The following is a 57671-nucleotide window of genomic DNA, read 5'->3' on the forward strand; positions in this document are numbered from 1 at the left end:
TGTAGCTCTTGTTTTGTTACTTAATTTATTTGCTAGCGAAATTGACTTCGCAAATATGTTTTGTGCCCCGAAGGGCGACCCTACACATTTGGTTTGTCGAAACTTTGTTCAGTTTTCAAAGGTCTACATCAGATATTCGTTAATCGCTTATTAAGAAGAAATCTTATAAGCAACACAATTTATCTTACCATGTATAAAACCGAATGTCAACAACTTTTTCAAGCAATATTCATTCGTTGTTTCGTTACATGCTCATCTCTCGACGACATAGAATATCTTACCATCCTAGTGGGACAACGTCAATCAATAATTTAAAAAAAATTCAAAAAAATTGAATTCCTGTATAAATATCGAAAAAATAATTCATATTATCCGGTTTTTCATCCCTAATCTAGGCTATTGATTCTCCCTCATAATACTTTTAAACTGCTATTTGTTTCCTTTTTAATTAGATTGGTATAGGTAAATAAAAAGACCCTGCAAAATTCGCAGAATCTTCACGCCTTAATAGCAGTCCGCTAGATTTCCATCGTCTAATATCGTAATCTTCCGACCGTGCCGCTTAATTAGCATCCGACTTTCTAACTGCTTCAACTGACGCGATAACGTTTCTGGGGTTGTGCCAATATACGTTGCCAGTTCTTTTAATTTCATCGGAATCATCACTTCGGTTTCTCCACTAACTTTAGCCAGATCCAGCAGATAAGTCACGATTCTGGACTCAACTGACTCGATATTGATTAAGTTCACCTGTTTTTCCAAACGCGTCGTCTTATCAGTGATTGCTTCTAGTAACTTTAAACTAATTTCAGGGTAAGTTAATAGTAACTGTTGAAAAGCACTTCGCGATAGCGTACAGATTGTGCTGTCTTGCAACACTTCACCATACAACGGCGCACCTTCCGTTTTAAAAAGTAACTTTTCACCTTCAAAATCGCCGGGGGCCATCATGCGCAGTAATTGCTCTTTGCCAGCTGTGGAGAGTTGGTAAACCTTAATACTCCCCTTGGCTAAGATTACTAATCGTCTTTGATCCATAGGACTCATCACCAACGTCCCTTTTTTAACGCGTTCATGATGGGTAACTGCCGAAATTTTAAGCAAGCTATCACGGTCCAAATGTCCAAAAATGGGTACTATCTCAGTACAAATATGTTGTTCGTCAGCCACTTTCCCCACTTCCTTCTATCTTAATCGTCGACTTCTTCATCTAAGCCTTCGCGAGCCTCTTTTTTCAGTTGACTTTGCAACACCCGAATTTGGTGTTGGTTATAACCCATTAAAGATACCATGTCGGCCGCTAAGGCAAATCGGCCCTCTTTTTCCGCAAGCTTAATCGCACGTGAAACAAATAGGTTGGCGGTATTATAGTCGGCAACTATTTCGCCAATCATCGCCGGTATCTCCCAGTACTTAATCCGCGGCTCTTCTGTCAGCATCCCATACTCGGTATACTCAGCTTGCGTCGTCGGAAGCACTTCACCTTCGTCTAGTAGCCGTTCGGCCGTCTTGTCTAATAGCATATCATTTTCTGCAAGCAATGTGGTTAATTGCGCTTTAAAAGCTTGGTTATTGATTCCTTTAGCGTACCACTTCATTTGACGGAGTTTACGCCGTTGAATCGTTAAGTTAGCCATCACATGGCCGATCATGGCACCCGCGGTTGGTGTATGGTGATCAACATCAGCTTGTTTAATTTCTGCTTGGTAACGTGTTTCGATTTCTTCATTAGATAACATATTAATTGCCCCCCTATTTCACTTTGATACTTTGAACGCTGTAGCCCAAGTCAGTTACAGCTTGTGTTAATTCATCTGGGTTTGTCACGGCTTCATCGTATTCTGCTTTCACTTTACTAGCATTAAAGAGAACTTTCACTGATTCAACCCCATCTTGTTGACTGACACCCGCTTGAATCTTTTGCATACATGACGGACATGATAGCTCGTCTAATTGCATCACCAATTTTGCCATTTCAATGACCACCTTTTCGTTTGATTACTGTTACTATACCGCGTGCTGCATGATTAAAAATTGACCGCCATCAAGTTTAGCGAACTTTAAACCGAATCAGGCGCATCGCATTGAAAATCACAACTAGGATACTAATCTCATGAACAAACATCCCACTAGCCATCTGTACCAAGCCAATCATCAGGCCCAGTAATAACAAGCCGACCGTGCCAACAGCAATCACAATATTTTGAACTGTATTACGCGTTGTCGCCTTCGTGAGGTAATCGGCATACACTAATTCAGACAAAGTCGATTGCATCAACACAATATCGGATGTCTCAATCGCCACATCCGTTCCCGAACCCATCGCAATCCCAATATCAGCCAGTGCGAGTGAAGGACTATCGTTGATGCCATCCCCGATAAAGGCCACTTTTTGACCGTTTGCTTGGTAGGTCTTAATGAATTCAACCTTCTCTGCCGGCAAAAGATTCGCGTGGTATTCAGTAATCCCGACGGCTTTGGCAATTGCTGCGGCCGTCTGGTCATTATCGCCCGTCAACATGACTAAATGTTTAACGCCTGCTTTTTTCAAACGCGCTAATGCTGCCTTGGCTTCTGGTTTAACAGTATCAGCAATCCCAATTAATAAAACAACTTGTTGGTCAACTGCGACTAACACGGTTGATTGCCCTGCTGTTTGACTGGCCGTGATCGCCGCAATCTGCGCACCGGTTAACCGGATCCCTGCTTCAGTCATCATCTTGGCCCGCCCAATCCGAATTGTTTGACCAGCGACTTCAGCTTGTACCCCCAACCCTTTGAGCGTTTCAATTCGTTCAATAGTTGGTAAGTCTGTCACCCCTCGTTCCCGCGCATACCGCACAATCGCAGTCGCCAGTGGATGATCTGACTGTGCTTCAACCGCGGTAGTCACTGCCAACGTTGCTTGTTCTGCCGCTGTATAAAATTGCACATGTGCAACTGCCGTGTCCCCTTTAGTCAACGTCCCAGTTTTATCAAAGACCATCGTATCGATGCCAGCCATCGCATTAACGACTTCACCACCTTTAATCAAAACCCCATGCTTAGCGCCATTGCCAATCCCCGCCACGATTGAAACTGGCGCGCCAATTACTAGCGCACCTGGACAACCAAGCACCAGAATCGTAATCGCGAGTTTAAAGTCGCGCGTGATTAAGCCAATCGCTAATACCAACACTAAAACGGCCGGTGTGTAATAGGTCGCAAAACGATCAATGAATTTTTCCGCCGGTGACTTACTATCTTGGGCCTCCTCAACCAATTCAATAATTTGGGCAAAAGTTGTATCATCCCCAACCTGCGTTGCGGTGACAGTCAATGTCCCGTTATCAACAATTGCCCCAGAATAAACAGTATCGCCCACTGTTTTTTTAACGAGTTGTGCTTCGCCAGTGATGCTAGCTTCATTGACATAGGCACTACCTTGGACGACTTGCCCATCAACCGGCACCTGAGCGCCAGCTTTAACCAACACTTGATCGTCGATTTCGACATCATCAACACCCACCGTCGTAGTGGTACCATCGGCCGCTAACACTTGTGCCGTTTGTGGCGCCATTTCAGACAATGCGCGAATTGATTCCCGGGTCTTTTTCAAGGTTCGTTGTTCAAGATAGCTCCCGAATAAAAAGAGGAACGTGACAATCGCCGATTCATTGAACTCACCAATGATTAGCGCGCCCAATACCGCAATCGTGACCAGCAAATCAATGCTGACGACTTTCACTTTTAGCGCTTGATACGCCTGCATCAAAATCGGTGCAACCCCCATCATTGACGCAACCAATAACAGCCCTTGCATCACAATTACCGCCCCACCAAGCCAATACCAGCCATAGGCCACTGCAATCAATCCGCCAACAGTCAGCGCAATCTGATTCTTCACGGATTGTAACCATCTTTGAAATGTCATTTAAAATCCCTTCTTCCTAACGATTGTCTTTAGTATAGAAGAAAGCCGATTTTAAGAACTTGATGGTTATCAAGTTTACCCGAATATAATAGACAAAAAAGCACAATCAACGATTGTTTCGTCGATTGTGCTTTTTCAATTCGATTAGGATTCAAACCCATTTTGATCAGCGACTCGCTTGAACCAATGACCTGATTTTTTAATCGTCCGTTGGCAATCATGGTCTAAGTCCACTGCAATAAAACCGTAGCGGTTCTTATAGGCGTTGGTCCATGACCAGTTATCCATACACGTCCACATATGATAACCAAGACAGTTACTCCCTTCTTGGAGGGCTTGATGGACATACTTCAAATGATCCTGTACAAATTCAATCCGGTAGTCATCATCAATCTGTCCATCCGCATTGCGATAACGTTCTTCGCCTTCAACGCCCATCCCGTTTTCCGAAATGAAGCAAGCAATGTTGCCGTAATTTTCGCGGACGTTCTTCAAAATATCGTAAATCCCACGTTCGTAGATTTCCCACCCGCGATACGGATTGACTTTCTTACCCGGCATATCGTAATTGTCGAAAAAATCATCCGGCATCGGGCCGTTTGTATGGTCGATTGGGGTTTCCTTGGCCTTCACGCGCCGTGGTTGATAATAATTAATCCCCAATAAATCCACAGTATTCGCCTTAATCACTGCCAAGTCAGCTGGTTGATAGTCGGGTAAGATGGCTAGATCTTTTAAAATCGCGACCAAATCAGCGGGGAATTTCCCCTTCACGGCAGGATCTAAGAATGAACGGTTGAAAAAAGCATCTGCAATTTGTGCGGCTTTCACATCTGCCGGATTAGTCGCATCCCGGGGATAACTTGGGGTTAAGTTAAGGATAATGCCAATTTGTCCCCCTTGATTACGTGCGTGATATTTTTGAATCGCCATCGCACTCGCTAATGTTTCGTGATAACCAACTTGTACCGCATGCGCTAAATTAATTTCAGCTGGATAATGGAACTGATATAAATAGCCGCCTTCAACCGGTACAATCGGTTCATTGTGTGTGAACCATTTCTTCACCCGATCCCCGAATAATTCAAAACAGGTTTCAGCATAATGAACGTAAGCATCAACTGTCTCACGATTGAGCCAACCACCTTTTTTCTGGAGTGCTAGCGGCATATCAAAATGGTATAAATTCATAAACGGTTCGATGCCGTTTGCGATTAATTCGTCGATATACGCATTATAAAAGTCGACGGCTTGTTGATTAATCTCCCCCGTACCTTGTGGAAACAACCGACTCCATTGAATCGATGTCCGAAAACTATTGTGCCCTGTTTGTTTCATCAATTGGATATCACTTTTGAATTGTTGATACACATCAGAGGTCCGCGCTGGGCCCACTTGGTTAAAAAACTTTTCTGGCGCTTGTTGATACCAATAATCCCAAATATTATCGCCCTTACCATCACCGTCAATCCGGCCTTCTGTTTGGGGACCACTTGCTGCTGAACCCCACCAAAAATCCTTTGGAAAGTCATAAAAAGTCATCGCTAGCACTCCTTCTTGTTTGAATAGCCTCAGTATATCAGCTTCTTTTTAAAAAACCAACTCTTTTATTTAAATGTCTAGACTTTTTAAAAAGAGCGTGCTATATTGAGAATGTAATCGATTGCAAAAACATGTAAAGGACGGTGCTCTACGTGAATACTTTTATGGACACGCTTAGCAAGAAAATCATGCCTTTCGCAAATAAGTTAGGCCAAAATCGTTACCTAACTGTTCTACGAGACGCATTTATGCTTTCATTCCCATTGACGATGTTTGGATCAATCATCGTCGTTATTACTAACCTGCCATTTTTCAACGATGCCACCAAAGCGACCCTAACGGAACTCCTTGGTAATGGACAAAATGCCACAATGTCAATCATGACGGTCTTCGTCACATTCGGGATTGGTTATTATCTTTCTAATTCATATGATGTGGACGGGATTTTCGGCGGTGCTGTTTCATTCGCCAGTTTCCTAATCCTCACCCCATTCATGATGACCACCGATAAAGGCGTTGACGTTAGCGGTGTTTTAAGTCTCGATCGACTTGGCGCTAAAGGGATGTTCATTGGGATGATTGCGGCATTTATCGCTGCAGAAATTTATTGCCGGATTACTAAAAAAGGCTGGCAAATTAAGATGCCAGACGGTGTCCCACCTGCAGTTGCGAAATCATTCGCCGCTTTAATTCCAGCTATTTTAACCTTAACCATTTTCTTAGTCATTCAAGCGGCAGTCACTGGTTTATTCCACGTTAACTTGCACGACGTGATCTATGAAATTATTCAAAAACCACTCGTTGGTTTAGGTGGCAGTCTTCCTGCAACCCTAATCGCATTGTTCTTTGTACAATTGCTCTGGTTCTTCGGTCTTCACGGACAAATTATCGTCAACTCCGTAATGGATCCGATCTGGAACACATTAATGCTCGAAAACTTGGAAGCTTACAAAGCTGGCCATGCATTACCACATATTGTGACGAAACCATTCATGGAAACTTTCACCGTAGGTCTCGGTGGCTCTGGGATGACATTAGCCGTCGTCTTACTGATGGCCTTTATCATGAAGAAAAAACAATACCGCGATGTCGGACGTTTGGCCTTGGCACCCGCTGTCTTCAACGTTAACGAACCTGTCATTTTCGGGTTCCCAATCGTTTTAAACGCCACAATTTTCATTCCATGGCTGATTGCACCACTGATTGTCACAGCGCTCAACTACACTGTAATGGCAATCGGATTGGTTCCTGCGCCAACTGGGGTTTCAGTCCCATGGACCGTCCCAATCTTCTTCAGTGGGATGCTCGCAACCAACTCAGTACTCGGCGGGATCTTACAACTCATTGACGTTGCGCTAGTCGGTCTCATCTGGTTCCCATTCATTAAAATGCTAGATCGCCAAAAAGATCCTCTGGCAAACTAAAGATTGTTTTACCCCGTTGTTTCCACTAAACTATAAGTAGAAAGCGGGGTATTTTTTTTGCCAAAATACGAAGAAATTGCCAACATTATTCGACAACGGATTAAACAAGGGCGCTATCCTGCTAATACGTTGTTACCCAATCAAACCGACTTAGTTCAAGAATTCGATGCCAGTCGAATGACGATCAAAAAAGCAATCACGATTTTAACGATGGAAGGACTCGTTCTATCACGACGCGGCGCTGGTACAAAGGTGTTAGACCACTCTTTTTGGAATAAATCAACGGCACCGGCGGATCAATACCGTGGGATGTCACGTGACTTAGCCGACATTGGTAAAACACTCTCAAGTAAGATCATCACGTTTGAGGTGACTTTCCCAACGCCTGAGATTAAAGAGCGCTTAATGCTTGCTGATCAACAGCCCGTCTACAAAATCATTCGACTACGGATTATCGACGGCGTTAATAGCGTCCTCGAACATACCTACATGCCAGTGAGTCTAGTTCCCGGATTAACTGATGATGTTCTCGCACAGTCAATCTATACCTACCTTAAGGAGACCCTACACCTCACGTTCGCGGGTGCCTTTCGCAATATTCAAGCCGATAAGGCCGATGAATATGACCAGCAATATCTGGACTGCGCCCCAACTGATCCCGTCTTAGAAGTTGAACAAGTTGTTTATCTCGATAATGGCCAACCGATTGAATACTCAAGAAGTCGCAACCGTTATGATCGCCGCGGTTATACATTCTTAGACGTTAAGAATACTTAATTGCACTAAAAAAAGCCTGCCAGCATTTAGCTGACAGGCTTTTTCTATTGATTATTTTTCGACGGCTTGTAATTTTTGGTTGTCGTCTAATTGTGAGCGGCCACCGTTGCCGATTTTTTGTAAATGATTCATTCCTAACCATAATAGCAAGAGTGCTACGACGATGAAGGCTAAGAGAACAAAGAATGATTGAACAATTTGACCGGTCCCCAAACCAGATGTAATTGCTTCTCTGAGCCCTAGAATTGAATACGTCATTGGTAAGAATGGGTGAATGACGTTGTAGAAGTGGTTCGTGATTTCCATTGGGAATGTACCACCTGAACCCCCTAATTGAAGCATCAAGAGGACCATTGCTAAGAAACGACCAGGATTATCAAATGTCATTGATAAGAACATAATGATCGACATCGAAGCAAGTGAGAAGGTAATTGCCATTAGGAAGAATTGTGCTGGATGATCGACGTTTAATCCAGCAACCATCATTAAGGCAGGTTCGATAATTGCCATCCCGACAGCGACTAAAGCGCCAACCGTGATTTTACTTAAGAACCATGCTGTTGATGATTGACCAGTCATTGAGATCTTCCGAATTGGATAAGCAAAGTTGAAGACAATTGCGCCAACGAACAATGCTAATGAAAGAACGTAAGGTGCTAAGGCATGTCCGTAGTTAGGTACATAGCTGTAATTTGAATGTTTCAATTCAGCAGGTGCAGCAAACATATCGGCTGTCTTGTTCGTTAATGGAATCGAGTTAACTTCATTGGCACCAGATTTCAATGCAGATGCTAATGTCTTATTACCATCTGTTAATTGACCAGCACCATCTGTTAACTTAGCTGAGTTATCCGTTAATTGATTTGTACCAGCAGCTAATTGATCAACACCGCTTGTTAACGTTGGAATTTGACCATTTAATTGACCAAGACCATTGTTCAAGGCTGTTGAACCAGTAGCCAATTGACTGATACCACTTGTCAATTGAGGTACTTGGGCATTTAAAGCACCAGTACCGGCAGCAAGTGCAGCTGAACCAGTTGCTAATTGGCTAACACCGCCTGTTAAGGCTGGAATTTGACCGTTTAATTGGTTTGTACCCATATATAATGCGGTTGAACCATTGTATAGTTGCCCAATACCACCTGTTAAGGTAGGAATTTGACCATTCAACGCAATTGTCCCAGCTGATAATTGTGCACTACCTGTGACTAACTTACTATTCATGCTTGTTAATGTATTAGCACCATTAGCAGCACTTGCAACACCATCTGTATATTTATTTAAGCCTGCGATGAGTGCTTGTGAACCTGTTGCGAGTTGACCGATACCAGCATTAACTTTTGTAGCACCAGTTACTAAACCTGGCTGGCCGTTTACATCATTCAAGCCCGTTTGAATTTGTTTTAAACTTGAAAGCATTGATAATGAACCATTAACAGCCGTTGTTAACTTAGCATATTCATCAGCTGTTGGCTTTTGAGCATCAATTTTGGCGTTAATGCCACTAACAATTTGTTGTGCTTCGTCTTTAGCAGACGCTTTAAGTTGTTCTGACAATTTAGCTTTGATGCCAGCTTCTTGTTGTGCCGTAAAGACAATTCCTGCTTGCTTTTCAGCATCAATGATGCCTTGTGCTTTTGCATCAAAATCTGTCGTTGTAGCAACTTGATCTGGAATAGCATTCAAATCACTTTGTAAAGCTGGAATTGTTGCTTGTACCTGTAAAATGAGTCCATTGATTGATGAATATTGGGCAACAGCCGTATTATATGCTGTTTCATTTTCGAAAGTTGGGTTTTCATTTAACTTCTTTTGCATGACTTGTAAGCCATCAGAAATTTGTTGACTCCCCGCCTTTAAAGCTGTAACACCATCAGATAGGCCATCAACACCGTCACTTAAATCACTACTTTTTTCATTTAACTCTTGTAAGCCACCATTTAGTTGGCTTGCACCATCTGTATAACCTTTAACACCATCATTTAATGCGCTAGCACCTGTATTCAATGCCTTAACACCATTAGATAAATCGGGGGCTTTGCTATTTAAAGTCTTCAAACCAGTATTTAATTGAGCAGCACCGTCGTTTAATTGGCCAGCACCTGATGCTAACGCACCTGTCTTACTATTTAATGTTTGTAGACCAGTGTTTAATTGACCTGCACCACTATCTAATTGGCTTGCGCCTGATGCGAGTGTACCTGTTTTACTATTCAATAGTAATAAACCGTTGTTAAGTGTGTTTGAGCCATCCGCCAATTGTTTAACACCATCTGACAATGGCACAACGCTTGTTTTCATCGTCATGATACCATCGTTAACTTGGGCAACGCCTGCTGTATAAACGTTCAACCCATCTGACAAGGTTACAGAGCCGTCTGTTAATTGTTTAGCGCCCTTGGCAGCAGTACTGAACCCTTTACCGGCAGTTTTAACTTGTTTGAACATCACTTTAGCGTAAGCATTCGTGACAGTTTCCCGAACTTGGGCGTTTAATTCTTTGGCCCCCATTTCACTGATTACTTCACCGATGAAGTTCAATGAATCGTTGGTTTTGTATTGGATTTGCATCTTCTTAGGATTCTTGTCCAAAACCGTAGCCGCGTTAGCAGAGAAGTTCTTTGGTAAGGTGACTACAGTGTAGTATTCCTTATCTTTAAGCCCTTGTTGTGCTTTTTTAGCTGATACGAAACGCCAACCAAGTTGGTCGTTTTTCTTCAATTCTTTTACCATATCTTTACCAGCACTCAACGTTTCACCGTTGTAAGTGGCTGGTTGATCATTATTAACGACAGCGACTGGTAATTCACCAGTGCTGCCATAAGGATTCCAGACAGATTTAAGGAAAAAGATACTGTACAAAAATGGAATAAACACGATTGCGATTAACGAAATCATGATTAAACGATTCTTGGCAATGAACTTAAACTCGTTTTGGATCATCTTCATGCTAAAAATCTCCTTTTATATATAAGTTATTTAATCGATTACATTCAATATCCACGATAACTAAATTAGTCTAACCTTTTTTCATGTAAATTTCAAGTCTTATAGACCAAACTATTTTTGATTTACTACGATTGCCAATCTAGCAAAAGAAGACGGTTGTTATATAAATAACAACCGTCTTCTTTTATGGAAGCAATAAACGACTTCCTATTAAATTATTTATTTTGCTTCAATCTTTGTCATACCACCCATATAAGGTACTAATACTTCTGGGATTGTGACACTGCCGTCTTCATTTTGGTAGTTTTCTAAAATCGCTGCGACTGTCCGGCCAACAGCTAAACCGGAACCATTTAACGTGTGGACTAAGTGCACGTGACCCGCTTCATCACGGTAACGGATTTGGGCGCGCCGTGCTTGGAAGTCAGTACAATCTGAACAGCTCGAGATTTCGCGATACGTATTTTGAGCTGGTAACCAAACTTCAATATCATACGTCTTGGCTGATGTGAAGCTGGCATCGCCAGTTGCCAACGTGATAACGTGATATGGCAATTTCAATGCTTTTAAGATATTTTCAGCATCGGCGGTCATTTTTTCTAATTCGTTAAAAGATTCTTCGGGTTTCGTAAATTTCACCATTTCAACTTTATTAAATTGGTGCATCCGGATTAGACCGCGGGTATCACGGCCGGCACTTCCGGCTTCTGAACGGAAAGCTGGTGATAAGGCAGTGAAGTAGATTGGTAATTGTGCGCCATCTAAAATTTCATCGCGATAGAAGTTAGTCAATGGCACTTCGGCAGTTGGAATTAGCGTCATTGGTTCGCCTTCATTCGTCATTGTGTATACATCTTCCGTAAACTTCGGAAATTGGCCAGTACTAAACATTGATTCACCATTCACTAAGTAAGGCGTGATCATTTCTTCATAGCCTTCTTTTGCATGTTGATCCAACATAAAATTATAAACGGCACGTTCTAAACGGGCCCCGGCACCTTTATAATAAACGAAGCGACTCCCTGAAACCTTAGCGGCGCGTTCAAAATCTAAGATACCTAATTTTTCACCGATATCCCAGTGTGCTAATGGTTCGAAATTAAATTCACGGGGTGTTGACCATTGCCGTTCTTCGCGACTAAAGCTTTCGTCTGGGCCAACGGGTGCCGAATCGTCAGGGAAGTTTGGTAAGCGCACTAAGATGTAATCCACTTTTTCTTTTACTTCCGCCAACTCGTGATCTAAAGCCTTAATCTGGGCGCCAACATTCTTCATCGCAGCGATTTGTTCCGTGGCATCTTCCTTATTACGTTTAGCAACCGCAATAGCTTCTGATGCAGCATTGCGGTTTTTCTTCAATTCTTCAGTCTTAACGATTAAGGCGCGTCGTTTTTCATCTAATGCGATGACCTCATCGATTTCTGCAGCTTGAACACCGCGACTAGCTAACTTATCCTTTGCCCATTGGACATTTTCTCGGATGACTTTAATATCTAACATTGCACGCTCTCCTTTTCAATTAATCTTTAATGAACAACAATAAAAAAAGCCTTCGCATCCCTTAATTGGGACGAAAAGACTTCCATTCGCGGTACCACCCAAGTTCACCCACTACAAATAACAGGTGCCCTCAATTACTGATAACGGCCAAAAACCGTGTAGCTCATCACTACCCACTATCGCGCTGGAATGCTGGATTCAATACCTTCCACCAACCGGTATCTCTCTGTCAATCCATATAGGCGCTTACTAACGTGTTTAATTCTTAATGTAAGAATACCGCATTTAACCTTTAAATTCAATCACTAATAGCCGATTTTTGGAGCCATAGTTCACGTAATAACCCGAGCATGCGCCCGAAATGATCGCTATCAGCATTTTGATGCCACTTAAACATAACCGCTTGGGGGTTCATCATTGCGGATAAATCAATGCTCGAGGTCGTAATCACCATATCAGCATCCATTAAATCCGCATCCGATTGACTAACATCCACATATAAAACACTATTCAAAGCGGTCATCAAGTCGAGGTATCCGAGGAAGGATTGTTCCGTCACAACCACCACCTTCACCTTATTCATCGGGGCAAACCGTTGAATCATCTGGCGTAAAGCGTTGTAATAACCACTAATTAATTCTTCCCGTAATCGGCCTAAAAACGATACTTTCGGATTGATTAATAAATAATCGACTGTATCTTCAATATTTTGTTTTAGCACCTCATTGGGCTTGAGATGCTCAACGCTTGCCATCATTTGTGCGGCAACCAGCGACGTGACATCTTGTTTAAACAGGTACGTGGTCATCGTCATCGAAACCATGGTTTGCACGAAGCCTTGATAATTTACATCATCTAAGTTGAGGTATTTCTTGATATCAAACGGAATTTGATCAATAAAAGCTGCTACAAACTCATAAATCGCTGGAATATACCGTTTATAGCGCGTTTCATCGGACGTCATATATGGATTAGCATTTTGAATCTGAATAGGTCCAAAATTAATGATGTCATACATATTGAATGATTCAGCCATTGCTTCTTCTTGCGTCATTTGCGCAAGAACGCTCTTAATCTGGAATGCTTGATCTTTAAAGGGCTCGTTTAGATATTCAGAAACCATATTGGGAACTGGATAACGGATAAAATCATCGTCCATTTCAGTTGAAACCATATGCCCTTGTAACAACCGGTAATACGTTATAACAATTGAATAGGCTCCCAGTTCACGTGTTAAAATATTCGGTTTTTCCAATTGAAACCGATTGACGGCAATGTCAAAGGCCTTAAGTGCATCTTCGCGATCAACTTCTTCAAAAGGCCAAGTGTGTCCTTCAGTTGCTATCCAGAATAACATCGTCAAGACTAAGCGAATTTTATTCTCATCGCCTTCCAACCGGAGGGGATCATAATAGATCCGAATATCAAATGAACGAATTAAGTCGCGTACCCCTTTTAAATGGCGCAATGCCGTTGCTTTGCTCGTATCGTGGGCTTCCCAGAATTCTTGAAAAGTAACAGTTTCGCCTTTTAATAGAATTTTGATAAAATCAAATGCATCAGACTTGTTTACTAAAAAATAGTGATAGGCATCTGTTGGCACACTAAACAATGTTTTGATATCATCGTCTTTTGACCCGGTAATTTCTTTTAAATCGCCAATAATACCCATATACATATTGTATAAACTACCGTAGCTGCGATTTAATAACATCGCTACTTGTCGCACATTGACCTCTTCAACGAGGGGCTGCTTATTACGCGACAGTTCAATTCGCTTTTTAACCGGTAACTCATCGCGTTTTAAGCCGACAATGTCCCTTAATAGGACACATTTATCTTTTTCCGCTTGTGTTAGAAAAATTCGCTCGCCTGCGTTCAACCCGATTCCTCCTAATGAAAATCATTATAAACAGTAGTTCATTCTATCATAAATTTGGTAACCCGTAACCGCATGAGCCAAAATCAAAGATTGCTTTTTACGACAGAAATGCTAGAATATTTAAGTGACGTTTGGTTATGGAACACCACATGTTGTATATCAATATGAATGAAAACCCATTTTATAGTCAAAAGAGGGAGACTGATGACATTGCTCGTACTTGCTGGCACAATTGGTGCAGGAAAAACTAGTTTAACAAAATATCTATCTGATCACTTGGGCACTGAAGCCTTTTACGAATCAGTAGATGATAATGAAGTATTACCATTATTCTACAAAGATCCAACTAAATATGCGTTCTTACTACAAATCTATTTCTTAAACAAACGCTTTAATAGTATCAAGCAGGCCTATACAGATGATAATAACGTCTTAGATCGCTCAATCTTCGAAGACTCATTACTCTTCCACTTGAATGCCGATCTTGGGCGTGCCACAGACACCGAGGTCCGGGTTTACGATGAATTGTTAGCCAACATGATGCAAGAATTACCCTTTGCTGCCCACAAGAAACGGCCCGATTTATTAATCCATGTGCGTGTGAGCTTCGAAACAATGCTTTCACGGATTCAAAAACGCGGTCGTTCTTACGAACAATTAGACGCCGATCCAACCCTCTACGACTACTACAAAGAATTAAACAGCCGTTACGATGCTTGGTACGAAGCCTACGATGAAAGTCCCAAGATGCAAATCGATGGCGACCAATTAGACTTCGTTGAAAACGAAGCTGATCGTCAAAAAGTCATCGAAATGATCGACGAACGGATTAAAGCCCTTAACGCACAACATTCAAAAGCTATCTAAATTAAAAAGCCTGGATTTTATCCAGGCTTTTTTTGTGGTTTGAAACCTCATATGAGCGAAATACTCTCCAAGATAAGCATTTTCTAAATTGCTTATTTAATTTAATATCCTTTCTCAACTAGCATTAACCATTATCGGCCACAATTGGATCTGGTGTCGATAATTCCCAAGTTGCATCGATGTTAAAGCGGCCTGGGCGCTGCGCAAATTGATCCGCTTTGGCATTATGGAATTTCAAATTAATATCGCTCTTATAAAACGGCATTGTTTTAACCGGTTGAATCGCGTCTAACTGGCTATCATTAGTTATCGTCTGTTGTGTGTCCAACGTTAACAACGGTACTTCGGGGCCTTTGAGTAAATCCCCTAAATTAACATTTTGACCAGGTTCCCACGTATCATCTGTACCAGTTTTCAAGGCATATAATTGAACATTAAAGTCGGTCGCATGACTTTGTAGTAATGGGTTAGCAATTGCATTCTGACCTGTCGTCGTATTCTTAACGACAACGCGCCAATTCAGATAGAACGGGTTTTCAACATTAAGTTGACCCTTAGCAATATTTTCTGGATGCTCTTTTGACGTTCCCAATTGATAGGTGCCAAAGTTAAAGATTTTGGGATAGTTGACTAGTAAATCGCCATGAACATTCAATGTATAGTTAACCATCGTATTAGCATACTTCGCTTTAATCTGCGCCGTCGACATTTCTGCCAAATTATCGCTGGCACTGGCAACAACGAACGAAAACTGATTCTTGTGCAGTAAATGCCACCCGATAAAAGCCTTCTTGATGGTCTGATTTGGCTTGAGATCATCTTGCACTTCATAGTCGCCCGAAATCGCACCACCATTATAAACCGTCTGATCATCATAATCACTGCCGTCCTTGGTTTTCAGATCTTCGGTCACATCTGCGATAGACAATTCAACTGTTTTACTTTTATTGGTCGTATTAGGCGGCAACGGATTTTGGCCATTTGGTGTGTATTTTTGCCACTTTTTACCATTTATCCGATACCACAGCACATTATCGGTCCCTGCCGGTTCATCAATTTTAAACGTATTACTAAACGCACGTCCATCCAATTGATGCATTGTTGCTGATGGCGGATCAATCGCGGTGTTATTGTTTAGCGAATATTCAAAAACATAGTTCGTCGCTGCATTTTCAGGACTAAAGTTAACCTTATTCGGTAAATCAACCGAAAGAATGCGCGGCACTTTGGTAGTGGGTTCTAAATCACCGGTGCCCGGAAACTGCCCATCTGTATTGAAGTTGGCTCCGAAAGCTTTGTCGATAGTCACGTTACCATTGAGATAAATATTATGATTCGTAATGACGTTCCCAGCAAAGCTATATCGAGTATCCCCCTCTACAATGACACTCGTATGCGGTGCCAGTACCGTGCCATTAAATGAATAGTTCTCTTCATTTGATTTATTGGCATTTAATGTGATTGAGGCATCCGAATTCCCATCAAGCGTATTAAAATTATTCAAAACATGCGCCGCCGTCTCGTATCGAGTAGCGTTATCATCAGCTGGGGTTAATTTCAGTCGTTGTTTGTACATTGCATAGCTCTGTGGATAATATTTATTATTGTCTGGCACCTGAGCTTGAACTTGTGCCGGTGTGTATGCATTGACACTGTAGGTGGAATTCGTTTCAAAGTTGAAACTCTTAAAATTATGAAAATTAAAAATAATATATGGTATTTTTTGTTGCCCTTGCGTGAAATTTAAAAGGTTGATTGATATTCCGGTTGCTTTCTGAAATAAACCATCGTTGGCTGCGCCATCAATATCAACTACCGCAACCCCCGTTTGCGTACTTGCGGTATTCATCTCAATATTAACTTGGATGACATCCCCTGGTATATCGCTGTTTAATCCTTTTCCATTAACGGCTTGACGATTTAACCCCACTGATTTTATCGGGTTCGAAAAAACAGACTGTTTATAGCCCGTGATATGCCCATCATTATCATATTCAGTGGCCGTTAAATTAGCATAATAGTCACTCACGTTAGTGACATTACTAATTGCCTGTTTTGCTGTGCTAACATGATTAGCTTTGAAATAGTCAATATCGCCTAAATAGCGTTGCTGATTCCCGATTGAATACGCCCGTTTTTTAAATACGTCAATTTTACTAGTATCCCACGGAAATATTTGTTTGTAATGGTCATCAGAGATAAGATCATGACTTGATTCGCCCATCACATAATGCAGCTCTTCGCCATGGGGCCCAACCAAACTATCAGACTGACTAAGAATTTTGACCATGGCATCCGAGAACGTGGTCGCTGAAACTATCGAGGGATCTAAATTAGTTGGTAAACGAACGTTTAGTTTTGCATCTTTAAAATGATTTAACACAGTATTCGGATACATATTGGTATCCTCAGTATCATTTACCGATGATCCCACCAAAAAATGGCCAGCGTAAAATTCGCCATAACTTTCCCCCACGTTATTAGGGTTAATAACCATATTCGTCCCCGCAAACATCGTGGCATCACTTGCCACCCCAAGTGGATAGCGTTGACTTGGCCGCTCAATGGTCCGCTGCCCCACTTTAACAGTTGGCGTTGGCTTAGACGTCGCGTGACTCTTATTTAATGGCGCACTGATTATCAGTAAACTGATTAAAAAAAATATTTTAAGAATGATAGAAATTCTTTTTTCCACTCATTTTCTCCTAATTAAATTTACACACCTTTAACAAATGACTACTTTACATTATATCTCACAACAATACAATCAACAATAAATTAATCACCTCGCTTTACCTTTTCATTTCGATATGTTATCATACGTTACTTGAGATTAAGTTCAACGAAAGAAGGATTCACTTTGAATAAATTGTTTAAAATATTTACGATTTCATCTACTGCCCTATTGAGCATCGTGAGTTTAACGCAAGCAACACCAACCCTTGCGGATACGGTGACAGATCCACTAGTATCGTCATCAACGGGAACTTTAAATATTACCGACGGTGCTGTTAAACTATCACAAATCAGTGATCTTAACTTTGGTGATGTCCCATATACCAACTCAACTATTCACCAACCATTATCTAAAAATGCTGCTAATAATAAAGACGCCAAAGTAGTTATCAATGATACAACCGCTGCTCAAAAAGGCTGGGCAATTACAGCCCACACAGAAGATGATACAGCTACATTAACCATCAACGGTAAGACAATTTCACCAAAGACCGATGTTACTGTTTTTGACAAGGCAACCGACGTTCAAGACGCCCCATATGGTGATCAAACAATTGCCATCAACCCTGAAACGACAAGTATCGATTTAACAAATACCCAAGCTAGAGCAAGTGTCCTTAAGCGTGCAGGAAAAATTAAGGTGGGTGTCACTTGGACACTTTCACCGGTAACAACCAAAGCTGCAAACTTCAACTCATAAAATAAACACTGCAAAAATCGTGGCAAAAATCTTTGCTACGATTTTTTTACGCGCTAAGTGCTACTCATTATGAAAGGAGCTACTATGCTTAAAAAATACCATTTCGCTTTAATATTCTTTATCCTAGCGCTTTTCGGCGCGCCACTTGCAGCATCTGCTGATTCTGCAGACTTTTCGATTAAAAAGGTCGACAGTGCCGAACAAATCCGTGAAGCCGACTTCTACAATATGCTAGTCTCACCTCAAGCAACCGCTAATCTCGTCGTTAATATTAATAACAACGCCCAACAATCCGCTGAATTCACAGTCAAACTGCATAATGGCGTTACAAATGACAATGGGCAAGTTGTTTATAGCAAACACTCAACTGCCAAAAAAGGCGCCCCCTCTTTAACAGACTTGAACAGCGCAACTCAAACCGTTACCATCGCTGCTAATCGCAGTCAAGACGTTACCATCCCGATTACAGCGCCTTCAACCGCTACCCCCGGAATCATACTAGGCGCATTACACGTCGAAAAGAAAGATACCCAAAATAACTCAGTTACAAAAGGCGCTCAAATCATCAATCATTTTGCAATGGAAATCCCGGTCGTTGTGCGCACGATGCCTGCTTCAACTCCCAAGTTCGATTTACAGTTACAACATGTCACCCTTGGTTTGGATACTAGCAAACGGCCGGCGATTTTAGCAAAGCTTGATAACAATAGTAACTGGGTGTTGGCCCCGTTAAAAATCGATACGCAGGTCTACCGCGTTGGCAATTCTAACCAAAAATATGTCGCTCACTACCAAAATCGCGAAATGGCCCCGAATTCTAGCTTTAATAGCAGTGTCACCCCGCAGGCAATCCTAAAACCGGGTAAGTACCGTTTAATGATGACCGCTAAATCCGGTAAGCAAGTTTGGCATTTTGATAAATATTTCACCATCAATCAAGCAGCCATCACGAAAACAACTAACAACGCCATTAAGCCACCGAAAAAAGCAGCCTCCTATCTCTGGATCATCATCGGTTTCCTACTATTGCTATTGATTATTCTCTATTTAGTGTACAAACTACACCAAAAGAATAAAGCACTTAAGCAAAATGCCGAATAATTCCTAGGTGATGCGCATTAGTTCCAGAATAATCCTTTCAAGTCGTGATTAAATTCAGTATACTGAATTTAGATAAACAAACTTAACGGAGGATAGTATTCATGCGGCCTTGGCAAAAATGGACATTAATTATTTTGACGCTCTTTTTAATTCCAATAATGTATTTTGAAAACCAATATTTTATGAAAGAGCAGTTTAAACAGTCTCAAAAGAATAGGCAGCAAGCAACCTTAAGTGCTTTTAACGACCAAGCAAGCGGCCAATACGCGGCCTTTAAAATCTACGCTACAGTCAAACCGCATGGCAAAATCTATTATTTCATCCCACAAAATCAAAATGGTGCTTTAATTGACCTACAGAAACAAGAAGTCGAACTCGGTAATCAACTTTACAAAAAAGCGCGGACGGAATCGCCAGATATTAGTCGCGTGACGCTATACGTCAGCTATACTGCTAATAACTTGCAAGACAACACGTATGCCTTCAAGCCGACTGCAGAAGCTTACGGTTTCGTAAAGTCGCGGTTTAAAACCCGCTATCAACGCTTATTTTCACAGACTGGGACTGAAGCCATTTATGACATGCAACACAATACAGCCGCGGTTTCGTTTAAAGATTTGCAAAAAGATAGCACAACCATTCCGATGATTCGTCAACTTGCGATTGATCAGCAATTACAAACACACGATTATACACCAGAACAACTCGCACAATTGGAAGCCCTCAATTTCCCGAGAAATGATCGAGCAACCAACTTTGTTTTCACGACCGATGGCTTAACGTTGAAATTCGCCAAAAACCCGCTTGGTATTGAAACGATTGCCCTTCCCATGGCAACGGTTGGGCCGTATCTCAATCCCGACTTGGTTCCAGAAGACAATCAAATGCCATCTAAAAAAACCGGTGCGAAAAAAATCGCCCTCACCTTCAATACAACATTAAAGCCTAGCGCAATCACGCATATCATTGATCAGTTAAACGATTTAAACATCAAAGCAACTTTCTTCACCACTGGTAAAGCGGCGAAAAAACACCCCGCACAATTGAAGCAATTGCTCAAAGCTGGCCATGTTGTGGGGACCCAATCTTACAACAACGATGATGACTTGGATACAATGACCGCACCAGAAATTGCCGCTAACCTCAAGCAAACCGATGCCGCCTACTTCAAAGCCAGTGGCCAATTGCCCCACTTATTACGGGTCACAACCGAAACACCTAGCCAGGATTTAACGGCCACTGCTAGCCGGGCGCTCATCGCGTGGAGTGTTGATTCAGAAGATTGGCGCCTAACTATTGATGCCCCGACGATTGCCAAAAATGTAAATGATCGGATAACAGGTGGTGATATCGTCTTGCTCCACACAAGTGACGCAACAATTGCGGCGTTACCCGCAATTGTTAAAGAACAAACCGCCCACAAACGGCATTTTGTTACTGTCAACGAGCTGTTCAAGCAACGCTTAACACCTTATCAACAATATTTCAAAGCTGGCGATCAACGATTGTTACAATAAAAAAAACGGCCCGACAAGTTAAGTTGTCGGACCGTTTTTTTATTAAATTAACTGTGCTTTTATCAGCTGGCCTTATTTATGTTTTGATAAATCAACTTTTTCTAATGGAATTACCTTAGTTTTATACCGTATTTTATAGTAACCATATAGCACGATAAATAATGGAATACTCATATAACTAATGCCAATTGCTGTCCAATCAAAACTCTTAAAGGCTTGTATATCTTGGCCTGCAATTACCAATAAACAAAGAACAAATGCGAAAATGGGGCCAAATGGGAACCACCGTGCGTGATACTTCAATTCGCTCAACTGATGCCCTTGTGCCTTGAACGCCCGCCGGAAGCGGTAATGTGATACAGCAATACCTAACCAAGCAATAAAGCCCGTTAACCCACTCGCGGCCACTAAGAATAAGTAAATCCGGGTACCAAAGATACTTGAAACAAAAGTTAGGCCCCCAACGATTGTTGTCCCAATCAATGCCATTACTGGCAGGCCGCGCTTGCTGGTCTTAGCGAAAATTTTTGCCGCATAGCCATCTTCAGCCATCGACCACAACATCCGAGAAGATGCGTACATCCCAGAGTTTGCCGCTGATAAGACTGATGTTAAGATGACGGCATTCATGACACTAGCTGCCGAAGCTAAGCCGGCACGTTTGAATACTAATGTAAAAGGGCTAACAGCGATATTCGTTTCACTAGCGCCTAATAATGAGTGGCTATCATAAGGGATTAAACAAGCAATGACGAAGATTGAAAGAATATAAAATAGCAAGATTCGCCAGAAAACTTGTTTGATGGCCTTTGGAATACTCTTTTCCGGGGTCTTTGATTCACCAGCTGTAATGCCAATTAGTTCCGTCCCTTGAAATGAGAATCCGGCAACGACGAAGACACTCAACATCATTGGCAACCCACCAACAAAAGGAGCCTTCTTATAAGTAAAGTTGCTCAAGCCAGTGCGATGGCCCCCCATAATGCCGAGGATCGTCAATAAACCAACCCCAAGGAAAATAATCACAGTCACGACTTTGATTAACGCAAACCAATATTCCGTTTCACCGAAGGATTTAACGCTTGTAATGTTAATCAAAAAAATTAATAATAAGGCGGCTAAGCTAAAAATCCAACCGGGCATATCGGGTAGCCAGAATTTAGTAACCAAGGCAGCAGTACTAATATCAACTGCCAGGGTGATGGCCCAATTAAACCAATAATTCCAACCTAAGGCAAACCCTAAGGCTGGATCTACAAAGCGGGTTGCGTAGGTTGAAAAGGAGCCGGAAACTGGCAAATACGTTGCCATCTCCCCTAAACTGGTCATCAAGAAAAAGACCATGATCCCAATGCCACAGTAGGCTAATAATGCCCCGCCCGGACCAGCCTTAGCAATCGCTGAACCACTTGTCACAAACAAGCCCGTCCCGATACTACCGCCCAAGGCAATCATCGAAAGATGACGTGTCTTTAACTCCCGCTTCATTTCATTTTCTGCCATAATACTTCGCTCTTTTCTCTATATTTTCAAGAAAAAGCCCTCAACCAGGTTTTTAGCAAACAAAAAAGTCTTTTTGTCTGCTAAAAACGACAAAAAGACTAATAGCCTCATAATATCCGTTGATAGCGCCCCGTAACATTGCGTTACGACAGTCCTTGATTTATTCAACCAAGTCCCAACATCAAAATGAATAAGCAAATTGACATTTCGGCAAATTCCCCTTTAATTATCCCTCATTACTGCTTAATCAGTTCAGGATAACGACTCATGGTTTTTGCGACCTCTTATCTTGTTAGCAATGAGTATACAGAATTCACGCAACCACGTCAATTATTTCTAGCAAAAAACCACGATTATCTCAATCGTGGTTGCCCTTTTACTTATTAATCTTGCGTGTTACGCGTTTTCCGCCATAAAAGAATGATTAATACCATGATAATCACAATCATAATCCCGATAATGACATATAACCACCAGTTATTGTTCTCTGGTAATTCAACGGCCTTTTCGTTATATTTTGCCACTTCTTGACGTGTAATCGCGAAATTCTTAGAAAGTATCCAGCGTCCCTTATTCGATGTTATGCTTAGCTTAATATTATATTTACCCGCTTTTAACGGTTGATTTTTTAAGTCAATTCCGTAATTAAAGTTTGAGTTAGGGGCCATTTCTAGGTCGCTACGTTTGCTCTGATATAATACCTTGTTTGAACCAACTTTGCGAATCTCACCATTGATTTTCATCTTACCAACTGAATTGGCCTTAGTATTTTGAAGATTGGCTAAAATGGCAGTATGACTATTCAGCAATCCGGCCTGCACCTTATTTAGCCGTAAACTAGGGTGCACCATTTCGTCTGATTCAGTTAGTTTAACTGCGAGAATGTAGGAATATTGATTAGTTAACGTGGCCCCACCTTTTCGTTCTAGCGCCTGATCAACTTGACTTTTAGTCGCTTGGGCGATATAAAAGCCCCCCAAAACCATTCCTTTAAACGGTTCAGTTGGGATGGTTAAATTAAACGTTACCGTCTGTTCACCATTCGCTGGTACTTTTACCCGTTGTGCCCCCGACATCATCTCGCTAAAGGAATGCTTTAACGAACTATCTCGTTTAGAATTGGTTCCTGTGTAATCAATCAACCCATTTTCATTGGTTGTCGCTGTCGTAGGTGTCACATCAAGCATTATCGGTTGAGTCCCACTATTTTGAACGCGTACTTGAATTTCTTGTTTTTGACCAGGAGTGACTTTTAAATCATAATAGCCCAAATCCGCATCTGTTTGATTATCAGGATAGACAGGCGTTACCGAATAAGTCACTTTCTCCGCCTGAACCGGTTGATGACTAACCATCAACATCAAGCCCAAAGTGGTCACCACCGCTAATAACAATCCAAATCGTTGCTTCATCGATCTCATTTTTTTCGCTACTCCTTCTAATTAAGGGCTGGGTGTTGATCCTTGCAGAATCCAATTAATCTCACCATGATAACTCCCTTTATATGCACTACTATTCACTTTCAAAAGGACCCCTTGATTATCACGCCAACTTACTGGGGTCGTTTCATCATCTGCCGTTGTTACCTTAGAAGCCACCTTCACTGGCGTCTTGCCGATAGCTGTTTGCTTGTTGTTACCATCGACATAAACGAGGCCCCCACTAAGTAATTTGCCGTCAGTATCCCGCTGTAAAGCGTTGGCGGTTACCAACAAAGTCCAATTAGAACCAGCACCACGGCCGTCTAAAATGGTAGGGGCCCAGTCAGTAGTGTTCCGTTGCGCCATAACATTCTGGCCTACTTCAACTGACTTATAACCAATTGTAGCATTAACCTTGCTAAAGGTTAAGGTCCCACCTTTAACTTTGAAGTGCACCGTTTTGACCACTGACTTCTCGTTATAGCCTGCATTTGTTACGTAGAACGTAATCGTATGGTCCTTATTTAGAGATAACCCCTTAGTCGGAATATTACTAATTAACTTCCCGCCAGTATTGTTTTGAGCAACTATTTGTTCAGCGCCATTATCAATCTTATAGTGCAGGGTACCAACCGCATGGGGGTCAATCCCAAACGACGATATTTGCTGCCATGTTCCATCAATATTAAGTGGTTGTCCCTTTTTCACCGTCACTGATTTGGCACTATCTTTCGCATTTTCCCAGTCGGTACTCAACGTTAGCTGGGGGACACTCGTGACATAGGCTGTTGTTTGTGTCGATTGACTAGCAGTCGTCCCCACCAAACTAATGTCATAACGACGCCCTAAATTAGTCGTCCCATCAGTTGGTGTCGGGCCCATGGCAGTCAACGTAAACGTTGTTGTAGCTGTTTTGCCAATCTGGATATCGCCTAAATCAACCCCTGTACTGTATTGCCCAATGTCTTTGCCAAAGAAATCAGTGTCCGTTGCAAACCGCTGCGATAGACTAGTTCCAGTTAAACTAAGTTGTGGGGTTTTAACTAAGTTAGTAGATGTCCCCTTTTGGGAAACCAACTGACCATTAACCTTTAAATCGTCTCCTGCATAGGCAACCCCACCAGCAGCATCTGATGTGCCTTCTACCTTATACCGTAATGCGACTTTCTTCCAAGCTGAACCACTCGTAGCAAGGTTATTCGCACTAATAACCCCGTTTAATTCTTCAAATGGTTTAGCTGGATTGGCTTTCGTCACTTCGGTACCATTTTTGTGGTAGATTTTATAACTTTGCGAAGTAGTTGGAATATTGGAAATACTCTTGAAAGCAACTTGATTTAATTCAGAGCTTTCACCAGTTTTACCTGTAAAGCCCCAGTAGACACTGGTTGTTCCAAATACGGTAGTTGGATCAATAGCGGCCTTTATCTCAGGAAGCCCTTGTAGTTGATAAGTTAAAATTTTGGTTGTAGCATTCCAACTGATTCTAAATTCATGCCAGCTACCATTTGAAAGATACGTATTCGTAGGTAATATTTGTAATCCTTGATGTTCTAACATACTTGTATATTGCTTATTACTGCTACCTATCCAAGGCGCAGTTCCAGAAACACCTATATAGTAATTTTTGGCATCGGATGGCAATCCATATGCAACGTGATTTGCATTAATCGGTTTTGTTGTAAATGAATATGTTGTCCCTAAGATACCAATTGATGATTTGTTATCTGGCGCTTCAGAAACATCCCAGTTATCATTTTGCCGTGTATCAAATTCTATAGCAAAGCTCTTCTGAATGGCATTTTTCAAAGAAACTGTGGAACTGCTCGATCCAACTAGCGGATCAGCCCAAACACCTAATTGTTGACCAGTTCCGCCTTTTTGAATCGTTTGCGTCCCTCGTGGATCATTATGCATCACAAAGGCCATGCCATCGGCTGCGCTAACCCCAGAATCTCCAAAGTTCAATAACATTGTCGCTGAAAAATCTTTACTTAAATCAATTTTATTATTTTCATTTGACCAGATTGCACCCGATTGATTTTTAGTATTCGGATTAATCTGAGTAACACCGTTAATGGGTAAGCTACTATTTGATCCGGCAGGCGGTGCTGCAAATAGATTTTCAATATTCGTAATGTGCTCAGGCACAGGGGCAATCGTTGCTTGAGCAGACTGATGCATCACAACGGTCATTGCAGTTAACATCCCGATGCCTAACAGAGTTTGCTTGACTATTTTATTAAAATGCATCATCAATCCCCCTCAATGCCAGTTTAATCAACTGTTACCTCAATCGATTTCATAATAGAAGTCAACTGAGGTAACAGCCCATTAAATGAGCTATTTTTAAATTCGTTTTCTTAGGCCTTAGGACTAGCTTTTAACGTCCATGTTAATTGACCTTCGTATTTACCGGCATATGCACCTGAAAGAACGTTCAAAGTTGATTTCGAAATGTTATAGTCCCAGTTACCCATTCCTTGATCTTTAGCAGCGGTAATAATATTCTTCGCAGCTGTATCAGTTAAAACAGCCTCTTTAGTATCTGAAACTGTTTTGCCATCATTATTTTGGCTAGTACCGTTAGCATTTTTTAATGTTAATGTTGAACCCGCTAATGTATGTGTCCCAGATGTAAATGGGGTTGTTAAAGCAACATCGACTGTATAACCAGCCCCAGTCCCACGGGAATCAGAAACCGAAACTGTCCCATCAGCAGTTTGATCCATTGTCAATGCTTGGTCCGTAATTTCTTTTGTCCCAAAGTCCAAATCTGGAACGGCCGTCAATTTTAGACTACCTGTGTCATCTGCTGGTGCTGTCAATGTCGCAGTTACCTTTGAAGTGCCTGATTGACCATCTGCTGCTACTGCCGCAAATGCTTGCCCTGAAATGGCTGTTAAACTTGTGACTGTCAATAAACTGCTTAATAATAATGTGTATTTTTTCATCCCGAATAACCTCTATTCAATTAGATTTTAGATTAACGGCACCGTTAATAGTTTAGGTAGATTGTTATTTAAGCCGCTATTAAGAGTAACACCGTTAATCTTTCGGTAATGATTGTATCACCTTGAAATTTCGTTGTAAACAATTTATTTTCAAAATAGTTAAATTTTATCATTAATTAATGACTTCACTTATGTACTATTATCAAAATAAAAGCACACGATTAACATCACTAGTGGTAAACCAGTATTAATCCTAATTTAAAGTACATTTTATGTAGTATAATGATCTATTTTTCAGTAGATACCGATTTTTAATGCTGTTAATAAATATTTTTTCACAATTCACTTAAATTCCTATTAACAGATAGCTCGGCATTGATTCAGTAAGGGTTTGTCAAGTTTAGACCAGATACTTAATTTTCTGAAATTCATAATCGATTAATTGAAAACTAATTTTCAATTTCAACATAAAAAAGCAATCCTAGCGCAGGATTGCTTTGACCTTATTTTAAACTTTTAATAATTTTCTGGATGAGTAATTCACGTTCTTCAGCGGATTGATTCCAATCAATCACTGGAATGGCTTGATGCCCAATTGTTTCAATAATTAAGCTAGAGACTGTTTGCTGTTTTAACTCGTTTGCCCACAGCATGTCTGCCTTATGGAACGCAGCATTGATAATCAGTGTCCCTTGTTTAGCAACTGGTTGAAAATCATTAAAGACTGTATCTAGCTTACCCGTATCTGGGTAAGACTTGATTTGCCCTTCTGTTGCCAACACAACATCATAGATTGAAACCTCGTCTGCTGGTCGTGCCAATTTAAAGCCCCCGCTATTACCAGAGACTGACTTAACTAGCCCAGCCACCACTAACTTACGAATAATCTTACGTAGGTAAGTTTGGGACCCACCTATGCGATGATGAATGACTTCAGACGAGATCGCATGTTCGGGATCTTGTGTCGCCAAAAGTACGATGATACAGGTTGCTTGTTCAAACGCCCGTGTTAAATGCATCAGTTCTATCCCCTTTTTAACAGTCGCGCACTACGCCTTTTGTGTCTTAATGAATGAACCAGAGGATTGACCTGCGTCTGCTTGTACCTCAAACCCATATTTTTCAAGAATGTGTGCAACTTTCTTAAAATCATCTCTGTCGAATGTACTGATATTACCATCAATGGTTTCAATTTCCAACTTATTGGCTAAATTGCAAAAGGCTTTCAATGCCAACTGTGCTAAACCGAGATTTTGAAAATCATAAACAGCTAACCGCGAAGCAGCACCCAACGTTTCAAGGACAGTAATATGCATTTCTTTTTTCCATTTATTAGTTTCAAATAAGAGTTGTGCTTGATAATCAACCGTTGAATGTCCAAAACGGTCGACGTTAGCATATGGTGTATAGACAAAAATCGAATTCGTTGATTCTTGTTGGCCATTTTCGCGATAGTCCGTATAAACAATGTACTGCTTAACTTTGTCATCATTAACCTGATTCATACTAGATAGAATCGTCAAATCTTCATTTGCCTCAATTTGCGCTAACTTCCGCGCATATGCTTGGTCGTTTTCGTTTGCCATTTGATTAACCCCCATTTGTCTTTCAAACCGATTATACCATAGGTTTCTCATTTAAACTGTGGTTTTTTTATTGTTATAAACATGGCATTTCATGATTTAAAAGGGTGCACTTTGCGACGGTAATACTGAACTTGTTGGCCACCTAAATAAGCGGGAAGTTGCGCTTGATAAGTTTTTTCAAACTGGGCTTTCTGCAAACTGGCTTGCGACGCTTGGTTGGTTAAAAAGCAAGCGGCATTAAAGGTCGTTACCCCCGTTTCTTGTGCATAAACTTGCATCGTTATTGGCAATACTGCGCTGATAATTCCGCGCCGTTGATACACCGGTAAGATGGCAAAACTTAGTTCGTAAGCCGCCACCGATTGCCCATCTGCACCCAAGGTTGGCGCTAGCATCAGCAAACCCTGTACCAGCTGTGTCGCGCGATCGACAATCGCCCAAGCATTGGCATCATTCATCAGCATTGTTAGAAAAGACTGGGCTTCTTGTCGCGATTGAAAAGCCGCCATATTCAGCTGCGTCACGATGGTTGGCTGACACCCAATTTGATAGACTACTTCAAGATCGGTGGGTTGAAAATGCCGTAATTCAGTTGTGGTAGTTCTAATCTGCATCAAGAACAACTCCTTTATCATATCAACCCTCATCGTAACGCACTTACAATGCCCCGCCAAGCAAATTCTTATATTCTCATTAACCAGGCGTATCATCATTGAAAGCCCCCAGTTTCTGAGCTACCCCTTGCAGGTGCCAAACTTTTTTAAAGTTCATGCTTGACTTTTAATGCGAACTACCGTAAATTGAATAACAATCATCAGTCATCTTAATTCAAACGAAGTAGTGCATTATCTGGGCGTCAGAAAGTCGGTGGTTGCTGCGAACCGATCAGGGTAATTGTTACGAAATACTGAATGGATGATGCGGCTAATTAACAGGACCGTTATCGCCTGTAAGAGTGGTGTGTGACCTTAAAATGACGCACTAACTGGGTGGTACCGCGGTTTCCAATCGTCCCTATTCGCATAAGCGAGTAGGGACTTTTTTTGTAACCTTTTTTCAGATTAACTCTACGGATTGAAAATAAGCATCAAGGAGGGATTTTCATGTTCAAATTAGCATCGTGCGGGGGAATCCTCCGTTACCAGTCTTTTGTCGCACAAGCCTAACGATTAACTTTAAAAGGATGCGATTTAAATGACAAAACACAAAATTAGTTTATTAGAAGCAAGTATTGTTTTACTCATACTCCTTGCCATCATGGGCAGCGGCGTGATTATTTTCCAACTTTCACCGCAAACCCCCGTTCTAACAGCAATTGCTCTTTTGATTCTATGGGCCCGTTGGCGGCACTTTAGCTGGGATATCATTCATTCTGGCATTGAAGATGGTCTCAAAAGTGGGATCATTCCTATTATTATTTTCATTCTCGTTGGCGCCTTAATCAGTATCTGGATTGCAGCCGGTGTCATTCCCAGTCTGATGGTCTGGGGCTTCAAAATGGTCAGTGTGCACTGGTTCATTCCCTCGATTTTCGTCGTCTGTGCGCTTGTCGGTAGTGCCATTGGCAGTGCCTTTACCGTGATTTCAACAGTCGGGATTGCCTTTTTCGGAATTGGGGCCACCCTTGGAATGAACACCACCATCGTAGCAGCAGCCATTATTTCCGGGGCAATATTTGGTGATAAGTCATCGCCACTGTCACAATCGACAAACTTGACCGCCGCCGTTACTGAAACAGATTTATTTGAACATATTAAGAACTTGATGTGGACAACGATTCCAGCCTTTGTTGGTTCATTAATTTTATACGCCATCATCGGCCATACCTCAAAAAATGTCTCCCTTGATAAAATTGGCGCAACGGTTACTGTTTTAAATGCCCACACGTCAGTTAGTCTATTAGCCTTGATCCCCATCGTTTTAATTTTCATTTGCGCCCGTTTAAAAATGCCCGCAATTCCAACGCTCTTTTTAAATATTGCCGTTTCGATTGGTTTAATCTTTTTCCATAACCCCCACACCCCAATTGCAAGCATTGCCAGTTACATTGAACAGGGGTTCGTTGCCCACACCGGCGATAAAAGTATCGATGCCTTGCTTTCACGCGGTGGCATTAATAGTATGTTGAGCACTGTCGCCTTAATCATCTTGACCTTAACCCTCGGTGGCCTCTTAATGAAGCTGGGGCTCATTGAACGCGTGATGGCGCCACTTGCAGCGCATCTCAAAACGCCTGGTCAATTGATTAGCGCCGTCATCGCTTCTGGAATTGGGGTTAACCTCTTTATTGGCGAAGAATTCCTTTCCGTGATTCTCCCTGGTAAAGCTTTTAAAACCACCTTTGAAAAATCAAACTTGAGCAATCTCGCTTTAGGACGCGCCCTTGAAGATGGCGGGACCGTAATCAACTACCTCGTTCCATGGGGGGTCGCCGGCGTGTTTGCCGCCAACACATTGGGCGTTTCAACTTTGAGTTACCTCCCATTTTGTTTCTTTAGTCTCTTATCACCAATCTTTTCAATTCTCAGTGCCGTCACTGGCATCGGTTTGAAGAAAAAAACCGCCTAAACCCAAAAAAAGGCCCAGGATAGTTTATCCTGGGCCTTTTTTTACATTAACTGCATTAGGAATTGACCACCATAGACTAATGCAAAACTATACACCGCAATCGAAGCTGGTTTGCATAAAATAATAATCCATGTGAATTTTTTCAATGACATTTCAGTCAGTCCAGCCATCAGACACAACACGTCATCTGGTGCGACGGGTAAGAAAATTGCAAGTGCGAAAAAGCGCGCAAAGTTTTTCTTTTCCGTAATCGTCCCGATATACTTGTCATACGTTTTTTCGTTGATGACGTGTAAGATGAACGGCTTTCCAAATTGTCGTGCTAATAAGAAATTCAAGATAGAACCAATTGCAATCCCGACGTAATTATAAACAAATCCCCAAAGTGGTCCGAATACCAAAACACCGGCAGCAGTACTGATGCCTCCCGGGATGACGGGGATCACAACTTGAATAATCTGAATTGTGATGAAAATCAGCGGACCAATTAGCACAGAATGCCCCAAGTAGTTCTGCAACGCAGTCGTGTTATTAAAAAGACCAAGCCGTGACCAATAAATAGCCAATGAAATACTCCCAATGAATGCCATGAGCGACGTTGCGCTAATTAAACGTCTTGAAATTGTCCTACTCATCCGCTGAATTCCTTTCAAGATTAATTTTAATTATAATTTACCACATTCAACGTTATTTTCTGTCAGTCGATAGTCTGATTTAAAAAATCTTAACTTTCTAAGAACGTCCGAAATGGTTTCAACCCTTGTGCATGATATTTCTCAACAAAGGCCGCTACTTTTGCCGGGTCCTGTGTTTGAGCATCAATCACGAGTTGTTCTACCGGCAATGGGCGTTCGTTGGCAATCTTAACATCAATCACAACCGGTTTTTTCGTACCTTTAGCAGCAGCAAAGGCCGCTTTCAATTCAGCTAACGTCCGCACCGTGAATCCTTTGGCGCCCATCGCCGTAGCTGCTGCCCCGTAATCGGCATCCTGGATCGCAACGCCTGAATGTGGTTGGCCTTTGTCATCTTGTTCAGCTTCGATGAACCCAAATGATTCATTACTTAGCACAACGTTGATGATTGGCATTTGATATTTAACTTGCGTAATAATGTCTTGCATGACCATCGTGAAGCCACCATCCCCACTGATTGACCAGATTTGACAATCAGGATAAGCCGCTTGGGTGCCAATGGCCGCTGGCACTGCGCAGCCCATTGTTGCATACCATGCCGACAATGTCATTCGTTGGCCCGGATGCATCTTCAAGAACCGCACCCCGTCAATTGAGACATTCCCAACGTCGAGGTTAAAAATCGCATCATCGGTAGCCATCTCGTTGATTTGTTTGAAGACCGGTTCCACACGCAATGGCGTTTGATCGTCGTCTTCAAAACTAGCTTGCCATTCATGCCAGTTTTCTTTATTAGCAAGAGCTGCTTTGTAAAAGGCAGATTTTTCAGCAACTGGTTCACTTGCCGTTAGCAATGCCTTTAAGGCCGTCTTCGCATCCGCTAAAATCCCGACGTCGACATGGTGTCTGTGCCCCAATTTAGTAGGATCGATATCAATTTGAATGAACTTCGCATCTGGTTTGAAGAAATACTGACCGAATTCGTAATTACTACCTACAAACAAGATTAAATCCGCAGCTTTCGCCAAATCAACGCCCGGTTTAGTTGCAACTCGCCCAGCTGAAACCATGTAAGCCGGATGATCATCGGCAACAATCCCTTTGGCAAGCGCAGAGGACATCATTGGAATCCTTAATCGATCAGATAAAGCAACCAATTCTTCTCCCGCAGCACGTGCACCTTGGCCAAAATAGATAATAGGCTGTTTGGCGGCTTGAATTAATTGTAAGGCGCGATCAATATCGGCACTTCTTGGTTCTGGATAATTCCCTACTTGGAATAAGTTTGCGGTTGCTTCGAAATTATCTTCAATCGGTTCCCAACCGAGGTTGGTGGGAATCGTGACAACTGCTACACCACGGTGTTTATAGGCTTGTTGAATGGCTTGGTCAACGACAAGCGGCAGCTGTTCAGCCGTCATCACCGTTCGATTATAGACTGCCACATCAGCAAACATTGGGTTTTCATTCATTTCTTGGAAATAATCGGTATTCATTACATTTGTAGCGACTTGCCCAACTAACGCCAACACAGGTACATGATCGTATTTCGCGTCATAGAGACCATTTAACAAATGAACTGCCCCAGGACCGGCAGAACCAAATACGGCGGCAATCTTGCCGGTTACTTTGGCTTGGCCGGCAGCAGCTAGTGCACCAACTTCTTCATGGCGCACTTGAATGTAACGCATAATCGCTTTTTGATTATGGAGTGCATTCATCGTTGAATCAAACGAACCCCCGGGTAACCCAAAAATATGGTCAATTCCCCAGTCCGCCATAACTTTTAACATTGCATCTGATGCGTTTATTTTCTGTGCTACCATTGATAAAGACCTCCTGATGATTTTACATTTCACTTACTTAAGTATACCGCTTAAAATGAAAGCGGTACAAATGATATGTCTTTTTTTAATTTTGAAGGCTGGTAAAAAAAACCATTTTTTGGTATGCTTGCACTGAGCTAGATAATAATGATTATAAATAACTAACTTTAAATTTTTATTTGGAGGTTCTGAACATGGCAATTACACCTATAGATGCCCAAGATGTTTTTAAAGATGCTGGCGAGAACATCATTTTCGTCACCCAGAAATTAAAGCGGCAAGCTGTCGAAGCTGACAAAGCTGCCGTTACTGAATTAGCAGCGCGAATTCCCGCCATCATTAATAGTATGAATATCCGTTATCCAGATGCCCATTTACGCGTGGCATTCGGCATTGGCTCCGATGCTTGGGATTACTTATTCCCGAATGCACCAAAACCAAAGGAATTGGAACCTTTTAAAGCAATCCCGAGTCCTAAACATGATGCTGTCGCGACCGGCGGTGATCTTTTCTTTCATATTCGGGCCAAAGAAATGGCGGTTTGTTATGAAGTACTGGATCAAATGATGCAATTCATTGCCGATAATGCCACAACGATTGATGAAACACACGGATTCCGTTACTTCGAAGGGCGCGCGATTATCGGCTTCATTGATGGTACTGAAAATCCAGCGATTGATGAAACCGCTGAATACGCATTAGTTGGTGATGAAGATCCAGAATTCATCAACGGTTCATACGCTTTTGCACAGAAATATATTCATGCCATGGACAGCTGGAACCATACTTCAACGGAAGAACAAGAAAAAACAATTGGCCGGAAGAAGTTTTCCGATTTAGAACTGCCTGACGACGAAAAACCCACCAACGCGCACAACGTCGTCTCACAAGATAACGAAGGCGGTGTGGAACATAAGATTGTTCGTATGAACGTCCCATATGCCAATCCAGGTGAGAAAATAACCGGCACTTATTTTATTGGCTATTCTCGTACATGGTCAGTGACAAAACGCATGTTAACCAATATGTTCGTCGGTAAACCTGCCGGCAATTATGATCATCTACTAGACTTTAGTGAACCAACAACTGGGGCTTTATTCTTCATCCCATCCAAAACCACCCTAGCAAAAATAGCAGACGGCGAACTATAAGCTTTAGCGCTGAACATTAGCTTTTTCATGCACGCAATCAATCGGATTGCGTGTTTTTCTTTTACTTTTTAAGCCAGTTAATTGACTTAACGGCCATCTAATTGGTACACTACACTTACTAATAATAAGAAAAAGAGGCTATTCATATGTCAGAAACAATGCACGCCGTTGCTATCCAACAATATGGCGACGAAAATCAACTTGAAATGATTACTTTACCAATCCCGACAATTGGCGAGCACCAAGTCCTTATCCAATCTAAGGCCACAGCCATCAACCCTATCGACTGGAAATTACGTGAGGGCCATCTCGCAAGTATGTTCCAATGGGAATTCCCAATCGTCCTTGGCTGGGATCTTTCGGGTGTTGTTGTTGCCGTTGGTTCAGCCGTAACAGAATGGCACGTTGGCGATGAAGTTTTCGCACGACCTGCAACTTCCAATCGTGGTACGTATGCCGAATACGTTGCTGTTGACGACAACTTAATCGCCCCCAAACCAGCTAACGTCACTTTTGAAGAAGCAGCTGCCGTCCCATTAGCTGGTGAAACCGCTTGGCAAGCACTCTTTGACCACGGCCACCTACAACCAGGAGAAACGGTCCTTGTACAAGCTGGTTCAGGTGGGGTGGGTTCATACGCCATTCAATTTGCAAAAGCAATTGGCGCCCATGTTATCACGACAACGAGTGCTAAACACTTTGATCTTGTTCGTGAACTTGGCGCTGATGAAATCATTGATTACCGAACTGAAAAAGTTGCCGATAAAGCTCACAATGTCGATCTCGTTATCGACACGATTGGAGGGCAAGGGCAAGTTGATGCATGGGCTGTTCTCAATCCCGAAACGGGTCGCCAAATTTCAATTGTCGGTCAAGCCCCTGAAACAGCAGCCAGCATTAAAGATACCAATATGACTTTCGAAGCGATTTGGCTAAATCCAGATGGTGCCGAACTGAAAAAAATCGCCGCATTAATGGCAGATGGTAAGGTCAAATCAATTATCGATACCGTCTTCCCATTTTCCGCTGAAGGCTTAATAAAAGCTCATCAGCTAAGTGCCACAAACCACTCGACTGGGAAAGTCGTCATTAAATTCTAGATAAGCTCCCAACACCGTTAATCAAATTAGCGGTGTTTTTTTAATTATTTAGGCAAAAATAACCGTGATGGCCGTCAACCATCTTATTTCGGAGATTTTTAAAAATAAATTGATTTCAGGTATTAATTAATAGTATAATCTATCTACGAAGTAAGGGAGGCATTATCATGGAAAGAACGTATCAATCACGCGCGGCATTAAAAAAAGAAGTTAAGTCACTATTTACTGGTCATTGGGGGAAGGCCGTTACATTGAACGCTATCCCCACTCTGTTGTCAATTATTGGGGTGATCATTATCGGCGTATTCTTGATGGCTATGTTGGCCATCTTCGCAACCACCGCCCCTTCGATGGTTAGCAATGAACCTTTTTCAGGTCATTCGTCCGGTAATAGTTTTGCCGGCCAAGTTCCAAGTTTCATTTTGGGGCTCATCACACTTGGTATCAATTTTACTTTCTTAGATTGGCTTCGTTCTAAAGATGCTGATTTTAGTTCGCTCAAAGGTGCCTTCAGTGTTTTCTCAAAACGCTATTTCTTGGGGGCTTTTCTAATTCGTATTTTAGCTGGCATATTCATATTTCTTTGGACGTTATTATTTATTATTCCAGGGATCATCAAGCGTTATGCCTATTCACAAGCCCTCTATATCTTTAAAGATTTAACGGATAGTAATCCACAAGCTGACGTTAGCTTTTTAGACTGCTTAACCAAGAGTCGGGCATTAATGAACGGTCATAAGTTCCGCTTTTTCGTCTTACAACTAAGTTTCTTAGGTTGGGATATTTTAGCTATCCTCTCACTTGGTATTGGCTTTTTCTGGTTAAATCCTTATAAAAATGCCACTTATATGGCTTTTTATAAAGACTTAGCTGGCGATCAATTTTTACAAACGCCTGCTGCAAAAGCAGCAACTGACGCAGTTCCTGCCGAAACAATTTAAACGCATCAAAGACGCCATCAATCAGGCGTCTTTTTTTGTATTATAAGGTGCTTAGCGGTAAGCTTAGCTTAATCATTTTTATTCAGAAAGGATCCCATCTATCATGACTAGTAATCACCAAATTCAACTGAATTCCGAACACAATTGGCACGCAGTGACCGGTGAAATCCCTACGCCGCAACCTAAAGAGTTACTCATCAAAGTCATGGCAAGCAGCCTCAACCCCGTCGATCTTAAAAGACGCGCCGTCACGACAACGATTCTCGGTTATGACGGCTACGGTACTGTTCAAACAGTCGGCACCGCCGTCACTCATTTCCACCCTGGAGATATCGTTTTCTATGCTGGTAGTACTCAGATTGATGGCAGCTTGCAACACTATCAATGTGTCCCAGAAGCAATTTGTGCGCTCGCCCCCACTTCGATTAGTGCCGCAGAGATTGCCGGCTTACCACTTGTTTCGCTAACTGCCTATGAATTACTTTTCGAAAAACTCGGTTTTACCGCTAAACAAAATGCCAATTATGGTCAATCCTTGTTAATCATTAATGGCGCTGGCGGAGTTGGTTCGCTCTTAAGCCAACTTGCTAAGTGGGCTGGGTTAACCGTTACTGCTACAAGTAGCCCCACGCATTTCGCTTGGCTTAAAGCAAACGGTGTTGATCAACCGTTGGATTATCATTCGCCAAGTGCGCTAGCTAACTTAGCTGGGCTTTTCGACAATGCATTTGATGCCATCGCCGTCCTTTATGATATTGAAAGCTATCTCCCTGAGGTTGCACGCTTGATTAAACCATTTGGACAGGTCGGCACGATTGTCGGCAATGCCCATCCACTTGATCTTGCACCGCTCAAACCCAAATCAGCGTCGTTTTCATTCGAGTACATGTTCACCAAGACTGACTTTCAATACCAGACTGCCAGCCAAGGTGCCATTTTGCAGCAAATCGCACAACTAATCGATGCACAACTTCTGCATCCCATCACAACCGCCCACTACAACGGCTTAACGGTCGCTAATCTCCAAACGATTACTGATAAGCTATTAGCTGGCCATACGACTGGTAAACAGGTATTGGTCTACTAACTATCAAAAAGCCGCAACCAAAATTGGTTGCGGCTTTTTGATTTAGGGCGTTGGTCCTTTTTAAACCCAACGGTCATCGTGTTAGTGGGGATTGATCCCACACATCAATCATCCATTTGGTAATTCACTTTTGAAAGCGAAACACATTGATTTTCTTGGGAGGAATTTCAATATTGATGATTGGTTCTACCATTGAACTATCATTCATTGGGCGGGCTGAGACCCTGTCTATCTGATATTGATAGAATACCAAGTAGGTGTGAATAAATTATGAACTTTCAAGTATGAAATGATGTCTATTAAAAAAGCCACCACCACTTTGGTGGGGACTTTTTATTTTATAAGTGCGCATCTTCTGTCACCAACAAACCGTATTTCACTTTAAACCGGCTGATAATCCGATACCACGATTGGTAGAAGAAGAAAATAAAGAAGACATTTGATAACGCGTGCGCCAGATCAAAATAAAAACTCGCGAGATAGGCTGCAATGAAGGTCTTAATCGTCAGTGGATTGACATACGCCACAAAATACCACAAATTCATCGTCCATCCAAATATAAAACCCCAGACAAACCCAAAAATGCAGAGTAAGTATTTATTCTGGGCCCACTGATAACGACCAATTAAGCCCGCCGTGACCCCCATCATGCCCCAGCAAAACATTTGCCATGGGGTCCATGGTCCTTGACCTAAAAACATATTAGAAACAATGGCCGCAGTCGATCCTACAATAAAGCCGGATTCTGGACCAAGGACTAACGCTGAAACAATAATCACAAAACTGGTCGGTTGCACACTGGGAAGCGGTGCAAACGGCACCCGCGTGACTGCCGCAATCGCTGCTAAGACCGCGATAAAAATAATTTCGCGGGCTCGAATATCACGGGTTTCAAATCGCCAATAAAATGGCAACATACTTACAACCAGACAGCTAAAACTGAAAATCAGAAAGTGTTGCCCTTTTAAAGCAACGATTAACAACATGAAAATCGCCATCATTAAAAAAGCTACGCCAAATATCATCCAACTACGCTTGAAAGCCTTCATACCTGCACCTCTTCCCAATTCAAGGCTTCAGGCAATTGCTTACGTAACATTCGGTTGATTGTTGTTGTGTAGAAAAAGTTATGGGCGAAAAAGGCATACGGCTCATCCGCTGCTACAATCGTCCCATCAAATAATAAGGCACAACGGCTAGCAAACCGGGCACTAAAGGCCATATCGTGGCTCGCCATAATCAACGTTAATCCTTCAGCTTGTAGCCGCGTTAACAATTCGCCCAATGCGCGTTTGCGAATCGGATCAAGTCCCTTTGTTGGTTCATCTAATAAGAGGAGCTGCGGCTGCGCTAACAAGACAATCCCGAGTGCAATCAGTTGCTGTTCCCCACCGCTGGCATCCTGTGGATTACGCTCGGCTAACATTTGTAAGCCTAATTTAGTCAACATTTCGTCCGCTACCTGTTCGGGCGTTACCCGTTTTAGCTGCCGCGCCCGTTCTACAAATTCTTGGCGGACACTATCATAACTGAAATGATCCGTCGGGGTTTGTGAAAGATAGCCCACGGTTTTAAAAAGGTCAGCTGGGGCCCACTTACTGATTTTTTTGCCTTGTAACTTGATTTCGCCATGGCGCGGCTGTAATAAACCAATCAAAAGTTGCAACAACGTCGATTTACCGGTCCCATTCTTACCGACAATCGCTAACCAATCGCCGGTGCGCACTGCTAGATCGAGCTGTTCTAAAACATAGGGGTCATTTTTTTCATATTGAAAGCTCACCTGTTGCGCCTTTAAAATTGTTGGGCGATCGTTTATCGCTAACTCCCGTTTGTGATGCGTCAACTGCCATTTTTGCTGGTCGATACGTTGTTGCCCACTGACCACGGTTAACGGCAATGCCGCGATATCAGTCGGGGCCATCAAGCCATTTTGTAAAAAAACGCGCGGAACATCTGGTACGAATTCACGCAATGCCGGTTGCGCCCAAATCGCTGCTAAGCCGTCAGCAACTGGTCCTTGATACGTTATCTCACCATCATCCATTAACCAGAGTTGATTCGAAAGCGGTAAGATATCATCCAATTGGTGCTCACTGATAATCACTGTCATCCCCAGTTCATCGTGTACCCGCTGTAAGAGACTAATAAATTCTTTGGTCGCAATTGGATCAAGTTGCGCCGTTGGTTCATCCAGCAATAGAAGCGTTGGCTGTAAAATCAAAACCGCCGCTAGGTTGACGATCTGTTTTTGACCACCTGATAAGTCGTGAACAGAAGCGTACAGTAAATCTTGGAACCCTAAAAAACTGACTAATTCAGCAATCCGTTTTTGAATATTGGCACTCGTTTCACCGATGTTCTCAAGTGAAAAAGCGAGTTCTTGGATAACCGTATCCATAACTAACTGATTATCAGGATTTTGAAACACCATCCCAATCTTTTGGGCACTTAAGGCTTGTGGTAACGTCTCTAATGGTTGCCCCGCAAACATAATCTCACCTGACCGTTTGCCAACTGACCAAAGTTCTCTTTTTAACTGCCGCAACAAGGTCGTCTTCCCGCTGCCTGAGTTGCCGGCTAACGTAATGAAATCACCGGTCTGAACGGTTAGATTAATGTCTTTCAGATTTTGTTGGGTTGCTAATGCGTATTGAAAATTAAACTGTTTTATTTGCGCAATGTCCACCATAAATACTCCCATCCTTCTAGTAATAACGGCAAACTATCAATTAATAAGACTAACACTAAGCATAGCCAACCAGTCTGATCTAAATGAGCGGAGCCCAACACTGGATAGACAGCTAACCGCCCAACCCCCTGTTTGGCAAGATAAAAACACAGGCCACTGCTGACTATTAAGCCGGTCAATAACCACCCATCCCGTTGGGTCAAACGATAACGCTGGTAACTCGTTCGCTTTTGCGCGCCATACCCGCGGGCCGTCATTGAATCAGCCGTTTGCAGTGCATCGACCAACGAATTTATCAATAATACTTCCATCAAACGCATTCCGGCATGGGAACGAGCACGCACACTCCCAGTTTCCATCTGTACACCACGCGTTTTTTGGACGTGCTTAATATTAGTAAATCGCCGAATAAACAAGGGCACAAAGCGCATTGTAATCATCGTCAATAGCGTCAGTTGTGGCGAAAGACGGTTAAATAAATATAAGAACTTATGATTTGTCATACTCTGATTATAAGAAACGAAAATCAACATCAAAATGGCTAATGAAAGTGCCATTAAGAAACCATACGTCACGGCTTCCGCGGTGATCACCGTCCCACCAAATGTCGCAATGACGTGCGCGCCATGATTATTCATGATGGGATTCATCACGACAATAAAAAGCATCATAAACAACGCACCTTGTAATGCGCTCAATGTTTTCTGCTGGTTCTTGGCAAGTAAATTCACCGCAATCATTATTAATAATTCACTTACTAAATAAATTGGATGAATAAAAGTCATCGAAAACGCAATTGTAATCACATAATACGCAAAGATGACGATTGGATTTAATTGATCAAAAACCAGCTGCGATTTTAGCCCTGAGGTGCGTCGCGATCGTGACCGAGATCTTCCGTATACAGCCAATCGATAACATCTCCACTCTTAACAGGATAACTACCGCAAGAATAATTGGGAAAAACCCCATTCACTCGGTACAGCCAACCACTTAACGGTCCTTTATCAAATTCGAATAACCCATTAATTCCTTTGACATAAACCCCACCACCAGTCCCGCGGTAGGATAACGCCATCCCCCTACTTTGTAGATCGCGTTTGAGGACATCAATTACCATATCACCATCTTTGATTTCAACTTGATCAGCATTCAACCATTTGGGATTGCCTTCACTAATGGGTCCATAGACATTGACACTCACCGTTTTAATTACCGGCTGGGGGGCGGGGGTTGACGGGGTGGTTGCTTTATTTTGAGCCGCTTGTGACGACTGGTTAGCGGCTGCTTGTGGCACTGGTGCTGGTGCTGACGATTCTTGCGCTGCAGCTTGTTGTTGTGCTACTGATTGTTTGCTGGTCGCTTCGGTTTGTGATTCACTCGGTTGTTCCGACTGATGACTAGCTTTGCGTATTTCAGCTATTTTCTGACTTTCAGATACCGTCTGCCGATGGGACTCAGTAACCTTTGACTTCGCTTTACCGTCTAAACCAACCGTTACTGATTTGTTAATGCGCTTAGATTGGTGGGCTTTTTTCGCAGGTTGACTACTGGTGGCCACATTATCTTGGGCAACCGTTTGATATGTCCCATAACCGATACCGCTCAAAATAATCAAACTACTAATGATCGCAATAATTCTCTTTTTAGACATTAGGCCCTCCTAGTGTTATGCCATTCGCCGTTTGAACCAAATTCCGCCAGCACCAATTAAAAGTAGCCCACCTACCATCGGTGTGCCCGTTGACATTACCCCCGTTTGAGGCAATTGTTTTGCTGTTTTTTGCGTCTTGTTCTTACGGTTTAGTTGCTGCTGATTTTCATTATTGGTCGTCACCACGGGTTGTGCAAACTTGAAACTTACCGTGTTATTGGCTTCATTAATCAAAAGAACTTTAGTCGGTGTATCCTTTAATTGATAGCCGTCAACTGCCACTTCAGTTGCGTTAACCACTAGGGAAAGGCCGACTCTTTGGTGCTTCAAGTAAACCACTTTCAGGACTTGGCCATTTTCATCAACAGCTTGCACCTGAACATCGGCAAACTGCACAACCGTTTGCTTTCGATACTGGAACGTGACTGTTGTTCCCGCTTTAGCAACCTGAACAGTTTGTTGTGCGTCACCTAACAATTGATACCCATCAACGGCGACTTGATTAGCATTCACCGTAATAGTTTGACCAACGGTTTGGTCAGCCAATTGAACACGTTTTAAAACTTGGCCATTTTCATCGACTGCTTGCACTGTCACCGGTGCCTTTTCAATGATTGGGGTTTTAAAATCATAAATTGAGCCTTTTCCAGCTTGAAATAACCGGTATTGGGCTAACGTATAGACAGCTTGCTCGGTTGACATTGCTAGCGACCCCATATCATTGTCAATCTTCCAACGGAACTGTCCATCTGCTCTTTGATAAGCGACCAACCGTGAAATCGGATTAGCGCCTTGATCGCCAACAAACGCCGTCATTGGATCCACCCCAGCTGCAATTAAGCCCATAATAACCATGGCCGTACTATTGGAATTTTCTTCTGTCATATAAACACTCGGAATTAAAAAACCACCCGTTTGTGCCACGAATGCTTTTGCTTTCAGCATCGTCACTGCTTTGTCTAGCGCAGCTTGAACACCAGGAAAGTCACGATGCATCCCCAACGCTGTCATCGTCATCCCGGTCATATCTAAATCGCTTTTGCTCCCAAAGAGGGCCCAACCATTTTCAGCATTCTGCGCCTTTAAAACAACTGGAATTAAGCTATCAATCGCTTGTTGCGCTTTAGCACCATAATCACGCATGCTAAGGGCGATGATTCCGTAAACTTGCCCATTAATCCCACTCGTCGGTGCTTTTTCAATAATCTTATCAACCACATTTAAACCAGCGAAGTTGGTGGCATCTTCGCCAAGCGCTACCACCCCAATTGCTAGCTTTTCTAAATCGGTTGCCGAAAAATGTTGATCTGCGAGCATTGATTGGGCATCGGCAACCAAGGCGTTATGATAGCGCAATCGTTGGGCTGCACTCAATGGCACACCTGATTGAACAGCTGCTAAAGCTGACCATGCATCCGGTTGGTCGTTATTGAGCAATTGTTGCACCCCTGCTACCATCGCTTTTTGATAATCTGTATCAGCTGCAGTACGTGGCGCTATTTGAGCAACATTGGCATCACTTGCCGCTACGTCTTGTGCACTACCAAGGACCGAGACGACGGGTGTGATTAACATCAACCCTGTCCATAATAAGGTATAAAAGCGTTGTCTATTTTTCATTTAATTCTCCCCACTCCCATTAACTTTGATACTTTATAATTTACCATATTTGAGTACCAGAAAGTTGATGCCATAAGGATAATTTTCACAAATTTACCCCAAAAAATACTTTATTTTCACCATAATTTATTCATATTTCCCACCTAAACTAATATTTATTCAGTTTTAAGGAGGCAATACTTATGAATTTTATCAAGCGTGCTTGGCAAAACGTTATCTTTAAAAAAGGCCGTAGCTTCTTATTAATAATTGTAATGACCGTTATTATGATTTTCATCATGGCTGGTCTATTGATTAGAAATGCAGCCATGACCACCGTCAATACCACCAAACAACAGGTAGGCGCTAGTGTCACCCTCTCCGCGAATCGGGAACAGGCGTTTAAGAAAATGCGTACCTCAACTAGCAACGATGGCCCAAGCGCCACCAAGACACGGCCTAAATTAACCATGCCATCCGTCAAATTAAAAGACGTAACAGCAATTTCAAAATTAGCTGGATTAGCAAACTATAACGTCAGCGTCACCACTTCCGCTAACGCCTCATCGATTAAGACCATCACCACATCCAGCAATTCTAACAAAACAGGGGGCATGATGGGCGGTGGTCCTAGCGGCAATGCTGAATCAATAACTTCAACGGGGGACTTACAAATCACGGGAGTCCTCAATACTGCCACCCTTAATGCGTTTAAAGATCGCACCAGTCAAATCACAAAGGGGCGCGCTTTAAATAGTAGCGACAAGACAACGAACAACGCCATTATCGAATCTGAATTGGCTAAAGAAAACAACCTGAAAGTCGGCGACACCATTAAAATCAAAGCCACTACGACTAGCAAAGCAAGCGACACCCTAAAAGTAGTCGGCATCTATAAAACCAGTCAAAGTAGCGTTGGCCTGGGCCCTCAACAAACAGATCCCGCAAATGTCATCTATACTTCATATACATTAGCAAATCAGATTAAGGGGCAAACCGGCAAAGTCGATAGTGCCACCTTCACCCTTAGTGATCCAACACAAAAAAACAGCTTTGTGAAAGCCGCGAAGAAAATAATCAATCCAAAGCAATTCACAGTCACCGCCGATGATAGTACTTATCAATCACTTAAACAGTCCATGCAAAAAATGACCAACTTTGCCAATAAGATTGTTTGGCTAGTTGCGATTGCTGGGACCGTCATTCTCGCGTTAATTATCATCTTAATGGTTCGCGAACGCCGTTATGAAATGGGTGTTTTACTTTCATTAGGCGAACACCGGGCTAAAATCGTGGGCCAATTGTTAGTTGAAATGTTAATGCTTCTCATTGTCAGTTTGGCCTTAGCCGGAATCGGTGGGCGCTTCGCTGGCCAAGCACTCAGCAAACAAGTGATGTCCTCCGTCACAACTGAAACCACAACCAACTCACAAACAAGTCATATGCGGCCTGATGGTAATGGCGGCCCTAGTGGCAATCAAGCGCCTAGCGGTCAACCTGGCGGCAATCGGCCAAGTGGTCAAATGCAACAACCTGGTCAAGCCGTCAAAACAAGCGACCTTAATCTGAAGATCAGTGCCGTCACCTTAATGCAACTAGGCGCATTCGGCTTCACCATCATTGCATTTGCCGTCTTACTTGCATCACTCAATATTTTACGCCTTGAACCACGCAAAATTCTCATTGGATAATTAAAGGAGGTCCACTATGTTAACAGCTAAAAACGTTAGTTACTGGTACGATACAGAAGAAAATTCGCTCTACAAAGATGTCAATCTCGACTTTGAAGCCGGTAAACTTTACGGCATTATTGGCAGTAGTGGTGCTGGCAAAACCACCTTACTCACCCTGCTTTCCGGATTAGATAAGCCACGCCGCGGGAGTATTTTATACGATGATACCGATATCCAAAAAATCGGCTTAACACAATACCGAAATCGCTATGTGTCAATCGTATTCCAAGCCTACAACTTACTCCCTTACATGTCAGCACTCGACAATGTTTTGACCGCAATGGCTATTACGCATTCAACACATGAAAATGCCGCCGATTTTGCACTCACAATACTCAGTCAAGTTGGCATCAACCCCGAACTGGCGCATAAGAATGTGCAAAAACTATCTGGTGGCCAACAACAACGCGTTGCCATCGTCCGTGCCATGTGTTGTTCAGCCCCCATCGTTGTTGCTGACGAACCGACAGGTAACCTCGATGAGGTCAATACCCAAGAAATCATCCGCTTGTTCCAAGAACTCGCGCATCAACAACAAAAATGTGTCATTCTTGTCACCCATGAAAAAGAAGTAGCAGCCAGTTGTGATGTTCAGTATCATCTTCAAAATAAAACCTTCCAACCAGTTGCTTAACGCCGTCTGGTTCACGATCAGCTTGAAACTCAAACCAAATAAGGGGATTAATTTGAAATTTTGCTGATAAAAGGCTATACTTAATATTAAGTCGGTGGTAGAATACAAGGTTACTCTACTCCTTTCAAATTAAGAAAAAGAGATGATTATTACGCAAGTAACTGATGTTTATGGGTTAACCCACGAAAACTGCAAGCTGATTGAAACTGAAAATGATTTTACCCGCATCTTCTTAGCTGAAGGTCCAGATGGAACACGTTATACGTGCTTGTTACCTGATGCAAAGCCAAATCCAAAGTCAAACCAACACTTTGAATACGGTAACCCAGCAGATGCACCATACTAGATACTGAAAAAAGGTGCCAACGGATATTAACTTCCGTTGGCACCTTTTTGGATGCATGCCCAAAACATCGCCCCTGATTGTGACGCCCGTTACTCGGCCGTCAATACGTCTAGGAATTGTTCACCGTATTTTTCAAGTTTACTTTCGCCGACCCCTTTGACATCTAACATTTCAGTCAGTGACGTTGGCATGATTTCACACATTGAATACAAAGTCTTGTCTGAGAAAATCACAAACGGTGGCACGCCCTGTTCTTCAGCCAAATCGCGGCGTAACTCCCGTAATTGTTCAAATAATTCATTATCTTCAGGTAAGGTCTTTTGCACCTTAGCGGCCATCTTACGCGTCACTTTGGCTTGGCCTTTTAAGACTGCCACTCCCGCCGCCGTAATTTGCAACACTGGGTATTGGCCCCCTGAAGCCTGTAAATAACCAGAGGCGACTAAATAATCAATCAACCCACTGACTTCTTTTTGCGAATCACCGCGCATTAAGCCGTATGTCGGTAGCTCATCAAAGCGGAATTGCCTGATTTTTTGATTTTTGGAGCCCGTCAACACTTGGGCCACCAGTACCTTGCCGAATCGTTCATCCATTCGCTTAACGCACGACAATACCTTTTGCACGTCAATGGTGATGTCTTGTTCTTCCCGTGTATCCAGACAGTTACTACAACGGCCACACGCTTCACAATCATCATCAAAATAATTGACAATGTACTGTTGCAAACATTGTTGTGTATTGGCGTACTGCGTCATTTCTTGTAACTTGGCATATTCTTGTTGTTTATGGGCTTCGTCCATTTCGGACTGATCGATAAAGAAGTGTTGGATCTGCACATCATTCACTTTAAATAATAGTAGCGCTTCACTTGGCAAACCATCGCGACCAGCCCGGCCAGCTTCTTGATAGTAAGCCTCCAAACTCCCAGGAATCTGAGCGTGGACCACAAAACGTACGTTACTTTTATCAATGCCCATGCCAAACGCATTAGTCGCAACCATTATCGGTTTGCGATCATAGAGGAAATCTTCTTGATTCCGGCGCCGAACCAACTCGTTTAAGCCACCATGATACATCGTCACATCCAACTTAGCCTTTTCAATCAGCTTCGTAAGGCGTTCAACTTCTTTTCGTGTACTAGCATAGATGATGCCGGATTTTTGTTGATTAACCTTCAAATAATCAAGGAGATAACGATCACTATTTTGATTTTTAACGACTTGAAAAGCAAGGTTTTGCCGTGAAAACCCCGTCTTAACTTCGTGCTGAATATTTAATCGTTGCATAATATCATGCGCAACTTGTGCGGTCGCCGTCGCTGTTAAAGCGACAATTGTTGGCCGTTGACGCATACTCTGAATCGTGTCCGTCAGGCGTAGATAACTCGGCCGAAAATCGTGGCCCCATTGCGAAATACAATGTGCTTCATCGACAGCAATCAAATCAATCTTTAATTCTGCTAAATCAGCTAAAAAGTAATCCGAATCTAAACGTTCTGGCGAAACATAAAGTAATTTCACCGCACCACGCGCAGCTTGGTTGAAGCGCTCTTGGACTTCACCTTGCGTTAACGTACTATTGATAAATGTGGCTGGGATCCCATTTTCATTAAGCGCATCGACTTGATCCTTCATCAAAGAAATCAATGGCGAAACCACTAACGTTAAGCCAGGCAACATCAATGCTGGTATTTGATAACACAAAGATTTTCCGCCACCAGTTGGCATAATGGCTAAAACGTTGGTACCTGCCAACAAAGATTCAATCACATCGACTTGACCTTCTCTAAAATGATCATAGCCAAATTTTTCTTTTAGTACCGCCTGTGCTTGCATGCCATTTCTCCTACCTGTCAAAAATTTCTACCTTCTATCATAACAAAGATTGGTTAGTTTCGGTTAATTGAATCTCGATTCCAAAAACACCTTCAATCGATTCTTACCAACTGACAAACCACCAAATTTAGTGTTTAATTAAAGGCATCAAAGACTGTTAGGCGGTTGCTTATGACCTTGCCCCATTAATTTGTCATTGACGGCAAGATAAGCAATTATCGATTGCTCAATTGACAACTAGCCTAAAATATAAAATAGAAAAGAGAAACACTATGCAAATTATCAGTTCTGGCATTCATCATGGCTACTTCGACGACATCTACGGTGGTCATGGCACTCAATTTAACGCGGAAGGCGTTCCAACTTACTCGGTTCCCTTTGAAATTCAAGCCGCACCAGACAAGACCGTCAGTTACGCCGCCGTTTTATACGACCTAGATGCTTATGAAGTCTCACAGGGATTCCCCTGGATTCACTGGACGTTAGCCAATCTCACGAACCCAAATGTCGCCGCTAACGCTAGTCAAAAAGCCCCTGATTTTATTCAAGGTGTCAACACTTGGCATAGCCCAATGACGGCCAATTTATCTGTTGAAGCAACAGCGTGTTACGGCGGGATGATGCCCCCTAATCGCGATCACACCTATACCCTTAAAGTGTTCGCCCTCGATACCATGCTAGATTTACAAGCTGGCTTTTACCTAAACCAACTGACAACGGCAATGCGTGGTCACATCCTAGAGCGTGCTATTTTAGAAGCACAATACCGGCAATTTAAACATTAGATGACCGTGATTTTTACCCAACTAATACTTTTGTCGGTTTATCTTAACATCGTATGATAACTTTAATAACGCAGTATAAAATACACATTCCATGAAAAATAATTAGCCTGGTTGCCGTAATCGCCCTCCTCATTATCAATTTTGCTGACGATTGTGATTATAAGCCCCCTATCAAAACGGCTACGTTGCAGTTGCATGTAATTCAAAACATATTATGGCTGAGGATTAAGCAGACAGCTTTAAATTAAGTCATTCCTAGTACCATTCATTGATTGTTTGCTATGCGTTACATTTTTAAAAAGCAGTCCCCTTGATTAGTTATCACGGGGACTGCTTTTTGGATGTTTCCTGTGAAACATTTTGTTTTGTTTAATTTTCTTTAGGGCTTCACGTTGGGCAAAGATTGTTAAGTCATGCTCTTCAACAAACGTCATAACCCACTCAGGGTTTTTCTTACTATAGTTACGCAAAGCCCAACCAATCGCTTTTTGGATAAAGAATTCGTCTGTGTCAATATCTGCAAGAATGACTTCTTCCAAAAACGCCACATTCGTTTTTTCGTAAAAACTTAGTTGTAACGTAATCGCGAGCCGGCGTAGCCAGAAACTGTCAGCACCTTTAAAATGCTGCGCAACCCAATCAAATTGTTCCGGATGCCACCTGATGTACTCGCCAAATACTTTTCGCCAAGCATCAATGCTGTCCCACCAAACTTTTTCCAACACCAAAGTTAATAGCTGTTCCATATCAGCTGGTTGCCACCAACGGACTGAACGCCGTGCCATCTCGATAGCAACGTATTGATACTCACGCGTCGGTCGAGCATATAATACCTCAATGAATTGCATTATTTCCGCTGGTGGCAATTGTTTCACAGACTGCCACAATTGGCGTTCAATTAAATGCCGCTCTGGTGCTTTAACACCGTTAAATTCAAATTGACTTTGCATATATTTCTTCATTGCCGCCTGATTTTCTGGATATATCGGTAATTCAAAATCCATGGTTCTCCCTCCACTATATCGCTTCTAAAAAAACTGGGCCGTTTGTTTAGCTGTTTCAATAGCTTCTTTCATAATCACGTTAGCCTTTTCTGGCGAGTGATCAATTCCTTCAATATTAATTTTAATGACTTCATCAACACCGGCAAAACCAAGAAGTGTTTTAACGTATTGTGATGCCAAGTCTTGTCCAGCATAAACACTGCCGGCTGACTGAATATGAACTGCTTTTTTACCGGTTACTAAGGGCTGAGGACCGTTTGCAGTATGTCTAAATGTTTTCCCAGCGACCATCACGGTATCCATCCACGCCTTAAGTTTCGTCGGTACGTTCAAATTCCAAAGTGGATTAGCAATCACCACCTTATCAGTTGCTAAGAACTGATCCGTATAGTGATTAAACTGAGCGACCTTCTCTTGCTGACTAGCACTTAAAGTCGCCATTGTTTGCCCTTGTTTAAGCGCCGCCCATGCGGTCATTAATTCTTGATCAATTTCTGGTAAGTCAGATTGGTACAAATCCAACCAACTGATTTCATCAGCTGGATTTTGCTTTTGATAAGCTTGTATGAACTGCGCCAAAATCATTAACGTTCGTGATTGTTCTGTAGCAAGTGGATGCGCCTTAACAACTAATACTTTACCCATTAATTTCCGCCCCTTAGTGTTTAAACTTGATACACTATCATTTTAGTATGCAATCTGGGGCATTGTCCAATAAGCTTTACACCATTTAATAAACCAACTACCCAAAAGCGATTAGTCACGCATAAATATACCGCACTATCGTTTGACTATCAATCTGCGTATTGGTGCCTAGCCCAACGAGCAAAACAACATCATTACTACCATCCGCAAAAAGTCTGTCCTAAACCGTTTTGTTCCACACGACTTTTTCAAACTGCGCACCATTAGTTTTTAGTACCGATAGACTTGCATTAGCCACCATTTCATGTGACCGAATTTTTTCAAACGGAACACCCAATAATGTGTTGATGACAAACAATAAAATAATCCCATGTGCCACAACTAATACATCACCATCAGGATAGGCTATTTGGGCCGTCTTAATTACGCGCATCCCGCGTTCTAAAACTGCTTGGTAGGATTCCGCGTGAATCTGCTGAGCATCAAATAACTCTGGATGATGGAAGTAATTTTCATATTGTGGATGGTTTGTCAAACTAGCCCCTGGTTGCCCTTCCCAATCGCCAAGCGCCATTTCCCTTAAATCATCAACGATCGTGATGGCCGGTTGCGATTGATTAGTCTGTGCCATTATCGCATCCATTGTTTCAACTGCGCGGGTCAACGGTGACGTCAGTAACGCATCGAAAGACTGATCCGCTAGCAAATCACCTAATCGTTTCGCAGCTGCTTTTCCCGCTTCAGTCAATATTGAATTAGTGCCACTACCATTGAAACACTGCGCTCGATTGACCAATGTTTCACCATGTCGTATAAAATAAAAAGTTGTCATCTTCGTCCCACCTTTATTTTTCCATTATACAATAGAACATAAAAGAGACGCTGTCTGAATTAGACAGCGTCTCTTTTATTCGCAAACCTTACTTGATGTTAACATATGTTAAATCAAATAGATTGCTCAAATCTTGAAGTTGTTCTGAATCAATGGTAAATGACAATACCGTATGATGTCCGCCACCAAGTGTTAACCAACCAACAGCACCGTCGCGTAGCCCTTGTTTTGGAGTCCAGAGTTGTTTAGCAACTGGTAAGTGTGGTGTATCAGATTCTGGCTTGTTGCCTTGAACATCGTATGACATCAATTTGAATTCGTCACCATAATCAGCCATCGTAACGTCAACAGCATCGCCTTGCATCCCTGTAAAGACTAAGCGTGCAGGATCGTCTTTATCACCGATATCTAATGGATGTACTTCAACACGTGGTTTATCTGAAGCAATTGAAGGATCAACTTCAAGCATATGTGAGCCCAAAATAGCTTCGTGACCTTGACGTAAATCAAGTGTGTAATCTTCCATGAAGACCGTTTTTTCATTATGAGCCATAATCTTCAACAAGCGATCTAAGGCAGCTGTCTTCCAGTCCCCTTCACCAGCAAAACCGTAACCTTCAGCCATTAATAATTGGGCTGCTAAGCCAGGTAATTGTTCCAAACCAACTAAGTCTTCGAAGTTTGTTGTAAAAGCGGTGTAACCGTGGTCATCCATGAATTTCTTCAACCCGAAATACTCCCGAATTTGGTATTTAACGTTGTGTTCGAATTTTTCTGGTGTGTTTTGGCCTTTTACAAAGTCGTATTCTTTTTGTAATTCAGCATACTTAGTATCGATAGCCGCATCTGAGACAGCATTAACTTCGGCAACTAAATCGCCGACACCCCAATAATCAACCGTCCAACCAAATTTGATCTGGGCTTCAATTTTATCACCATCTGTCACGGCCACGTTCCGCATCTTATCAGCAAATGTCACCACTTTAATTTTGAATGATTCATTATAAGCGACTGCAACGTCCATCCATTTGGCCATTGCTTTTTGAACATCCCCATCACCCCAGTAACCTGAGATAATCTTGTTATTTTTACGTAAACGCGCATTAATGAAGGCATATTCACGGTCGCCATGAGCTGATTGGTTTAAGTTCATGTAATCGAAGTCAATTGTGTCATATGGAATCTTATTTAAGAATTGGGTTGCTAAGTGCAACAATGGTTTTTGTAGTAATTTTGTCCCGCGAATCCAGTTTTTAGCAGGTGAGAAAGTATGCATCCAAGTGATAACTCCAGCAACGTTATCGTTGTAGTTAACTTCTTTCATCACTTTTGTAATATTATCGGCGGTTGTTGCAACTAATTTAAAAACAATTGGGTAAGGTAATTGGTGACTTGCATTTAACTTCGCCACGATTTCCTTAGCGTCTTTTTCGACTGAGCGAAGCGTTTCTTCGCCGTATAATGATTGACTACCTGTGACAAACCAAAATTCATAATTTTCTGTGTTTAACATGATAAAGACTCCTTTTATAGTTTAGTTTTTGTGTTTAGCATGACCTTGTGATTGAGCATTATTTTGACCGTAGTAGGCATTTTCACCATGCTTGCGGTAATAGTGTTTATCTAATAAGAATTGTGGTACGGCACTGTTGTTACGGGTTAATTGAAGTGCGTGGTAGTCCATTTCGGCCACTACTTCTAAGACTTTAGCGTTATAAACGGCTTTGTCTGGAGTAGCACCCCAGGTGAATGGACCATGTTGGCGCACAAGCACCGCTGGGACTGCTTCAGGATCGACACCTTGTTCCTTGAAAGTTTTAACAATCACTTTGCCCGTATTTTCCTCGTAATCATTTTCGATTTCCGCTTGCGTCAAAGCTTCAGAAACTGGGACATCCCCGTAAAATGTATCCGCATGCGTTGTACCAAGGGCGGGCACCGGAATACCGGCTTCAGCAAATGATACGGCCCAAGGAGAATGCGTATGCACAATTCCACCGATTTTTGGAAATTCATTGTATAAAACAGTGTGCGTTGGTGTGTCGCTAGAAGGATTCATCTTGCCTTCAACGACTTCACCTTTTAAATTCACGACAACCATGTCGCTTGGTTTTAAATCCTCGTAGTCGACCCCGGAAGGCTTGATGACAAACAAACCTTTTTCGCGATCAATCCCAGAAACATTTCCCCAAGTAAAAGTGACTAGGTCTAATTTAGGTAAGCGCATATTGGCGTCATACACTTTTTGCTTTAGTTTTTCTAACATACTTTAATCCTCACTTCTCATCTTTAATCGCAGCAATTGCGGCTCTTTCAATTGGTAACCCGGCTTGGTAAGCCTTAATAAAGGATTGATAACCGACCACGCCAGCCGCTTCTGGACTAAGCGTCATGCTTTCTGGATTCGTAAAGACGTTGTGATCCAAGAAGTCTTCCAATGTTTGCCCATTATTATTAGCAGCAAACATTGCAAGGACAGCCATCCCCCATGGACCGCCCTCGCCGGCGTTACTCATAACTGTAATCGGTGTGTTTAAAGCATTCGCTAAGACTTGCTGCCCAACAACGGGTGTTTTGAATAATCCACCTTGGGCAATCATGACGTCCGTCTTGATTTGTTCTTCCTTCACTAAGATATCCATCCCAATTTTAAGGGGAGCAAAGGCTGCATATAGTTGGGTTTGAATAAAATTTGGTAAGTTGAAATGACTATGGGGTTGTCTGACCAATAATGGGCGGCCAGCTGACATTTTAGTAATATTTTCACCGGATAAGTAGCTGTAGTTCACAAGACCACCAGCATCTTGATCAGCATGGGTCGCTTCTAAGAATAGTGTCTCGTACAACCGATCTGGTGATAGTGTGACCCCAAGTCGTGTTGCAAATTCATTGAATAGGTTAGCCCATGCATTAATATCTGAAGAACAATTATTCGTGTGGACCATCGCTACTGGCGAACCATCCGGCGTCATAACAATATCAATATCGCGATGCACTTGTTTTAGTGTTTGATCTAAAACAACCATTGAAAAAGCTGATGTGCCAACTGAGATGTTGCCTGTCCGTTTGCGCACGCTATTAGTGCCAACCATCCCAGTGCCAGCATCACCTTCAGGTGGCGCCATTAAACTACCGGCAGTTAAATTCCCACTGGGATCCAATCGCTGCGCACCAGCCGTGGTTAACTGACCAGCACCATGCCCCGCTGGTAAGACCGCTGGTAAAATATCAATTAACTGCCAAGGTTGTTGTTGAACGCGTTTGATTTGGTTAAATTGCGCGACTAGCTGGGCGTCATAGGTTCCCGTCTCTGGATCGATTGGAAAGACACCAGATGCGTCGCCGATTCCAAGTACTTTTTGACCAGATAATTGCCAGTGCACATAACCGGCCAAAGTGGTCATAAAGGCCACTTGGCTAACGTGCGTTTCGTCATTTAAGATGGCTTGATATAAATGCGCAATACTCCACCGTTGTGGAATGTTGAAATTAAATAGTTGGGTTAATTGATCAGCTGCTTGTTCGGTAATGTTATTACGCCAAGTTCTAAAAGGCACCAATAATTGATCGTCCTTAGAAAATGCAAGATAACCGTGCATCATCGCGCTGACACCGATACTTTTAATCGTTGTAACCGGTACGTGATACTTACTTTGGACTTCTGCAGCCATTTGCGTATAGCTCGCTTGAATCCCTGTCCAAATTTGTGTCAATGGATAAGTCCAGATACCATTTTCTAATTGGTTTTCCCAAACATAACTACCTGACGCAATTGTTTGAAAATCTTCAGCAACCAAGACCGTTTTAATCCGTGTCGAACCCAATTCGATACCGAGTGTGACTTGGCCGGTTTTGATGGCTTGTGCTGTTTCAACTAAATTCATGTCGTTCACTCCCTTAGATGGCTGAATTACGACTACGCCAAATTGATACTGTAGTCCCCATTTAGTAAAACGGTTTCAGCGATAACTAGAGTATAGAATATTTGTCCGTATAAATCAACGAATCAATCAATATTTATTTTTATTTACTCAAAAAAATAAGTCCACGGCTAATCAACTGATTAGCCGTGGACTTAACATCACTATTTTATTTCTTTTACTGAATCACGCATTACTAATTCCGGTGAATAGATGATTGATGCTGGCGTCTCTTTTTTTTCAATCATTTTTAACATCAATTTACCAGCATCGCGGCCCATCTTTTCTTTCGGATGCTCAACAGTACTAAGCTTAGGCGAAATGTATTGCGATAATTGATAGTTATCAAACCCCATTACCGAAATATCTTCCGGTACTTTCAACGACAACGAACGAATCAAATCAATCACTTGAATCGCCAACTGATCATTGTAGCAAATAATAGCAGATGGTCGATCTTGCCGTAATAGTATTTGCTCGAGTTTAGAGAAAATGGCGTGCATATTATCAGTGGATTGATACATCACAATTTCACTCATTAACGCTAACTCATTGCGCTCTTGATAGGCTTTAACAAATCCATTCATCCGATGGACGCCTTGACTATCATCAATCTTGAAGATCCCTAAAATTTGATGATGCCCAGCATTAAAGAGCGCTTCAGTAACCAACTTACCCCCTTCAAAGTCGTTCATCTCAACATACGGGAAGCTTAAATCTGGATAATGTGCATTAATAAAAAGAGTTGGTAAATCTGAGGATTGTAACTGTTGATATAAATCTTTATTTGGATTATCCAATGCACTTTGTGTTGGCTCAACAATTAACCCGTCTAGATTACTTTCCATCATCTTTTGAATACTTTTACGTTCTTTTTCCGGATTATTCTGCGTATTGCTAATCAATATTGAATAGCCCTCACTAGAAATATAACGATCAATCCCCGTAATAATATTGGGAAAAATGTAGTCCGCAATGTGCGTGGTAATAACCCCAATCACCTTACTTTTCAGAGGTGTTTGACGTACGTTTTGCCAATCATCCACAAAGATGCCACCGCCTTGAATCCGATAAACATAATGTTCATTTTCTAAATCACCAACTGCTCGTCTAACCGTATACCGACTGACATTATAAGTTGCCATCAGTTCTGATTCAGTGGGTAATTTATCATTAATGGCATAAACGCCAGCTAATATTTTTTCTTTTAATTCACGCTCAACAAGCTCATATTTATTTTCCATTTTTCAGCAATCCTCACCTAATTCATTCGTAATGAATAATATCATTACTGTAACAATAAAGGTTAACTGTAGTAAAGCTTTAAATTAATATCTTGGTCATGATTACCAAATCCTTTACCGAAAATTGTACAACCCCCTTTGTGTTGCGCTTCATTCTTAACAGCGAATTTTATTTTCCATGTTTCAGCGTTTTGATTGAAGGCATCCAGTGAAACATCTGTAAATGGTTGACCATCCAAATACGTGCCATGGTCCGTGATTCGGATTGTCTTTAATAAACCGTATTGATTCACATTATCCGGGACCCACGCTGGTGTATACTTTCCTCGCGTATCTGAGAAATCGCCAGGACTCGTCCACGTGCCAATTTCGACACCATTCAACGAGAAAGTGATGTCAGACGGCCATACATTATTGGAAAATGGAAATTCCGATCCTAATTCAACAGACAAATCAAGCATCTCTAATCGTTCACCGTCAGCTAAAAAATTCGGCGTTTGATATTCTACAAAACCTCCCGAAAACCAGATCATACCAGCATTCATACGAGCTGGGTCCATAAAATATTTTGGATTATCAACCTTGCCAATAAAGTCCTTATTACCCGCTAGACCGCAAGAAGGTTGCACCGTATAACGTGTATAGTGCCCTACTGGAATCGAAGTTTCATGCATTTCGAATGCCGGATAAATTGATTTAGGAAAAGTAATATTAATGTTATCGACCTTCAATTTAGAAATCTTTTGATTTCCTTTTTTTTCGAAAGAAATAATATGGGCCTCAGCTAATTTAGTCAGATGCATATTGACAATTGTACTACTTAATCCTAATTTGCTTGCCAATTCCCTAACATTGAGCCTTTCCTCCGACAATAGCTGAATAATCTTTAGTCGCACCGAACTGTCCAGTGCTGCGTATACCTTCAATGATGCTTCTGAAATATCAAGTTCCAACGTTATTAATTTCTCCCTTACTCTACTTAATAAAACCATTCTATCACAATGTTTTTGTTTATATAATAGTTATACAGCGGCTACAAGCGGATTTTATGTAAATATATAT

At 42.1% G+C, this 57671-nt stretch carries 47 protein-coding genes and 1 riboswitch; of the genes, 15 read left to right on the forward strand and 32 right to left on the reverse strand.

All coding sequences use genetic code 11. From position 1 onward, the window contains the following. Positions 1-504: 504 nt before the first annotated feature. The 5 genes from J7Q78_RS00005 to J7Q78_RS00025 all read right to left on the reverse strand — a co-directional run bounded on the left by J7Q78_RS00005 (position 505) and on the right by J7Q78_RS00025 (position 5455). The gene (locus J7Q78_RS00005; RefSeq protein WP_208422738.1) at positions 505-1170 is read right to left on the reverse strand and encodes a Crp/Fnr family transcriptional regulator; all 666 of its coding nucleotides are present in this window, start codon (positions 1168-1170) and stop codon (positions 505-507) included. A 20-nt stretch (positions 1171-1190) separates the two neighbouring features. After that, a complete protein-coding gene (locus J7Q78_RS00010; protein WP_208422737.1) occupies positions 1191-1739 on the reverse strand; it encodes a ferritin-like domain-containing protein in 549 nt (182 codons plus the stop codon). Between the two features lie 13 nt (positions 1740-1752). Beyond that, positions 1753-1974 (reverse strand): heavy-metal-associated domain-containing protein, encoded by a 222-nt coding sequence (locus tag J7Q78_RS00015; RefSeq protein ID WP_035186794.1) that lies wholly within the window; start codon positions 1972-1974, stop codon positions 1753-1755. A gap of 76 nt (positions 1975-2050) precedes the next feature. Beyond that, the gene (locus J7Q78_RS00020; RefSeq protein WP_208422736.1) at positions 2051-3913 is read right to left on the reverse strand and encodes a heavy metal translocating P-type ATPase; all 1863 of its coding nucleotides are present in this window, start codon (positions 3911-3913) and stop codon (positions 2051-2053) included. 144 nt (positions 3914-4057) lie between these two features. Next, entirely contained in the window at positions 4058-5455 is a 1398-nt protein-coding gene (locus tag J7Q78_RS00025) for a glycoside hydrolase family 1 protein (protein WP_208422735.1), read from the reverse strand. 152 nt (positions 5456-5607) lie between these two features. Between J7Q78_RS00025 and celB the strand changes: the two genes are divergently transcribed. Continuing rightward, complete coding sequence (gene celB, locus J7Q78_RS00030; RefSeq protein ID WP_208422734.1) at positions 5608-6879, forward strand: PTS cellobiose transporter subunit IIC; 1272 nt, start codon at positions 5608-5610, stop codon at positions 6877-6879. Between the two features lie 57 nt (positions 6880-6936). Beyond that, a complete protein-coding gene (locus J7Q78_RS00035; RefSeq protein ID WP_089556229.1) occupies positions 6937-7656 on the forward strand; it encodes a GntR family transcriptional regulator in 720 nt (239 codons plus the stop codon). A 51-nt stretch (positions 7657-7707) separates the two neighbouring features. Here J7Q78_RS00035 and J7Q78_RS00040 read toward each other — a convergent pair whose 3' ends face one another. The 3 genes from J7Q78_RS00040 to J7Q78_RS00050 all read right to left on the reverse strand — a co-directional run bounded on the left by J7Q78_RS00040 (position 7708) and on the right by J7Q78_RS00050 (position 13990). After that, a complete protein-coding gene (locus J7Q78_RS00040) occupies positions 7708-10608 on the reverse strand; it encodes a YhgE/Pip domain-containing protein (RefSeq protein ID WP_235688014.1) in 2901 nt (966 codons plus the stop codon). 219 nt (positions 10609-10827) lie between these two features. Further along, positions 10828-12108, reverse strand: coding sequence for a serine--tRNA ligase (gene serS, locus J7Q78_RS00045; RefSeq protein ID WP_208422733.1), 1281 nt, complete (start codon positions 12106-12108; stop codon positions 10828-10830). Between the two features lie 298 nt (positions 12109-12406). Further along, on the reverse strand, positions 12407-13990 hold the full coding sequence (locus J7Q78_RS00050) for a helix-turn-helix domain-containing protein (RefSeq protein WP_208422732.1): 1584 nt from the start codon (positions 13988-13990) through the stop codon (positions 12407-12409). Between the two features lie 204 nt (positions 13991-14194). Here J7Q78_RS00050 and J7Q78_RS00055 point away from each other — a divergent pair, with 204 nt between their 5' ends. Next, on the forward strand, positions 14195-14857 hold the full coding sequence (locus tag J7Q78_RS00055; protein WP_154242847.1) for a deoxynucleoside kinase: 663 nt from the start codon (positions 14195-14197) through the stop codon (positions 14855-14857). Positions 14858-14981: 124 nt separating this feature from the next. Here J7Q78_RS00055 and J7Q78_RS00060 read toward each other — a convergent pair whose 3' ends face one another. After that, positions 14982-17552 carry a hypothetical protein gene (locus J7Q78_RS00060; RefSeq protein WP_235688015.1) on the reverse strand — a complete coding sequence of 857 codons (2571 nt, stop codon included), beginning with the start codon at positions 17550-17552 and terminating at the stop codon, positions 14982-14984. A gap of 165 nt (positions 17553-17717) precedes the next feature. On the opposite strand from J7Q78_RS00060, the gene J7Q78_RS00065 reads away from it, so the two are divergent. The 3 genes from J7Q78_RS00065 to J7Q78_RS00075 all read left to right on the forward strand — a co-directional run bounded on the left by J7Q78_RS00065 (position 17718) and on the right by J7Q78_RS00075 (position 20911). Next, positions 17718-18293: a WxL domain-containing protein gene (locus tag J7Q78_RS00065; RefSeq protein ID WP_208422731.1), complete on the forward strand. Its 576-nt coding sequence runs from the start codon at positions 17718-17720 to the stop codon at positions 18291-18293. An 84-nt stretch (positions 18294-18377) separates the two neighbouring features. Then, positions 18378-19394, forward strand: coding sequence for a DUF3324 domain-containing protein (locus J7Q78_RS00070; RefSeq protein WP_208422730.1), 1017 nt, complete (start codon positions 18378-18380; stop codon positions 19392-19394). Between the two features lie 101 nt (positions 19395-19495). Further along, positions 19496-20911, forward strand: coding sequence for a polysaccharide deacetylase family protein (locus tag J7Q78_RS00075; RefSeq protein WP_208422729.1), 1416 nt, complete (start codon positions 19496-19498; stop codon positions 20909-20911). Between the two features lie 72 nt (positions 20912-20983). On the opposite strand, the gene J7Q78_RS00080 is transcribed toward J7Q78_RS00075, so the two are convergent. The 7 genes from J7Q78_RS00080 to J7Q78_RS00110 form a co-directional block, all read right to left on the reverse strand. Beyond that, positions 20984-22414: an amino acid permease gene (locus J7Q78_RS00080; protein WP_208422728.1), complete on the reverse strand. Its 1431-nt coding sequence runs from the start codon at positions 22412-22414 to the stop codon at positions 20984-20986. A 116-nt stretch (positions 22415-22530) separates the two neighbouring features. Beyond that, a riboswitch (Lysine riboswitch) is annotated at positions 22531-22708 on the reverse strand. Positions 22709-22797: 89 nt separating this feature from the next. Further along, a complete protein-coding gene (locus J7Q78_RS00085) occupies positions 22798-23835 on the reverse strand; it encodes a DUF916 and DUF3324 domain-containing protein (protein WP_208422727.1) in 1038 nt (345 codons plus the stop codon). Positions 23836-23856: 21 nt separating this feature from the next. Further along, entirely contained in the window at positions 23857-26088 is a 2232-nt protein-coding gene (locus J7Q78_RS00090) for an L-type lectin-domain containing protein (RefSeq protein ID WP_208427743.1), read from the reverse strand. 110 nt (positions 26089-26198) lie between these two features. Further along, positions 26199-26789 (reverse strand): WxL domain-containing protein, encoded by a 591-nt coding sequence (locus J7Q78_RS00095; protein WP_208422725.1) that lies wholly within the window; start codon positions 26787-26789, stop codon positions 26199-26201. Positions 26790-27292: 503 nt separating this feature from the next. Beyond that, positions 27293-27808, reverse strand: a complete 516-nt coding sequence (locus J7Q78_RS00100; RefSeq protein ID WP_154242855.1) for an Rrf2 family transcriptional regulator — start codon at positions 27806-27808, stop codon at positions 27293-27295. 30 nt (positions 27809-27838) lie between these two features. Next, a complete protein-coding gene (locus tag J7Q78_RS00105) occupies positions 27839-28375 on the reverse strand; it encodes a hypothetical protein (RefSeq protein WP_208422724.1) in 537 nt (178 codons plus the stop codon). An 89-nt stretch (positions 28376-28464) separates the two neighbouring features. After that, positions 28465-28989 (reverse strand): GNAT family N-acetyltransferase, encoded by a 525-nt coding sequence (locus J7Q78_RS00110; protein WP_235688016.1) that lies wholly within the window; start codon positions 28987-28989, stop codon positions 28465-28467. A gap of 580 nt (positions 28990-29569) precedes the next feature. On the opposite strand from J7Q78_RS00110, the gene nhaC reads away from it, so the two are divergent. Continuing rightward, the gene (nhaC, locus tag J7Q78_RS00115; RefSeq protein WP_208422722.1) at positions 29570-30943 is read left to right on the forward strand and encodes a Na+/H+ antiporter NhaC; all 1374 of its coding nucleotides are present in this window, start codon (positions 29570-29572) and stop codon (positions 30941-30943) included. 41 nt (positions 30944-30984) lie between these two features. On the opposite strand, the gene J7Q78_RS00120 is transcribed toward nhaC, so the two are convergent. Both J7Q78_RS00120 and spxB read right to left on the reverse strand, forming a co-directional pair. Continuing rightward, entirely contained in the window at positions 30985-31578 is a 594-nt protein-coding gene (locus J7Q78_RS00120) for a TVP38/TMEM64 family protein (RefSeq protein WP_154242859.1), read from the reverse strand. A gap of 89 nt (positions 31579-31667) precedes the next feature. Beyond that, the gene (spxB, locus tag J7Q78_RS00125; protein ID WP_208422721.1) at positions 31668-33404 is read right to left on the reverse strand and encodes a pyruvate oxidase; all 1737 of its coding nucleotides are present in this window, start codon (positions 33402-33404) and stop codon (positions 31668-31670) included. Positions 33405-33598: 194 nt separating this feature from the next. On the opposite strand from spxB, the gene J7Q78_RS00130 reads away from it, so the two are divergent. From J7Q78_RS00130 to J7Q78_RS00145, 4 genes are all read left to right on the forward strand, one after another. After that, positions 33599-34555, forward strand: a complete 957-nt coding sequence (locus tag J7Q78_RS00130) for a Dyp-type peroxidase (protein WP_208422720.1) — start codon at positions 33599-33601, stop codon at positions 34553-34555. 158 nt (positions 34556-34713) lie between these two features. Continuing rightward, on the forward strand, positions 34714-35655 hold the full coding sequence (locus J7Q78_RS00135) for an NADP-dependent oxidoreductase (protein ID WP_208422743.1): 942 nt from the start codon (positions 34714-34716) through the stop codon (positions 35653-35655). A 167-nt stretch (positions 35656-35822) separates the two neighbouring features. Next, a complete protein-coding gene (locus J7Q78_RS00140; RefSeq protein WP_208422719.1) occupies positions 35823-36596 on the forward strand; it encodes a DUF975 family protein in 774 nt (257 codons plus the stop codon). 103 nt (positions 36597-36699) lie between these two features. Further along, positions 36700-37683 carry an alcohol dehydrogenase catalytic domain-containing protein gene (locus tag J7Q78_RS00145; RefSeq protein WP_208422718.1) on the forward strand — a complete coding sequence of 328 codons (984 nt, stop codon included), beginning with the start codon at positions 36700-36702 and terminating at the stop codon, positions 37681-37683. Between the two features lie 338 nt (positions 37684-38021). Here J7Q78_RS00145 and J7Q78_RS00150 read toward each other — a convergent pair whose 3' ends face one another. Genes J7Q78_RS00150 through J7Q78_RS00170 form a run of 5 tightly spaced genes read right to left on the reverse strand, consistent with a single transcriptional unit; the run spans position 38022 to position 43649 of the window. Beyond that, positions 38022-38732, reverse strand: a complete 711-nt coding sequence (locus J7Q78_RS00150) for an ECF transporter S component (RefSeq protein ID WP_208422717.1) — start codon at positions 38730-38732, stop codon at positions 38022-38024. Continuing rightward, complete coding sequence (locus tag J7Q78_RS00155; protein WP_208422716.1) at positions 38729-40375, reverse strand: ABC transporter ATP-binding protein; 1647 nt, start codon at positions 40373-40375, stop codon at positions 38729-38731. The genes J7Q78_RS00150 and J7Q78_RS00155 overlap by 4 nt, the downstream gene beginning before the upstream one ends. Then, the gene (locus J7Q78_RS00160; protein WP_154242866.1) at positions 40354-41286 is read right to left on the reverse strand and encodes an energy-coupling factor transporter transmembrane component T; all 933 of its coding nucleotides are present in this window, start codon (positions 41284-41286) and stop codon (positions 40354-40356) included. Before J7Q78_RS00160 ends, J7Q78_RS00155 begins: the two co-directional genes overlap by 22 nt. Beyond that, on the reverse strand, positions 41235-42029 hold the full coding sequence (locus J7Q78_RS00165; protein ID WP_208422715.1) for a DUF4430 domain-containing protein: 795 nt from the start codon (positions 42027-42029) through the stop codon (positions 41235-41237). The genes J7Q78_RS00160 and J7Q78_RS00165 overlap by 52 nt, the downstream gene beginning before the upstream one ends. 15 nt (positions 42030-42044) lie before the next feature. Beyond that, positions 42045-43649 (reverse strand): MucBP domain-containing protein, encoded by a 1605-nt coding sequence (locus J7Q78_RS00170; RefSeq protein ID WP_208422742.1) that lies wholly within the window; start codon positions 43647-43649, stop codon positions 42045-42047. Between the two features lie 182 nt (positions 43650-43831). On the opposite strand from J7Q78_RS00170, the gene J7Q78_RS00175 reads away from it, so the two are divergent. From J7Q78_RS00175 to J7Q78_RS00185, 3 genes are all read left to right on the forward strand, one after another. Continuing rightward, complete coding sequence (locus J7Q78_RS00175) at positions 43832-45319, forward strand: ABC transporter permease (RefSeq protein ID WP_208422714.1); 1488 nt, start codon at positions 43832-43834, stop codon at positions 45317-45319. A 16-nt stretch (positions 45320-45335) separates the two neighbouring features. After that, positions 45336-45995 (forward strand): ABC transporter ATP-binding protein, encoded by a 660-nt coding sequence (locus tag J7Q78_RS00180; RefSeq protein WP_208422713.1) that lies wholly within the window; start codon positions 45336-45338, stop codon positions 45993-45995. 142 nt (positions 45996-46137) lie between these two features. Continuing rightward, positions 46138-46341 (forward strand): hypothetical protein, encoded by a 204-nt coding sequence (locus tag J7Q78_RS00185; RefSeq protein WP_004270112.1) that lies wholly within the window; start codon positions 46138-46140, stop codon positions 46339-46341. Between the two features lie 89 nt (positions 46342-46430). Here J7Q78_RS00185 and recQ read toward each other — a convergent pair whose 3' ends face one another. Continuing rightward, on the reverse strand, positions 46431-48179 hold the full coding sequence (gene recQ / locus J7Q78_RS00190) for a DNA helicase RecQ (RefSeq protein ID WP_208422741.1): 1749 nt from the start codon (positions 48177-48179) through the stop codon (positions 46431-46433). 272 nt (positions 48180-48451) lie between these two features. Between recQ and J7Q78_RS00195 the strand changes: the two genes are divergently transcribed. Next, positions 48452-48964: a YbhB/YbcL family Raf kinase inhibitor-like protein gene (locus J7Q78_RS00195; protein WP_208422712.1), complete on the forward strand. Its 513-nt coding sequence runs from the start codon at positions 48452-48454 to the stop codon at positions 48962-48964. 314 nt (positions 48965-49278) lie between these two features. Here the strand turns inward: J7Q78_RS00195 and J7Q78_RS00200 are convergent, their stop codons facing one another. The 8 genes from J7Q78_RS00200 to J7Q78_RS00235 all read right to left on the reverse strand — a co-directional run bounded on the left by J7Q78_RS00200 (position 49279) and on the right by J7Q78_RS00235 (position 57562). Further along, the gene (locus J7Q78_RS00200; protein ID WP_208422711.1) at positions 49279-49968 is read right to left on the reverse strand and encodes a DNA alkylation repair protein; all 690 of its coding nucleotides are present in this window, start codon (positions 49966-49968) and stop codon (positions 49279-49281) included. Between the two features lie 24 nt (positions 49969-49992). Then, positions 49993-50613 carry an NAD(P)H-dependent oxidoreductase gene (locus J7Q78_RS00205; protein ID WP_208422710.1) on the reverse strand — a complete coding sequence of 207 codons (621 nt, stop codon included), beginning with the start codon at positions 50611-50613 and terminating at the stop codon, positions 49993-49995. 220 nt (positions 50614-50833) lie between these two features. Next, positions 50834-51445: a histidine phosphatase family protein gene (locus tag J7Q78_RS00210; protein ID WP_154242873.1), complete on the reverse strand. Its 612-nt coding sequence runs from the start codon at positions 51443-51445 to the stop codon at positions 50834-50836. A gap of 88 nt (positions 51446-51533) precedes the next feature. Then, positions 51534-52958, reverse strand: a complete 1425-nt coding sequence (gene araA / locus J7Q78_RS00215; protein WP_208422709.1) for an L-arabinose isomerase — start codon at positions 52956-52958, stop codon at positions 51534-51536. Between the two features lie 21 nt (positions 52959-52979). Next, positions 52980-53711 (reverse strand): L-ribulose-5-phosphate 4-epimerase, encoded by a 732-nt coding sequence (locus J7Q78_RS00220; RefSeq protein ID WP_208422708.1) that lies wholly within the window; start codon positions 53709-53711, stop codon positions 52980-52982. A 10-nt stretch (positions 53712-53721) separates the two neighbouring features. Continuing rightward, positions 53722-55329 (reverse strand): xylulokinase, encoded by a 1608-nt coding sequence (locus tag J7Q78_RS00225; RefSeq protein WP_208422707.1) that lies wholly within the window; start codon positions 55327-55329, stop codon positions 53722-53724. Between the two features lie 200 nt (positions 55330-55529). Then, positions 55530-56609: a GntR family transcriptional regulator gene (locus tag J7Q78_RS00230; protein WP_208422706.1), complete on the reverse strand. Its 1080-nt coding sequence runs from the start codon at positions 56607-56609 to the stop codon at positions 55530-55532. Positions 56610-56671: 62 nt separating this feature from the next. Next, entirely contained in the window at positions 56672-57562 is an 891-nt protein-coding gene (locus J7Q78_RS00235) for an ArsR/SmtB family transcription factor (protein WP_208422705.1), read from the reverse strand. Between the last annotated feature and the right edge of the window lie 109 nt (positions 57563-57671).

Source organism: Latilactobacillus fragifolii (assembly GCF_905332535.1).
Lineage (GTDB): Bacteria > Bacillota > Bacilli > Lactobacillales > Lactobacillaceae > Latilactobacillus > Latilactobacillus fragifolii.

Coding starts and splice junctions, on each gene's coding strand:
- J7Q78_RS00010 (WP_208422737.1), bottom strand. CDS start 1,739: ATGTTATCTAATGAAGAAATCGAAACACGTTACCAAGCAGAAATTAAA.
- J7Q78_RS00015 (WP_035186794.1), bottom strand. CDS start 1,974: ATGGCAAAATTGGTGATGCAATTAGACGAGCTATCATGTCCGTCATGT.
- J7Q78_RS00020 (WP_208422736.1), bottom strand. CDS start 3,913: ATGACATTTCAAAGATGGTTACAATCCGTGAAGAATCAGATTGCGCTG.
- J7Q78_RS00025 (WP_208422735.1), bottom strand. CDS start 5,455: ATGACTTTTTATGACTTTCCAAAGGATTTTTGGTGGGGTTCAGCAGCA.
- J7Q78_RS00040 (WP_235688014.1), bottom strand. CDS start 10,608: ATGAAGATGATCCAAAACGAGTTTAAGTTCATTGCCAAGAATCGTTTA.
- serS (WP_208422733.1), bottom strand. CDS start 12,108: ATGTTAGATATTAAAGTCATCCGAGAAAATGTCCAATGGGCAAAGGAT.
- J7Q78_RS00055 (WP_154242847.1), top strand. CDS start 14,195: ATGACATTGCTCGTACTTGCTGGCACAATTGGTGCAGGAAAAACTAGT.
- J7Q78_RS00070 (WP_208422730.1), top strand. CDS start 18,378: ATGCTTAAAAAATACCATTTCGCTTTAATATTCTTTATCCTAGCGCTT.
- J7Q78_RS00075 (WP_208422729.1), top strand. CDS start 19,496: ATGCGGCCTTGGCAAAAATGGACATTAATTATTTTGACGCTCTTTTTA.
- J7Q78_RS00080 (WP_208422728.1), bottom strand. CDS start 22,414: ATGGCAGAAAATGAAATGAAGCGGGAGTTAAAGACACGTCATCTTTCG.
- J7Q78_RS00085 (WP_208422727.1), bottom strand. CDS start 23,835: ATGAGATCGATGAAGCAACGATTTGGATTGTTATTAGCGGTGGTGACC.
- J7Q78_RS00090 (WP_208427743.1), bottom strand. CDS start 26,088: ATGCATTTTAATAAAATAGTCAAGCAAACTCTGTTAGGCATCGGGATG.
- J7Q78_RS00095 (WP_208422725.1), bottom strand. CDS start 26,789: ATGAAAAAATACACATTATTATTAAGCAGTTTATTGACAGTCACAAGT.
- J7Q78_RS00100 (WP_154242855.1), bottom strand. CDS start 27,808: ATGCATTTAACACGGGCGTTTGAACAAGCAACCTGTATCATCGTACTT.
- J7Q78_RS00105 (WP_208422724.1), bottom strand. CDS start 28,375: ATGGCAAACGAAAACGACCAAGCATATGCGCGGAAGTTAGCGCAAATT.
- J7Q78_RS00110 (WP_235688016.1), bottom strand. CDS start 28,989: ATGCAGATTAGAACTACCACAACTGAATTACGGCATTTTCAACCCACC.
- nhaC (WP_208422722.1), top strand. CDS start 29,570: ATGACAAAACACAAAATTAGTTTATTAGAAGCAAGTATTGTTTTACTC.
- J7Q78_RS00120 (WP_154242859.1), bottom strand. CDS start 31,578: ATGAGTAGGACAATTTCAAGACGTTTAATTAGCGCAACGTCGCTCATG.
- spxB (WP_208422721.1), bottom strand. CDS start 33,404: ATGGTAGCACAGAAAATAAACGCATCAGATGCAATGTTAAAAGTTATG.
- J7Q78_RS00130 (WP_208422720.1), top strand. CDS start 33,599: ATGGCAATTACACCTATAGATGCCCAAGATGTTTTTAAAGATGCTGGC.
- J7Q78_RS00135 (WP_208422743.1), top strand. CDS start 34,714: ATGCACGCCGTTGCTATCCAACAATATGGCGACGAAAATCAACTTGAA.
- J7Q78_RS00140 (WP_208422719.1), top strand. CDS start 35,823: ATGGAAAGAACGTATCAATCACGCGCGGCATTAAAAAAAGAAGTTAAG.
- J7Q78_RS00145 (WP_208422718.1), top strand. CDS start 36,700: ATGACTAGTAATCACCAAATTCAACTGAATTCCGAACACAATTGGCAC.
- J7Q78_RS00150 (WP_208422717.1), bottom strand. CDS start 38,732: ATGAAGGCTTTCAAGCGTAGTTGGATGATATTTGGCGTAGCTTTTTTA.
- J7Q78_RS00155 (WP_208422716.1), bottom strand. CDS start 40,375: ATGGTGGACATTGCGCAAATAAAACAGTTTAATTTTCAATACGCATTA.
- J7Q78_RS00165 (WP_208422715.1), bottom strand. CDS start 42,029: ATGTCTAAAAAGAGAATTATTGCGATCATTAGTAGTTTGATTATTTTG.
- J7Q78_RS00170 (WP_208422742.1), bottom strand. CDS start 43,649: ATGAAAAATAGACAACGCTTTTATACCTTATTATGGACAGGGTTGATG.
- J7Q78_RS00175 (WP_208422714.1), top strand. CDS start 43,832: ATGAATTTTATCAAGCGTGCTTGGCAAAACGTTATCTTTAAAAAAGGC.
- J7Q78_RS00180 (WP_208422713.1), top strand. CDS start 45,336: ATGTTAACAGCTAAAAACGTTAGTTACTGGTACGATACAGAAGAAAAT.
- J7Q78_RS00185 (WP_004270112.1), top strand. CDS start 46,138: ATGATTATTACGCAAGTAACTGATGTTTATGGGTTAACCCACGAAAAC.
- recQ (WP_208422741.1), bottom strand. CDS start 48,179: ATGCAAGCACAGGCGGTACTAAAAGAAAAATTTGGCTATGATCATTTT.
- J7Q78_RS00195 (WP_208422712.1), top strand. CDS start 48,452: ATGCAAATTATCAGTTCTGGCATTCATCATGGCTACTTCGACGACATC.
- J7Q78_RS00200 (WP_208422711.1), bottom strand. CDS start 49,968: ATGGATTTTGAATTACCGATATATCCAGAAAATCAGGCGGCAATGAAG.
- J7Q78_RS00205 (WP_208422710.1), bottom strand. CDS start 50,613: ATGGGTAAAGTATTAGTTGTTAAGGCGCATCCACTTGCTACAGAACAA.
- J7Q78_RS00210 (WP_154242873.1), bottom strand. CDS start 51,445: ATGACAACTTTTTATTTTATACGACATGGTGAAACATTGGTCAATCGA.
- araA (WP_208422709.1), bottom strand. CDS start 52,958: ATGTTAAACACAGAAAATTATGAATTTTGGTTTGTCACAGGTAGTCAA.
- J7Q78_RS00220 (WP_208422708.1), bottom strand. CDS start 53,711: ATGTTAGAAAAACTAAAGCAAAAAGTGTATGACGCCAATATGCGCTTA.
- J7Q78_RS00225 (WP_208422707.1), bottom strand. CDS start 55,329: ATGAATTTAGTTGAAACAGCACAAGCCATCAAAACCGGCCAAGTCACA.
- J7Q78_RS00230 (WP_208422706.1), bottom strand. CDS start 56,609: ATGGAAAATAAATATGAGCTTGTTGAGCGTGAATTAAAAGAAAAAATA.